Source organism: Bradyrhizobium sp. WYCCWR 12699 (genome assembly GCF_032144035.1).
Lineage (GTDB): Bacteria > Pseudomonadota > Alphaproteobacteria > Rhizobiales > Xanthobacteraceae > Bradyrhizobium.
On sequence record NZ_JAVTJN010000032.1, the window covers coordinates 850274 to 907249 of the forward strand.

General features: G+C 64.4%; 51 protein-coding genes, 1 tRNA gene and 1 pseudogene (1 of these 53 running past the window's edge). 22 read left to right on the forward strand and 31 right to left on the reverse strand.

What is annotated here, in order from left to right; all coding sequences use genetic code 11:
- The 6 genes from RPS27_RS18835 to RPS27_RS18860 form a co-directional block, all read right to left on the reverse strand.
- A partial coding sequence (locus RPS27_RS18835; protein ID WP_313754158.1) for an Ig-like domain-containing protein occupies positions 1-1557 on the reverse strand: 1557 nt, incomplete at its 3' end.
- Between the two features lie 541 nt (positions 1558-2098).
- A tRNA-Arg gene (locus tag RPS27_RS18840) sits at positions 2099-2175 on the reverse strand.
- A 104-nt stretch (positions 2176-2279) separates the two neighbouring features.
- A complete protein-coding gene (locus tag RPS27_RS18845) occupies positions 2280-3236 on the reverse strand; it encodes a tripartite tricarboxylate transporter substrate-binding protein (RefSeq protein ID WP_212065789.1) in 957 nt (318 codons plus the stop codon).
- A gap of 51 nt (positions 3237-3287) precedes the next feature.
- On the reverse strand, positions 3288-3659 hold the full coding sequence (locus RPS27_RS18850) for a cupin domain-containing protein (protein WP_128923132.1): 372 nt from the start codon (positions 3657-3659) through the stop codon (positions 3288-3290).
- Positions 3660-3686: 27 nt separating this feature from the next.
- A complete protein-coding gene (locus RPS27_RS18855) occupies positions 3687-4325 on the reverse strand; it encodes an RraA family protein (protein ID WP_211420052.1) in 639 nt (212 codons plus the stop codon).
- A 21-nt stretch (positions 4326-4346) separates the two neighbouring features.
- Complete coding sequence (locus RPS27_RS18860) at positions 4347-5864, reverse strand: AMP-binding protein (protein ID WP_212065788.1); 1518 nt, start codon at positions 5862-5864, stop codon at positions 4347-4349.
- Between the two features lie 263 nt (positions 5865-6127).
- Between RPS27_RS18860 and RPS27_RS18865 the strand changes: the two genes are divergently transcribed.
- On the forward strand, positions 6128-6754 hold the full coding sequence (locus tag RPS27_RS18865) for a hypothetical protein (protein WP_212065787.1): 627 nt from the start codon (positions 6128-6130) through the stop codon (positions 6752-6754).
- A gap of 93 nt (positions 6755-6847) precedes the next feature.
- Here the strand turns inward: RPS27_RS18865 and RPS27_RS18870 are convergent, their stop codons facing one another.
- Together RPS27_RS18870 and RPS27_RS18875 are read right to left on the reverse strand one after the other, a co-directional pair.
- Positions 6848-7051, reverse strand: a complete 204-nt coding sequence (locus RPS27_RS18870; RefSeq protein ID WP_211420049.1) for a hypothetical protein — start codon at positions 7049-7051, stop codon at positions 6848-6850.
- 24 nt (positions 7052-7075) lie between these two features.
- Positions 7076-8077 (reverse strand): 2-dehydropantoate 2-reductase, encoded by a 1002-nt coding sequence (locus RPS27_RS18875; RefSeq protein WP_212065786.1) that lies wholly within the window; start codon positions 8075-8077, stop codon positions 7076-7078.
- A gap of 160 nt (positions 8078-8237) precedes the next feature.
- On the opposite strand from RPS27_RS18875, the gene RPS27_RS18880 reads away from it, so the two are divergent.
- Positions 8238-8810 carry a YidB family protein gene (locus RPS27_RS18880; RefSeq protein ID WP_211420047.1) on the forward strand — a complete coding sequence of 191 codons (573 nt, stop codon included), beginning with the start codon at positions 8238-8240 and terminating at the stop codon, positions 8808-8810.
- Positions 8811-8852: 42 nt separating this feature from the next.
- Positions 8853-9125, forward strand: coding sequence for a GlsB/YeaQ/YmgE family stress response membrane protein (locus tag RPS27_RS18885; protein ID WP_083636342.1), 273 nt, complete (start codon positions 8853-8855; stop codon positions 9123-9125).
- A gap of 55 nt (positions 9126-9180) precedes the next feature.
- Here RPS27_RS18885 and RPS27_RS18890 read toward each other — a convergent pair whose 3' ends face one another.
- Positions 9181-9966, reverse strand: a complete 786-nt coding sequence (locus RPS27_RS18890) for an SDR family NAD(P)-dependent oxidoreductase (RefSeq protein WP_194405661.1) — start codon at positions 9964-9966, stop codon at positions 9181-9183.
- 238 nt (positions 9967-10204) lie between these two features.
- Here RPS27_RS18890 and RPS27_RS18895 point away from each other — a divergent pair, with 238 nt between their 5' ends.
- The 3 genes from RPS27_RS18895 to RPS27_RS18905 are packed head-to-tail and all read left to right on the forward strand — an operon-like array spanning position 10205 to position 13274.
- Positions 10205-11269, forward strand: coding sequence for an acyl-CoA dehydrogenase family protein (locus tag RPS27_RS18895; protein ID WP_212065785.1), 1065 nt, complete (start codon positions 10205-10207; stop codon positions 11267-11269).
- 16 nt (positions 11270-11285) lie between these two features.
- Positions 11286-12446, forward strand: a complete 1161-nt coding sequence (locus tag RPS27_RS18900; protein WP_211420044.1) for an acyl-CoA dehydrogenase family protein — start codon at positions 11286-11288, stop codon at positions 12444-12446.
- A gap of 15 nt (positions 12447-12461) precedes the next feature.
- Entirely contained in the window at positions 12462-13274 is an 813-nt protein-coding gene (locus tag RPS27_RS18905) for an enoyl-CoA hydratase/isomerase family protein (RefSeq protein ID WP_194405658.1), read from the forward strand.
- 118 nt (positions 13275-13392) lie between these two features.
- Here the strand turns inward: RPS27_RS18905 and RPS27_RS18910 are convergent, their stop codons facing one another.
- The 4 genes from RPS27_RS18910 to RPS27_RS18925 all read right to left on the reverse strand — a co-directional run bounded on the left by RPS27_RS18910 (position 13393) and on the right by RPS27_RS18925 (position 18584).
- Entirely contained in the window at positions 13393-15546 is a 2154-nt protein-coding gene (locus RPS27_RS18910; RefSeq protein ID WP_212065784.1) for an acetate--CoA ligase family protein, read from the reverse strand.
- Positions 15547-15644: 98 nt separating this feature from the next.
- A complete protein-coding gene (locus tag RPS27_RS18915; RefSeq protein WP_212065986.1) occupies positions 15645-16394 on the reverse strand; it encodes a hypothetical protein in 750 nt (249 codons plus the stop codon).
- A gap of 2 nt (positions 16395-16396) precedes the next feature.
- Positions 16397-17185: an enoyl-CoA hydratase gene (locus RPS27_RS18920; protein WP_211420041.1), complete on the reverse strand. Its 789-nt coding sequence runs from the start codon at positions 17183-17185 to the stop codon at positions 16397-16399.
- 193 nt (positions 17186-17378) lie between these two features.
- The gene (locus RPS27_RS18925; RefSeq protein WP_212065783.1) at positions 17379-18584 is read right to left on the reverse strand and encodes an ABC transporter substrate-binding protein; all 1206 of its coding nucleotides are present in this window, start codon (positions 18582-18584) and stop codon (positions 17379-17381) included.
- A 365-nt stretch (positions 18585-18949) separates the two neighbouring features.
- Between RPS27_RS18925 and RPS27_RS18930 the strand changes: the two genes are divergently transcribed.
- Both RPS27_RS18930 and RPS27_RS18935 read left to right on the forward strand, forming a co-directional pair.
- Positions 18950-19720, forward strand: coding sequence for a thermonuclease family protein (locus RPS27_RS18930; protein ID WP_212065782.1), 771 nt, complete (start codon positions 18950-18952; stop codon positions 19718-19720).
- Positions 19721-19854: 134 nt separating this feature from the next.
- Entirely contained in the window at positions 19855-21246 is a 1392-nt protein-coding gene (locus tag RPS27_RS18935) for a M48 family metalloprotease (RefSeq protein ID WP_246776535.1), read from the forward strand.
- A 105-nt stretch (positions 21247-21351) separates the two neighbouring features.
- Here the strand turns inward: RPS27_RS18935 and RPS27_RS18940 are convergent, their stop codons facing one another.
- Together RPS27_RS18940 and RPS27_RS18945 are read right to left on the reverse strand one after the other, a co-directional pair.
- Complete coding sequence (locus tag RPS27_RS18940; protein ID WP_212065781.1) at positions 21352-21747, reverse strand: c-type cytochrome; 396 nt, start codon at positions 21745-21747, stop codon at positions 21352-21354.
- A gap of 72 nt (positions 21748-21819) precedes the next feature.
- Positions 21820-23148 (reverse strand): MFS transporter, encoded by a 1329-nt coding sequence (locus RPS27_RS18945; protein WP_212065780.1) that lies wholly within the window; start codon positions 23146-23148, stop codon positions 21820-21822.
- 180 nt (positions 23149-23328) lie between these two features.
- Here RPS27_RS18945 and cyoA point away from each other — a divergent pair, with 180 nt between their 5' ends.
- The 7 genes from cyoA to RPS27_RS18980 are packed head-to-tail and all read left to right on the forward strand — an operon-like array spanning position 23329 to position 30278.
- Positions 23329-24489 (forward strand): ubiquinol oxidase subunit II, encoded by a 1161-nt coding sequence (cyoA, locus tag RPS27_RS18950; protein ID WP_212065779.1) that lies wholly within the window; start codon positions 23329-23331, stop codon positions 24487-24489.
- Positions 24490-24514: 25 nt separating this feature from the next.
- Positions 24515-26512: a cytochrome o ubiquinol oxidase subunit I gene (gene cyoB, locus RPS27_RS18955; protein ID WP_212065778.1), complete on the forward strand. Its 1998-nt coding sequence runs from the start codon at positions 24515-24517 to the stop codon at positions 26510-26512.
- Positions 26513-27142 (forward strand): cytochrome o ubiquinol oxidase subunit III, encoded by a 630-nt coding sequence (cyoC, locus tag RPS27_RS18960; protein WP_211420037.1) that lies wholly within the window; start codon positions 26513-26515, stop codon positions 27140-27142.
- Positions 27139-27519 (forward strand): cytochrome o ubiquinol oxidase subunit IV, encoded by a 381-nt coding sequence (gene cyoD, locus RPS27_RS18965; RefSeq protein WP_194405648.1) that lies wholly within the window; start codon positions 27139-27141, stop codon positions 27517-27519. Before cyoC ends, cyoD begins: the two co-directional genes overlap by 4 nt.
- Positions 27516-28379, forward strand: a complete 864-nt coding sequence (locus RPS27_RS18970) for an SURF1 family protein (protein ID WP_212065985.1) — start codon at positions 27516-27518, stop codon at positions 28377-28379. Before cyoD ends, RPS27_RS18970 begins: the two co-directional genes overlap by 4 nt.
- Entirely contained in the window at positions 28351-29748 is a 1398-nt protein-coding gene (locus RPS27_RS18975) for an ATP-binding protein (protein ID WP_194405646.1), read from the forward strand. Before RPS27_RS18970 ends, RPS27_RS18975 begins: the two co-directional genes overlap by 29 nt.
- Complete coding sequence (locus tag RPS27_RS18980) at positions 29745-30278, forward strand: response regulator transcription factor (protein ID WP_212065776.1); 534 nt, start codon at positions 29745-29747, stop codon at positions 30276-30278. Before RPS27_RS18975 ends, RPS27_RS18980 begins: the two co-directional genes overlap by 4 nt.
- Before the next feature lie 93 nt (positions 30279-30371).
- Here RPS27_RS18980 and RPS27_RS18985 read toward each other — a convergent pair whose 3' ends face one another.
- The 5 genes and pseudogenes from RPS27_RS18985 to RPS27_RS19005 form a co-directional block, all read right to left on the reverse strand.
- Entirely contained in the window at positions 30372-31196 is an 825-nt protein-coding gene (locus tag RPS27_RS18985) for a CarD family transcriptional regulator (protein ID WP_212065775.1), read from the reverse strand.
- Positions 31197-31540: 344 nt separating this feature from the next.
- Positions 31541-31879, reverse strand: coding sequence for a ferredoxin FdxA (gene fdxA / locus RPS27_RS18990; protein ID WP_063198086.1), 339 nt, complete (start codon positions 31877-31879; stop codon positions 31541-31543).
- 132 nt (positions 31880-32011) lie between these two features.
- Positions 32012-32275: pseudogene (locus RPS27_RS18995) on the reverse strand (RNA-binding S4 domain-containing protein); the annotation flags it as partial.
- A 12-nt stretch (positions 32276-32287) separates the two neighbouring features.
- On the reverse strand, positions 32288-35722 hold the full coding sequence (locus RPS27_RS19000) for a helicase-related protein (protein ID WP_212065774.1): 3435 nt from the start codon (positions 35720-35722) through the stop codon (positions 32288-32290).
- Positions 35723-36427: 705 nt separating this feature from the next.
- Positions 36428-37198 (reverse strand): DUF3108 domain-containing protein, encoded by a 771-nt coding sequence (locus tag RPS27_RS19005; RefSeq protein WP_376717405.1) that lies wholly within the window; start codon positions 37196-37198, stop codon positions 36428-36430.
- Positions 37199-37673: 475 nt separating this feature from the next.
- On the opposite strand from RPS27_RS19005, the gene rpmB reads away from it, so the two are divergent.
- Complete coding sequence (gene rpmB, locus RPS27_RS19010) at positions 37674-37985, forward strand: 50S ribosomal protein L28 (protein ID WP_211420031.1); 312 nt, start codon at positions 37674-37676, stop codon at positions 37983-37985.
- 133 nt (positions 37986-38118) lie between these two features.
- Here the strand turns inward: rpmB and RPS27_RS19015 are convergent, their stop codons facing one another.
- Positions 38119-40251, reverse strand: coding sequence for a DEAD/DEAH box helicase (locus RPS27_RS19015; RefSeq protein ID WP_313754159.1), 2133 nt, complete (start codon positions 40249-40251; stop codon positions 38119-38121).
- Positions 40248-41846: a dsDNA nuclease domain-containing protein gene (locus tag RPS27_RS19020; protein WP_313754160.1), complete on the reverse strand. Its 1599-nt coding sequence runs from the start codon at positions 41844-41846 to the stop codon at positions 40248-40250. Before RPS27_RS19020 ends, RPS27_RS19015 begins: the two co-directional genes overlap by 4 nt.
- Before the next feature lie 276 nt (positions 41847-42122).
- Here RPS27_RS19020 and RPS27_RS19025 point away from each other — a divergent pair, with 276 nt between their 5' ends.
- Positions 42123-43457 carry a DUF2235 domain-containing protein gene (locus tag RPS27_RS19025; RefSeq protein WP_313754161.1) on the forward strand — a complete coding sequence of 445 codons (1335 nt, stop codon included), beginning with the start codon at positions 42123-42125 and terminating at the stop codon, positions 43455-43457.
- A 497-nt stretch (positions 43458-43954) separates the two neighbouring features.
- The gene (locus RPS27_RS19030; protein ID WP_126260737.1) at positions 43955-44206 is read left to right on the forward strand and encodes a PilZ domain-containing protein; all 252 of its coding nucleotides are present in this window, start codon (positions 43955-43957) and stop codon (positions 44204-44206) included.
- Positions 44207-44338: 132 nt separating this feature from the next.
- On the opposite strand, the gene RPS27_RS19035 is transcribed toward RPS27_RS19030, so the two are convergent.
- The 5 genes from RPS27_RS19035 to cobS all read right to left on the reverse strand — a co-directional run bounded on the left by RPS27_RS19035 (position 44339) and on the right by cobS (position 50291).
- Positions 44339-44746 (reverse strand): hypothetical protein, encoded by a 408-nt coding sequence (locus RPS27_RS19035; RefSeq protein ID WP_212065771.1) that lies wholly within the window; start codon positions 44744-44746, stop codon positions 44339-44341.
- Between the two features lie 280 nt (positions 44747-45026).
- Entirely contained in the window at positions 45027-46139 is a 1113-nt protein-coding gene (locus RPS27_RS19040) for an NADH:flavin oxidoreductase/NADH oxidase (protein ID WP_212065770.1), read from the reverse strand.
- Positions 46140-46271: 132 nt separating this feature from the next.
- The gene (locus tag RPS27_RS19045) at positions 46272-47342 is read right to left on the reverse strand and encodes an esterase-like activity of phytase family protein (protein WP_212065769.1); all 1071 of its coding nucleotides are present in this window, start codon (positions 47340-47342) and stop codon (positions 46272-46274) included.
- Complete coding sequence (gene cobT, locus RPS27_RS19050) at positions 47339-49240, reverse strand: cobaltochelatase subunit CobT (RefSeq protein WP_194405630.1); 1902 nt, start codon at positions 49238-49240, stop codon at positions 47339-47341. Before cobT ends, RPS27_RS19045 begins: the two co-directional genes overlap by 4 nt.
- Before the next feature lie 52 nt (positions 49241-49292).
- Positions 49293-50291 carry a cobaltochelatase subunit CobS gene (cobS, locus tag RPS27_RS19055; RefSeq protein WP_028139017.1) on the reverse strand — a complete coding sequence of 333 codons (999 nt, stop codon included), beginning with the start codon at positions 50289-50291 and terminating at the stop codon, positions 49293-49295.
- A 294-nt stretch (positions 50292-50585) separates the two neighbouring features.
- On the opposite strand from cobS, the gene RPS27_RS19060 reads away from it, so the two are divergent.
- On the forward strand, positions 50586-51245 hold the full coding sequence (locus RPS27_RS19060; protein ID WP_212065768.1) for a DedA family protein: 660 nt from the start codon (positions 50586-50588) through the stop codon (positions 51243-51245).
- Positions 51246-51314: 69 nt separating this feature from the next.
- On the opposite strand, the gene RPS27_RS19065 is transcribed toward RPS27_RS19060, so the two are convergent.
- Together RPS27_RS19065 and RPS27_RS19070 are read right to left on the reverse strand one after the other, a co-directional pair.
- The gene (locus RPS27_RS19065; RefSeq protein ID WP_212065767.1) at positions 51315-51686 is read right to left on the reverse strand and encodes a nuclear transport factor 2 family protein; all 372 of its coding nucleotides are present in this window, start codon (positions 51684-51686) and stop codon (positions 51315-51317) included.
- A gap of 47 nt (positions 51687-51733) precedes the next feature.
- Positions 51734-52342 (reverse strand): NADPH-dependent F420 reductase, encoded by a 609-nt coding sequence (locus RPS27_RS19070; protein WP_313754209.1) that lies wholly within the window; start codon positions 52340-52342, stop codon positions 51734-51736.
- Positions 52343-52461: 119 nt separating this feature from the next.
- Here RPS27_RS19070 and RPS27_RS19075 point away from each other — a divergent pair, with 119 nt between their 5' ends.
- The gene (locus RPS27_RS19075; RefSeq protein ID WP_211420023.1) at positions 52462-53391 is read left to right on the forward strand and encodes a LysR family transcriptional regulator; all 930 of its coding nucleotides are present in this window, start codon (positions 52462-52464) and stop codon (positions 53389-53391) included.
- A 16-nt stretch (positions 53392-53407) separates the two neighbouring features.
- Here RPS27_RS19075 and RPS27_RS19080 read toward each other — a convergent pair whose 3' ends face one another.
- A complete protein-coding gene (locus RPS27_RS19080) occupies positions 53408-54637 on the reverse strand; it encodes a citrate/2-methylcitrate synthase (protein WP_194405627.1) in 1230 nt (409 codons plus the stop codon).
- An 82-nt stretch (positions 54638-54719) separates the two neighbouring features.
- Here RPS27_RS19080 and RPS27_RS19085 point away from each other — a divergent pair, with 82 nt between their 5' ends.
- Positions 54720-55811, forward strand: a complete 1092-nt coding sequence (locus tag RPS27_RS19085; protein ID WP_212065765.1) for a citrate synthase/methylcitrate synthase — start codon at positions 54720-54722, stop codon at positions 55809-55811.
- 181 nt (positions 55812-55992) lie between these two features.
- Here RPS27_RS19085 and RPS27_RS19090 read toward each other — a convergent pair whose 3' ends face one another.
- Positions 55993-56625 (reverse strand): J domain-containing protein, encoded by a 633-nt coding sequence (locus RPS27_RS19090; protein WP_212065764.1) that lies wholly within the window; start codon positions 56623-56625, stop codon positions 55993-55995.
- Positions 56626-56731: 106 nt separating this feature from the next.
- On the opposite strand from RPS27_RS19090, the gene RPS27_RS19095 reads away from it, so the two are divergent.
- Positions 56732-56976: the 5' portion of a BolA family protein gene (locus RPS27_RS19095; protein ID WP_194405624.1), read on the forward strand. 25 nt of this gene lie beyond the right edge of the window; only the first 245 of its 270 coding nucleotides appear in the window; its start codon is at positions 56732-56734; its stop codon lies off the right edge, out of view.

The following is a 56976-nucleotide window of genomic DNA, read 5'->3' on the forward strand; positions in this document are numbered from 1 at the left end:
CGCATCCGCCGTGGCCGTGCCGAGCTGGGTGGCGCCGTCGAGCACCTTGACCGTGCTGTTGGCAACCGCAGTCCCGGCCAGGGTCAGCGTCTTGTCGCTCGTGATGTGATCACCGGCAGTGCCGGTATCGTTTGAGAACGAGGCGATTTTCGGCGCGGCGGGCGCTGTGGTGCCCGTGCCCGACGTGCCCGAGCCGGTGGAGCCCGTCGTCCCAGAACCAATGATCGCATCCACGGCCGTCGACGCAGCACTGACGTTGCCGGCAACGTCGGTCGCCTTCGCCGTCAGGGCGTGCGAACCGGCCGACAATGCAGACGTCGTGACGCTCCACGCACCGCTCGAGTTGGTTGTCGCCGTCCCGACCTGGGTCGTTCCGTCAAACACCTTGATCGCGCTGTTCGCTTCGGCAGCCCCCGACAGAACGACTTGGTTGGCAGCGTTGACGGTGTCGCTCGCGATCGTCGGTGCAGCTGGCGCCTTGGTGTCGACGGTGACCGCCACCGCAGCCGATGCCGCGCTGGTTTGACCCGACGAGTTGGTCGCGGTCGCCGTCAGCGTGTGCTTAGCATCGGTCAAGACCTTGGTGATATAGTCCCAGCTTCCGGCCGCAGTCGCGGTCGCCGTACCGATCTGCGTCGAACCGTCATAGACTTTCACGGTGCTGCCAGCCGTGGCGGTGCCATGCAGAGTGATCTGATTGGCGTCCGTGATGCCGTCGCCCGTCTTGCCCGTATCGGGTGACCAGGATGCGATGGTCGGCGCTGCCGGGACTTCGGGCGTTGAGGGGGGCGTCGTCGGAGACGACGTCTGCCATCCCGTGCCGAGTTCGTCGTTGTTCGTCAGGACGGGCGTGTTGTCCCTGAAGTAATAGTAACCCCACTTGCCCTGCCCGAGCTCGTTGTTGGTGAACGAGACGCCGGAAATCTTGTCGGTGCTGCTGAAGCTGCCATCGGAGTAAAGGGTATAGCCGCCCCCCGCAAGATAGTTGCCGTCCACCTGAATGTTGGAAACCGGACCGAAGTCATTATTGATCATCACGGCCGAGACGTAGCTGTTCTCGTTGATGACCGTGTTGTGCCGAATGACGACGTCCGAAACGCCGCCGTCGATCTCAATGCCATCGTAGTGCGGACCGCCCAAGGACGTGCCGAGACGGACATCCGGCGCATTCATATCATGGATATAATTGTCTTGGACGAGGCTCGAACCGGTGACGATAATACCGTTCTCCACGTCATGGATGTCGTTGCGCAGGAATGTGCCGGACCCGACGATGCCGTTCGCGCCATCTGGGCTACTTCCAACGTTTAAAATCTCGCTGTCCTTGACGACAGTTCCTGTAATGCCATCCTTGATCCAGATTCCGGTCCAATCGCTGGACGTGATGCGAGTATTCTGAATCGTGACGTTATCGGCCAGGACCGTAATGGTGCCTTTGACATCGAGAGCGTCGATTACGGTACCTGGTTGAGTGATAGTTACGTCGCCCGATGGAGTCAGGATAACGCCATCAGGAAGACCGGTGCTATTCGCGTCTGGAAATCCAGCAATTGCCATGTTTGTTCATCCCCTGAGCAATGCAGCGCAGACTGAGTTTCATGCGCATACTGATCGATACGTCGCGGCTCAGTCCAACTTGAGTTGGTCCTTTGCCGCCCCATCAGCCGCGTGTTCGAATTCGCACGCGCCTTTTTTGGGACGATTCATTGACCCGAGCATGGAGTTTTTTAATCTCGCAGCCGCAATTCCTGCCGCCGCCCAAATTAATATTATCGCCGAACTGAAAACTAATGATCAGGATTAAATTCTCGATCGAGCGCGTTATTTAAATGAGCGGCGACCTGTTGTGATGTCTGTCCATACTAATATTTGTTGCGACCTCACGTCGCCGGCCCTCGCTTCGCCAATCATCAGCGGCGTACTGCGCGCACCAGTCGGGGCCACCGCCCGGGGGTCGTTAGCCACACGGCCATGACGTCGCGGGCCCGACTCAATTGCAGCCGCGACCAAATGCCTGCAATTGCGTCGCCCATCCGGTGCCGGCAGGGCGAATCCGCTTCATTCTGATAGCTAATGGCCGGCAAGGGACGAGAAAGAATGGCGATCCCGGGAAGACTCGAACTTCCGACCTACGGTTTAGGAAACCGTCGCTCTATCCGGCTGAGCTACGGGACCGCGGAACCCGCATCAGGCGGGTTGCCTGGGGGTGTACATATCAAAGCGGCGACAGGATCGGAAGCCCTCGCCGCGCCCAATGCGCAAGGACCGCCGCCGGCCACCTACGCCCTGATATTATTATCCTTCACCACCTTGCCCCAAGTGGCGACCTGCTTGTCGAAGAAGGTCTTGAAGGCGGCGCCGTCCTGCAGCAGCAGCGTCATGTGCTGCGTCTCCTTCAGCTGGGCGGCGGTCGCAGGCTCGCTCAGGATCTCCTTGGACGCTGCCGCGAAGGCTGCGACGATGTCAGGCGGCGTGCCCGCGGGCGCGAAGATGCCCCACCAGGCCAGTGTCTCGAAATCGGGAAAGCCGGCTTCGATCGCGGTCTGCGTATCAGGCAGGGCGGGCAGCCGCTCGCGGCCGAGCTGCAGGATCGGACGCAGCATGTTGGTGCCGAGCTGGGCGGCGACCAGCGCCGCCGATCCCGCGATGAGATCGACATGGCCGCCGAGCACGTCGTTCATCGCCGGGCCGCCGCCGCGATAAGGCACGTGCATGATCTCCACGCCGGCCTTGCTGCCGAGCACGGTCATGGCGAGATGGCCGAGCGTGCCGATGCCGACCGATGCATATTTCACCGCGCCCGGGCTCGCCTTGCAGGCCGCCACCACGTCGGCGAAGCTCTTGTAGGGGCGGTCGGCACCCGCCGCGATCACATAAGGCGCGGTGCCGATGAGCAGTACCGGCATCAGCTCGCGCTCGACGTCCACCGGCGGCTTGTCGAGGATGGACGGAATCACCGCGTGGGAATCGAACGTGACCAGGAACGAGGTGCCGTCCGCCGGGCTCTTGGCGACCTGCGCCGCACCGAGCGCGCCGGCGGCGCCCGATTTGTTCTCGACCACGACGATGCGGCCAAGCTTGGTTTGCAGACTGGCCTGCAGCAGCCGCGCCATCGCGTCGGTCGAGCCGCCCGGCGGAAACGGCACCACCAGGGTGATCTTGCCGGCCTGCGCCATGGCCGGCGTGATTGCGAGAATGGCCGGCGCAGCGAGCAGCGCCCGTCGTGTGATCGTCATGGTCCCCTCCCGTTTTTGGTTCGCGCCTGGCATTTTGCTCTTTGGCGCTTCTTACGTGGTCCCGAAGCCCGACCCCGCTTTCTTGTATTCTGGACGAGGCGGACTGAAGATGTCCAGCACGCGGGCGCCATCAGGACCGGCCCGCATGGTGTGCGGCACGTTGCCGGGCGTGCGCCAGAAATCGCCCTTCTTCACGGCAATCTCCTCATCGCCCTGGACGCGGATGGCGGAGCCGTCGAGCAGCACGCCCCATTGCTCCTCGGGATGATGATGCAGCGTGCCCTGCGCATGCGGCGCCAGCGTCACCACCGACAGCATCGCCTGCTCGCCGGAGAAGATGCGCGTGGTCACTCCCGCGGCGAGCTCGCGGAACAGGCCGTCATCGGGATTGTCGATGTTGTGGAATTCGTCCTTCTGGCTCACGCTGCCCTCCCCTTTCTTTTTCCTTGATCAGGATTTCCCATACGAGCCCTGATAGCGGCCCTCGCGGATCGCCTTCAATGTCTCCTCCTCGCGCGCCACCTGTGCCCGCACGGCCTCCAATAGCGCTGCGGCACCTGCGGCGGGAAACGACACCACGCCGTCCTCGTCGCCGACCACGATGTCGCCGGGCGAGATCACGCTGCCGCCGATCGTGACAGGCACGTTGATCTCGCCGGGGCCGTTCTTGTAGGGACCGCGATGGATCACCGCGCGCGCGTAGCAGGGGAAGTCGTCGGCCGCGAACGCGGCGACGTCGCGGATCGCGCCGTCGATGACGTAGCCCTCGGCTTTGCGCCATTGCGCGATGTTCTTCATGATCTCGCCGACCAGCGCCCGCGTCTCGTCGCCGCCGCCATCGACTACGATGACGTCACCGGGGCCAACCAGTTCCAGTGCGCGGTGGATGGCGAGATTGTCACCGGGACGGGTGCGCACGGTGAAGGCCGTGCCCACCAGTGCGCCGCCGCGATGATAGGGCTTGAGACCCACTGCGCCGGGCAGCCGGGCGAGATTGTCCGAAATGACCGAGGTCGGCGCACCGCGAAAACCCTCGATGATCTCGGCCGGCGGCTTCGGCACGCTGTTCGCTGCGATGGTGATCGTCATGTCGGTCCTTCCGCGTTTGTCTTACTCGGCGTGCGCCCGCGCCTTCGCCGGCCAGATCCGGAAGGCGCGCCCCTCTTTCAACCACGCCGCGCGCTCATCGCGCAACAGGGTGCGGCGGACTTTGCCGGAATCATCGCGCGGCGGTGCGCTGACGATCTCGAAGCTCTCGGGGTGCTTGTAGCGGCTGAGCCGCTGTTTGAGGAAGTCCGCCATGCCGTCGGCGATGGCCTGACCGTCGGCGCCGTCGTCCGCCTCGATGATGGCATGCACGCGCTGACCCAATTCCGGATCGGGCAATCCCACCACCACGCAGGAGCGCACGCCGGGCGCTTCGGAGACGGCGGCCTCGACCTCGGCCGGATAGATGTTGGCACCGCCGCGCAGCACCATGTCGGCGAGGCGATCGCCGAGATAGAGATAGCCGTCCGCATCCAGCCTGCCGATATCGCCGAGCGATTCCCAGCCGTCGCTGCGCCGCTTCGGCTCGGCGCCGAGATAGTGATAGGTCGCGTCCGCACCATCATTGTTGAGGAAATAGATCTCGCCGGTTTCGCCCGGCGCGACGTCGTTGCCGTCCTCGCCGATGATGCGCAAGCGCGCCATGTCGCCGATCTTGCCGACCGAGCCCTTGTGCGTCAGCCATTCCGTGCCCGAGATGATGCAGGCGCCCTGCCGCTCGGTGCCGCCATAAAGCTCCCAGATCCGCTCCGGGCCGAGCCAGGCGATCCAGTTCTCCTTCAGCCAGGGCGGCATAGGAGCTGCCATGTGGAAGACGGTCTTGAGGCTCGACAAATCGTAGGCGCTCCGCACGTGTTCCGGCAGCGCCCAGATCCGGTGCATCATGGTCGGCACGAAATTGACCCATTGCACGCGCTCGCGCTCGATCTGCCGCAGCGTCTCCTCGGCGTCGAACTTGACGAGGCCGGTGAGCTGGCCGCCGGTGAACAGCGCGTAATGCGACACGATGAACGGCGCATTGTGATAGAGCGGCCCCGGATTGAGCAGCGAGACTCCGAAAGGAATGTTGAGCGGCGGCACGGCGACGGTGTCGGTCACCGCCGGATGATGATCGAGGATCACCTTGGGACGGCCGGTCGAGCCGCCTGAGGTCATGGCTTTCCAATAGCGTGCCACCGGGGGATTGAGCGGCTCATCCGAAAATCCGTCCGGCACGAAATCCGCCGGCAGACGGTTTGGCGCGTTCCAGTCGGCTTCGCCGCCGACCACCAGCGCGGGCTTGAGAATGTCGAGCACGGCGGCGGCTTCGCCGCGCGGCAACCGCCATGACAGCGAGGTCGGCGTCGCCCCGCACTTCCACACCGCGAACGAGGTCTCGAAGAACGCGTTGCCGTTCGGCAATCCGATCGCGACGAAATCGCCGGGCTTGACGCCCTTGGCCGCGAACGCCCGCGCGCGCCGGTTGGCGCCGCGCTCGAGCTCGTCCCATGTCAGCGTGTCCTGCCCATGACGGACGGCGATCGTGCCATGTGGCTTGCGTTCAGCGTACCAGCGCGGCACGTCGGACAGGGGCAGCAGCATCGGGCGTTTCCATTTCGTTTCTTGGTTCTTGTTCTTATTTCGTGTTCTTCGTATTCTGGCATCGCCTCAGGTGCGGCGCCTGCGAGGCGAAGTGTAGCAGCCCGGCGACACGACGCTGTGACTCCTGCGCCACGTCAAGCTTAAAATGTCAGCATCCCAGACATGAAATTCCCGGGTTCCACGGGTGACAAGCCGGCGATAAAGAGGCAAAAATCTGGCTCGACTCAGTTCGAGTTGAGTTTGCCAGGGAATGCTCTCGTAGAATGTCGTCCGTGATTGCATTGCGTCGTGCGGCGCTGTTTCCCACTGCCGCAGCAGGAGTTCTTCTGCTGACGCTGCCGCATGCCCAGGCGCAATGGTGGAAGCGCGCGCCGGTCGACTTCGAGGAATGCGCCGACGCCGCAGAGAGGGCCGCGACCAAGGCCGAGAAGACCTCCGCGCTCGCCAATTGCAACGCCAAGTTCGCCGGCCGCCGCAAGCCGGGCGGCGGTTATTCCTATTACGACTTCCTGCAGGATCGCACCTTCGACATCGCCGGGCCCAACCCGACGCCGGAGGAACAGAAGAAGATCGACGAAGCCTACACCGCCTATCTCGCCAGGGAGCGTCGCAACAACGAAGCCGCCCAGGCGACCGCGCGCCAACAGCGCGAGCAGCAGGAGCAACAGGCGCGGCAACTCCAGCAGGTGGCGCTGCAGACCGAAACCGAACGCGTCCGCGTGCCGGTCCCGGTCGAGCGGCCGAAGGTGCAGCAGAACGTCGGCCAGCGAAAGGGCGCGCCCTGCACCAAGGGCTCCTTCTCCTGCGAATGGCCGCGGCTGTCGGAAAGCTTGAACGACCTGAAGAAGCTGTTCAACCCGGCGCCGAGCAAGCCGGCGAAGAAGAGCTGAGCTCCTCCGCTTCATTCCGCTGCCGCCGCAAACTCGGCTGTTGTCCCGGAAAGGCGTCAGCGCAGGTCCGGGACCACAGTGGAGTCTGTGGCCTCAGTTCGTGTGCTTCTTCTTGCTGCGCTTCGGCTTGACCACCGGCGCCGTCGCTGTCGGCGGACCACCCAATTGCGACCTGCTCTCCTGCAGGCGCCTGTCATAGCCGGGCGAGGTCACGACCGTCGGGGGCCTCGCATGAGCAAGCGTCGAGATGCCGCAGAGCGCGGCGAGCGCGAACCCGATCTTCAGACAATGCCTCATGGCATGCTCCATCACCGTCAAGCTCTACCCGCGGATCTGCTGCGGCGTCAGACGCGGCGGTCCGTTGCCGGCCGTCTCGGCTTCCCTGATCAGCGCAACAATACGGCGCATCAGCGGCACCTCGACATGGTTCTGCTCGGCGAGCGCGATCACGGCGCCCTGGAGATAGTCGATCTCGGTCTTGCGGCCGTGTTTCAGGTCCTGCCACATCGAGGAGCGCGCCTCGGGATCGATCTTCATGGTCCGCCCCAGGATCGCTTTGAAGATCGCATCGGGCAGCCGCAGCAAGGCCGGAGACCAGTTCATCGGGATCGGCGTCGCCGAGACCGGCGTGATGCGCGCGGCCTTCAGCGCGGCAAGCCCCTCCGCCATCTGGTCGGCGAACAATCTTCGCCAGTCGCGGCTCGCCAGTTGAGCGGCGAGCGGCATATCCGACAGCGCGCTGAGCGCGTTGTTCAGATTGATGATCAGCTTGCCCCATTGCACGCCGGTGATGTCACGGCTCGCACGCACGCTGAGGCCCGGCACCGAAAGCGCAGCTGCCGTGTTCTCGGCGTCCTCGCCGATATGGATGTCGCCGGAGGTCGAGCGATGGAAACGGCCCTCGCCCATTGCGATCACGTTGAACGGCACCATCCCGGCGAGCACGCGACGGCCACCGAGGCGCTCGCGCAGCACCGCGACATTGCCGACACCGTTCTGAAGCGAGACGATGACGGCATCCTCGGGCGCATGCCGCGCGATCTGATCCGCGACATCGGCGCTGTCGGCGCTCTTGACGGTGACCAGCACGATGCCGGCGCTGTGCAGGATCGCGGGATCCTCCGACAGCGCGAGCTGGCCTGCGCCGAGCTTCTTCTCGGAGCCGTCGAAATCGGTCAGAAGCAGGCCGAACCGCTCGATCTCGGTCTTCACCCGCGGCCGCGCCAGCAGCGCGACACGGCGGCCGCCGGCCGCCAGCATGCCGCCGACGAAACAGCCGATGGCGCCGGCGCCGGCCACCACGATCGGTCGATCCGCAACCACTTAGCTTGCTCCCTGAACGAGACGGCCTTCGATAGCAGAGGCGAGGCCGGCAACCAATCGCGTCGCATCCGACTTGTAACGGTCATGACGGCCCCATATGTTTTCGCCCCGGGGGCAGTCAGCGGCGCGATCGCCGAACGAGACGCCAAAGGAGAGCACCATGGGTCTACTCGACGTCCTCAACGGCATGCAGAACGGCCCGCGGGGCCCCTCCACGCCGAGCTCCGAAAAGTCCTCCGGCGGCATGTCGCCGATGACCATGGCGCTGCTCGGCCTGCTCGCCTGGAAGGCGTTCAAGCACATGACCGCAAACCAGTCCGGTACGGCGCCGCAACCCTCTCCGACGCCGGCCCCTCCGCCGGTCACCGCCGATAACGGCGGTCTTGGCGGTCTCGGAGGCTTGCTCAAGGGCGGCCTCGGCGGCCTGCTCGCAGGCGGCGCGGCCGGCACCGTGCTCAGCGGCGGCCTCGGCGACCTCCTCAACCAGTTGCAGCAGGGCGGCCACGGCGACGCCGCGAATTCCTGGGTCGGCAAGGGTCAGAACAAGCCGATCGCGCCGGGCGATCTCGCCAGCGCACTCGGCGCCGACCAGATCGAGAGCCTGTCCGCCCAGAGCGGCCTGTCGCGCGAGGAGCTGCTCAACGGCCTCAGCCAGTATCTTCCGCAGGTGATCGACCATCTGACACCGGACGGGCGGCTGCCGACCGAGAACGAGCTCTCGGGCAGACTTTAATCCAAACTCGATCGACGCGTTCTCGGGAAGGGGAGCACACTCATGAGCATGGGCGGCCTGTTGTGGATCATCGTCGTCGGCTTCATTGCCGGCCTCATCGCGCGCTGGCTGGCGCCCGGGCCGAACAATCCGAGCGGCTTCATCCTCACCACCATCCTCGGCATCGCCGGCGCGTTCCTGGCGACCTTCGTCGGCCAGGCCATCGGCCATTACAGCCCCGACCAGGGCGCCGGCTTCATCATGGCCACGATCGGCGCGGTGGTGGTGCTGTTCATCTGGCACCGGCTGGTGGCAAGCGGGGTGATCAAGGGGTAGCTTGTCGTCATTCCGGGGCGCGCGACGCGCGAGCCCGGAATGACGTTGCTTCACCTCACGTAATCAAATGCATCCCCGCATCCATGCGCACGACCTCGCCGGTCATGTTGCTGGACGCCGGCATCGCCAGGAAGCAGACGAGCTGCGCGATATCCTCCGCTGACGAGGCGACCTTGAGCGGCACCTTCGCCACGACGCTGTCGCGCACCTGCTTGGCGCCGGCCTCGCCGCGGCCCTTGGTGAACCAGGGCGTATCGATATAGCCGGGACACACCGTGTTGACACGGATCAGCGGCGCCAGCGCGCGTGACAGCGACAACGTCATGGTGTTGAGCGCGCCCTTGCTCGCGGCATAGGCGATCGACGAGCCGACGCCGCTGATGCCGGCGACCGAGGACACGTTGACCACGGCGGAGGGCCGCTCCGAGGCCTTCGCGCCGGCCTCGAGCAGGCTGCGCGCCGCGCGCACCATCTGGAACGGGCCGATGGTATTGACGCCATAAACCCGCTGGAAATCTTCGGCCGATAATCCGTCGAGGTCGGCATGCGCCACGTGTTTGGTGGTGCCGGCATTGTTGACGAGGATATCGAGGCGGCCCCATCCGCTGGCGGCCGCGACGATCCTGCGGCAATCCTCGTCCTTCGAGACGTCGCCCTGGGCGACCAGCACCTCCGCCGCGCCGGCCTTGCGGCAGAGCTCAGCCGTGGCCTCGGCCTCGGTCTTGCTCGACGAGTAATTGATGACGAGCCGCGCGCCGCTGCGCGCGAGAATTTCGGCGGTCGCCGCGCCAAGGCCGGAGGCCGACCCCGTCACGATTGCGCACAGATTGTCCTTGGCCATCTTGATGTCCTTCCCCGTGGCTCTGATCTTTCGCGTCCTGTTTAGCGAGTTTGCGGCGCCCTGCAAATCGAGCAAACTCCGCTAAGCGGAATTAGCTTGGTGCCCATGCCCGCGCCGCAGGTTGACCTGCGATCAACGCTTGTCAGGGCCATGGCTTTTTCGGATCATCGGGCGCAAGAAGACCTGCGCGGGTCGCTCGATCAGGCGGACGCGCCAACGGCAAAACACGGGGAACGCTGTGGCGGAGAGTGACAACATCGTCGTCGAGACCGCGGAGAAGATCTTCGCCGATCTCGCCGATCCGCAAACCATCAACAACGACAAGAAGAATTCGTGGCAGGCGCCGCTGTGGCAGGCGCTGAGTGAAGCCGGCCTGCCCTTGTCCTGGGTGCCCGATGATCTCGGCGGCTCCGGCGCAAGCCTGGCCGACGGTTTTGCGCTGCTGAACGCCGCCGGGCGCTTCGCGGTCGCAGTTCCCCTCGCCGAGACCATGCTGGCGGGCTGGCTGCTGGCGCAGGCGAAGATCGCCTCACCCGAGGGTGAGATGACGGTGCTGCCGGCCTCCCCTCGGGATCGCATCACCCTCGATGCCGACGGCTCGCTCTCCGGCCGCGCGCGCGGCGTGCCTTTTGCCAAGGCGGCCAAGCATTTTGCGGTGCTGGCGCATGGCAAGGACGGCATTTCGATCGCGCTGGTCGATGCCGGCAAAGGCCGGATCGAATCCGACCTCAATGTCGGCTACGACCACAGCGACACCGTGACCTTCGACAAGGTGCAGCCCGTCACGCTCAAGCCTGCGCCGAAGGGCTTTGACCAGACCACGATGATGCTGATGGGCGGCGTTGCGCGCAGCCTGCAGATCGCGGGCGCGCTGGAATCGATGCTCGACATCTCCGTGCGCTATTCCAACGAGCGTGTCGCCTTCGAGAAGAAGATCTCGAAATTCCAGGCCGTGCAGCACAACCTCGCCCGCCTCGCCGGCGAATCCGCCGCAGCGCTTGCGGCGGCGACCTCGGCGGCCGACGCCATCGCGAATGCCAGAAGTTTTGACGACGAGGTCTATCTCGAAGCCGCCTCCGCAAAGATCCGCTGCGCGGAAGCTGCGGAAAAGGGCGGCGCCATCGCCCATCAGGTGCACGGCGCGATCGGCTTCACCCTGGAGCACATCCTGCACCGCTATTCGCTGCGGGCGCTGGCCTGGCGCGACGATTTCGGTTCGGAAAGCCACTGGGCCGTCGAGCTCGGCAAGCTGGTCGCCACCAGAGGCGCCGACGAATTGTGGCCGCTCGTGGCGTCGCGCTGATCAGGGAGAGAAACACATGACTGCTGCCCTTCGTTTCGATCCGATCCGCCTGCCCGAGAAGTGCGAGCAACTCCGCAAGGAGGTGCGCGCCTTCCTCGCCGAGGAAATCGCCGCCGGCACCTTCGATCCGCACAAGCCCAACCGCGAGGACACCGACGCGCCGGAATTCTCCCGCCGGGTCGGCGCCAAGGGCTGGCTGGGAATGACCTGGCCGAAGAAATATGGCGGCCAGGAGCGCTCCTTCCTCGAACGTTACGTGGTGACCGAGGAGATGCGTGTCGCCAATGCGCCGACGCGGCGCTTCTTCGTCGCCGACCGCCAGAGCGGGCCGGTGCTGCTGAAATATGCCCCTGAACATATCAAGATGGAGATCCTGCCGCGGATCTGCCGCGGCGAGATCTGCTTTGCCATCGGCATGAGCGAGCCGAACTCCGGCTCCGACCTGTTCGCCGCGAAGACGCGCGCGACCAAGACCGACGGCGGCTATCGCATCAACGGCACCAAGATCTGGACTTCGTCGGCACACATCGCCGACTACATGATCGCGATCTTCCGGACATCGCCGCCGACCAAGGAGAACCGGCGCCACGGCCTGACCCAGTTCCTGGTGAAGATGAAGCAGCCGGGCATCAAGGTGAATCCGATCGGCCAGATCACCGGCCAGTACGAGTTCAACGAGGTCGTCTTCACCGATTTCTTCGTGCCCGATGATCACGTGCTCGGCGAGGTCGACGGCGCCTGGAAGCAGGCGACGAGCGAGCTTGCCTATGAGCGCTCAGGCCCCGAGCGCTTCCTCGAAACTTATTACGTGCTGACCGAGCTGGTCCGCGCGGTCGGCCCCAACCCGGACACGCGCAGCGCCGAAGGCATCGGCCGGCTCGTCGCGCAGCTCCACACCATGCGGCGCATGTCGGTCTCCGTTGCCGGCATGTTGGAAGCCGGCAAGGAGCCGGTGGTCGAGGCGTCCATCGTTAAGGATATCGGCACGGTCTGGGAGCAGCAGCTTCCGCACCGCGTCCGCGATCTCGCCGCCTTCGTCGAGGAGACCGCGACCAACCGCGAGACCCTGGAGCGGCAGCTCGACTTCGCGATCAAGACCGCACCGAAACTCACCATCCAGGGCGGCACCACCGAGGTGCTGCGCGGCATCATCGCGCGCGGCTTGGGCTTGCGCTAAACCTTCGAGGACATCATGAGCACATATAAAGACATCGGCGTCGAGAAGGTCGGACATGTCGGCACCATCGAGATCCGCCGCCCACCGCTGAACTTCTTCGACATCTCGCTGATCAACCAGATCGCGGACGCGCTCGACGAGTTCGATCGCGACATCGAGATCCGCGCCTCCGTTCTCTCGGCGCAAGGCAAGGCGTTCTGCGCCGGCGCCAACTTCCAGGATCCGGCGCGGCAGGCTCAGGAGGCGCGCGAGGCCGAGAAGAAGGGCGATCCCGCCGACAACCTCGGCTCGATCAACCATCTCTACATCCAGGCCGTACGCATCTTCCGCGCCAAGAAGCCGATCGTCGCCGCCGTGCAGGGCGCCGCCATCGGCGGCGGATTGGGCCTCGCGGTGTCGGCCGATTTCCGCGTCACCTGCCCCGAGGCGCGCTTCTCCGCAAACTTCACCAAGCTCGGCTTTCATCCCGGCTTCGGCCTGACGACCACGCTGCCGGAACTGATCGGCAAGAACAACGCCGAGCTGATGTTCTACACCAGCCGCCGCGTCACCGGCGAGGAGGCGTACAAATGGGGCCTCGCCAACGAGCTGGTGCCGCAGGACCAGGTCAAGGCGGCCGCCATGAAGCTCGCCGGCGAGATCGCCGAATGCTCCCCGCTGGGCCTGCTCTCCACCCGCGCCACCATGCGCAACGGGCTCGCCGACCGCGTCATGGCCGCCACCAATCACGAGCTCGCCGAACAGACCAGGTTGCGTGCGACGGAGGATTTCAAGGAAGGCGTCAAGGCCACGGAAGAACGGCGCGCGGCCAATTTTAAGGGGCGATAGCTTCTTCCTTCTCCTCTTGTGGGAGAAGGTGGCGCGAAGCGCCGGATGAGGGGTCTCTCTCCGCGTTCGATCCTCTCGCGATGTGCACGCCGAGAGAGACCGCTCACCCGTCTCGCCGCTATGGCGGCGAGCCACCCTCTCCCACAAGGGGAGAGGGTTCAACGCTTCCCACCACCAGCGCATCGACGATCGTCACGCCCTGCCCTTCGGCGTGCACCAGCACCGGGTTGAGCTCGATCTTCGCGATTTCCTTTGCGTGCCGCGCGGCGAGCACGGAGATATCGGCGATCAGTTGCGACAGAGCCGCCACATCCGCCTTTGCCGCTCCCCGAAATCCATTCAGCAACGGCGCTGCCTTCAGGCTCGCCAGCATCGCACCCGCCTCCTCGGCACTCACCGGCGCGGGCCGATAGACGACATCGCGGAACAACTCTGTGGTGATGCCGCCGAGACCCACCATCACGAGGGGACCGAACGTCTCATCCAGCATCGTGCCGACGATGATCTCGACGCCGCGCTTCGCCATCGGGCCGACCAGCACGCCCTGGATATCCGCCTCCGGTCGATGCTTGCGCGCAGCGTCGAGCAAGGCCTCGAACGCGAGAAACGCCTCACCCTTGGTGGCGATGTTGAGGCGCACGCCGCCGACCTCGCTCTTGTGAGCGATATCGCGCGACTGGATCTTCATCGCCAGGGGCAAGCCGACGCGGCCGACCGCCTGGTCGATCTCGCTCTTGTCCCGCACCAGCACCTCATCCGGCAGCACGATGCCGGCGGCGCGGAGCAACGCCTTGCTGTCGGCCTCGGATAGAACCGGCGCCTTCAGATGTGCGGAGAGATCGCGCGGCGGCAGCCGCGTCGCGTCCGCAGTCTTCGGAAGGTTGAACCTCGCGTAATCGACCAGCTGCCGCATCGCGGTGCCGACAAAAGTGAGGCCGGAGAGCACCACCACGCCGGATTTCGCGAGCTCGCGCCGCGCGAAGTCGGATGGCACCGTGTAGGAGTAGAACACCACCGGCTTGTGCTGCGCGGACAGCACCGGCTCCAACTCCTCTTCCTTGAACGGCTTGCGCACTTCGCTCGACAGCGACAGCACGACCAGGATAGCATCGACCTCGTCGGACACGGTGAGCAAATCGACGCTCTTCTGCAGGCCGCCCGAGGTGACACCCTGCGCGGTGACGTCGATCGGGTTGCGCGCCGTGCCATAGGACGGCATCAACGCCTTGATCCCCGCCTGGATGGGCTCGGAGAGCTCCGGCACCCGCAAGCCTTGCAGTGCCACGGCATCCGCGCCCCAGATGCCGGCCCCGCCCGACACCGTCACCACTGCGACGCGGTCGCCCCTCGGCAGGGGATTGCTGGCAAGCATCGCCGCGATGGTCAGCGCCTCGTCGAGATCGTTGGAGACGATCAAGCCGTATTTCGCAAACACCGCGTCATAGGCCGCCGACCAGCCGGCCATGCTCGCGGTATGCGAGGCCGCCGCGCGCTGGCCCGCACCGGAGCGGCCGACTTTCGTGACGATGATCGGTTTCTTCACCTCTGCGGCGCGCCGGGCCGCGGCAAGAAATTTGTCGACGTCGCGGATGCCTTCGATGAATAGCAGGATCACGTCGGTCGAAGCATCCCGCACCATGTAATCCAGGAACTCGCCGGCGCCGAGATCGGATTCGTTGCCGGAGCTGACGACATAGCTGACGGCGACGCCGAGCGCCCGCGCGCGGTGATAATAGGCAAAGCCGATGCCGCCGCTCTGCGCGACGATGCCGATCCGCTTCGTGGTGGCAACGAGCGGCACAACCTCGGGCTTCACATCCACGGCCGGACTGAACGTCGCCGCCACGCGCTGCACTTGGCTGAAGAAACCCTCGGCGTTCGGACCTGAGATCCGCATGCCGGTGCGCCTCGCCAGCGCCCCGATCGCATCCTGCATCGCCGCGCTGTCGCCGCCCTCCTCGGCAAAGCCCGAGGAAATGATCACGGCATTCCTGACGCCGGCGGCGGCGCATTGCTCCAGCGCAGGGAGCACCGCGCGGGCGGGGATGATGATGACGGCAAGATCGATGGGCGCGCCGATCTCGCCGATCGATTTGTGGCAGGCGAGCCCGTCGATGTCGGCATAGTTCGGATTCACCGGGTAGATCTTGCCGGGATACTCGTTCTTGCGCAGCATCGACAGCAGCCGGCCCGGGATCTTCTCGTGATCGCGCGAGGCGCCGATCAGCGCGATGCTGGCGGGAGCGAAGAAGCTGTCGAGCGGATGCGGCATGTTGAGGTCCTGCTCTTGTGGCTATCCGTCATCCTGAGGCGCCGGAGCGCAGCGGAGGCCTCGAAGGATGACGGATTGAGAGCTGGGAAGGCAAGACCTCAACCGGCAAGCCGGAACGTCACCCCACCCAGCAAGAATTCGTTGCCGGCCACCGCGAGCCCCCTGGCCTTGGCGGCATGCAGCACCTGAGCCACGTCGGTCACCCGAAACTCCAGCGCGCTCATGATCTCGCTGACGCCTTTCACGAAACGGAAGGTCGCGTTGGGCAGCTTCAGCTCGGGGCCATCAACCGCAATTCCGATGATCTTGCCCCAATGCTCGGCCAGCCCCTGCGGATCCGGGCTTTGCATCTCCACCGCGACCAGCGCCTGCGTCACGTCCTTGCGGATGAACTTCTGCCAATCCGGCCCCGCGGGCGGATACGGGCCCAGAATGTCGTCGCTGCCTTCGGTGTGATTGAACTCGATGAAGGCGGCGCGGCAGTCGCGGGGATGGAGTTGCACGCCGTGATAGGGCGCGTGGTCGATGACGTTGGCGGTGCGCACGCCAAGCGCATTGGCGTTGCGGCCGCGCTCGTCGGGATCGTTGCAGCAGAAGATCGCCATATAGCCGCCGCGACCGCCGGTCTTCTCAATGAACCGGCCGGCCGTGGTGCCGTCCTTGAAGGGCGCGACAACCTCCAGCAGGATCGTGTCGACCGGGAGCAGCGCGTTCTCCAGGCCGTACTTCGCGACATTGCCGTCGCGGTAGCAGACGGCAACGCCCATGATCTCCGCGATGTCGGAGATCACGGGCGCGAGCTGCGGCGCGACGAGGCAGATCTGCCGCAGACGCATATAGGGCGCCACGGTCATGCGCCCCTGAAGGTCGGCTTGCGCTTCTCCACGAAGGCTTTTGCGGCCTCCTTGTGGTCCTCGGTGTCGCCGCAGCGGGTGTGATGGATCGCCTCGCCGTCGAAGCAATCCTCCAGCGCCAGATGCTCGGCATTGTTGATGTTGCGCTTGATGAAGCCGAGCGCGATCGAGGGCCCCTGCGCCAGCGACAGCGCGAGCTCGTGGGCTGCGGCGTCGATCTCGGCGTCGGGCACGACCTTGGTCACCATGCCGATCGCGTGAGCTTCCCTCGCGGTCAGCACCGGCGACATCAGATAGAGCTCGCGCGCCCGCGCGCTGCCGAGCAGCTGGGTGAGGAAATAGGTGCCGCCGTAATCGCCGGAGAAGCCGACCTTGGCGAAGGCGGTCGTGATCTTGCAGGATTCGGATGCGATGCGCAAGTCGCAGGACAGCGCCATCGACAGGCCCGCGCCGGCCGCGGCACCATCGAGCTGCGCGACCACAGGCTTGGGCATCTGATGCAGGATGCGCGAGACCTCCATGCCGCGGCGAAGGTTCGCCATCTTCACCTCGAACGGCAGCGGCGCGCGGCCGGCCGCCATCGACTTGACGTCGCCGCCGACGCAGAACGAGCCGCCGGCGCCCTTGAACAGCACAGCGCGCACCTCGGGATCGTCAGCCGCGCGCCGCGCCGCCTCGACCAGCCCGGCCACCATCTCCGGGTTGAGCGCGTTCTTCCGCTCCGGGCGGTTCATCGTGATGGTGAGCAGCCCGCCTTCGAGCTTCTGCAGGACCATGTCGTTCATGGGACGCCTTCCTCGTTGTTTTGCTCAGTCATTCCGGGGCGCGCCGTGGCGCGAACTATGGTGCGCAATTGCGCACCTGAGAATCCATTTCTCGACCGTCACTGCCGCCCGATGGATCCCGGGTTCTCGCTTCGCGAGCCCCGGGATGACGACCTATGTCGGGACGCGCTCGTCGTCACAACGATTCACGCCGTCACTTCTTCACCAGCGGACAGCGCGACTGCTCCAGCGACTGGAACGCCTCGTTGCCGGGCACGGTGGCGAGCAGCTTGTAATCGTCCCAGCGGCCCTTCGACTCCGACGGCTTCTTCACCTCGAACAGATACATGTCGTGGATCATGCGGCCGTCCTCGCGGATCTTGCCGTTCTTGGCGAAGAAGTCGTTGATCGGCGTTTCCTTCATCACCTTCATGACAGCGGCCGCGTCGGTCGTGCCGGCCGCCTTCACCGCCTTCAGGTAATGCGTGACGGAGGAGTAGACGCCGGCCTGCGCCGAGGTCGGCGGCCGCTTCACCCGCTCCATGAAGCGCTTCGAGAACGCGCGCGTCTCGTCGTTCATGTCCCAGTAGAACGCTTCCGCCAGCAGCAGCCCCTGCGCGGTCTCGAGGCCGATCGAGTCGATGTCGGTGACGAAGACGAGCAGCGGCGAGACCTTCTGGCCGCCTTTCATGATCCCGAACTCCGCCGCCTGCTTGATGGCGTTGACGGTGTCACCGCCGGCATTGGCGAGGCCGATCACCTTGGCCTTGGAAGCCTGGGCCTGCAGCAGGAACGACGAAAAGTCCGAGGTGTTGAGCGGATGGCGCACGCTGCCGAGCACCTTGCCGCCGGTCTTGGTGACGACGGCACTGGTGTCCTTTTCCAGATCCTGGCCGAAGGCGTAATCGGCCGTGAGGAAGTACCAGCTGTCGAGGCCCGACTTCACCGCGGCAAGGCCGGTCACGTTGGCCTGGCCGTAGGTGTCGAACACGTAGTGGATGGTGTAGGGGCCGCAGGCCTCGTTGCTGAGACGGATCGAGCCCGGGCCGTTGAACATGATGATCTTGTTGCGCGCTTTGGCGATCTCGCCGGCCGCAAGCGCCGTCGCGGACGCCGCGACGTCGTAGATCATCTCGACGCCCTGGTTGTCGAGCATGTCGCGGGCGATGTTGCCGGAGAGATCGGCCTTGTTCTGATGGTCGGCCGCGAGCACCTGGATCTTGCGCCCCAGCACTTCGCCGCCGAAATCCTCCACGGCCATCTTGGCCGCGGTCTCGCTGCCGGGGCCGGTGATGTCGGCATAGAGGCTCGACATATCCAGGATGCCGCCGATCTTGAGAGGCGGCTTGTCCTGGGCCTGCGCGGCGTTCGCGCCGAGAGCCAGCGCGGCGGCAAAAATGCCCGACATAATATGCTTCATGGAAAAGACCTCCCTTTATCGCCTGTCTCTGATGGCGGCTTGGTTATTGGTGTTGCCGCAATCATGCCGCATGCGCAACAGCGCAGCAAGCGCGAGGCGCCATGCAGATGAATGATGAATTGCACGCTTTCCGCAAAGCGGAATGATGAGAAGACGCAAGGTGTCTCCGCATCGTCATTGCGAGGAGCTCTTGCGACGAAGCAATCCAGAGTCTTCCCGCGGAAATAGTCTGGATGGCTTCCGCCTTCGCCGAAGGCTTCGGCGGGCAAGTCGCTGCGCTCGCAATGACGGAACGTGAGGAAACATCTTCGCGACCCACTACGCATGGGCTATGATCGGTCCGCAACGCAACCTCTCCGGGCCACTTGGCGCAACGACGTTTCCTCATCGTCGCATTCCTTCTCGTCGCGGCTGACGCCGCGTTCGCCGCGCCGTGTCAGTTCGAGTCCCAGGGCGAAGGCCGCGTCGCCGCCATCGTCGATGCGCGCAGCGTCCGTCTCGACGACGGCCGCGAAATCCGCCTGATCGGGATCGAGCCCACGGCGACCACGAAACACGCGCTTGCCTCGCTGCTCGCCGGCCGCGACGTCGCGCTCCGCGGCAGCGACGACACGCCGGATCGTTATGGCCGCCAGGGCGCGCTGGTCTTCCTCGGCGAAAACGACACCTCGGTGCAGGCCATCCTGCTCGCCGAGGGCGACGCCATGGTCTCCGCCGAAATCACGGACAAGGACTGCGCGGCGGCCCTGATGGCGTCGGAAGCAGCGGCGCGGCGCCAAAAAAAGGGCAGCTGGGCTGACCCGTCGGCCATAAAAAACGCGGAAAGTCCGGACGATATTTTGGCGGGGATCGGGCGCTTTGTGGTGGTCGAGGGTAAAGTCCTGTCCGTCAAGCAAGCTGGGGCAATGACCTACCTCAACTTCGGACGAAACTGGACACGGGGCTTTGCCGCGGCTATTTCAAAACGCGCGCTGCCGGCGTTTGAAAACGCCGGAATTACCCTTAAGTCCTTGGAGAATAAACGTATTCGAGTTCGGGGCTGGGTTGAGGGGACTACGGGGCCGCGTATCGATATACGCCTCGTAGGACAGGTCGAGTTGCTGGGCGCAAACGAGCCGACAGGGGTAAGGCCTTAGAGCAGGCCGGGCACGGGTTAAACGACGTGAATGGGGTGCTAGAACGGCACGTACGGCATGAATGCCGCCGCCTGCGGGCTGCGCCGGCTGCGCTGTGCCTTGCCCTCAGCACGGCGCTGGCGGGCTGCGGCGACATGGGCCGGTTCCAGGCTGCCGCGACCCCTCCGGCCGTCGCGATGCCGAAACCGAAGCCGGCCGTCGCGCAGACCCCCGCGACCGAGAAGGAGCACGAACGCATCCTGGCGAGCTATGGCGGGGCCTATGACGACCCCAGGCTCGAATCGCTCGTCAGCAAGACCGTCGACCGGCTGGTCGCGGCCTCGGACCGTCCCGACCAGGGCTACAAGGTCACCATCCTCAATTCCGGCGCGGTGAACGCCTTCGCGCTGCCGAACGGCCAGCTCTATGTCACGCGCGGCCTGCTGGCGCTCGCGAGCGACACCTCGGAACTGTCCTCCGTGCTGAGCCACGAGATGGCGCATGTGCTGTCCAAGCACGCCGCGATGCGCGAGGACCAGGCGCGCCAGGCCGCGATCGTCACCCGCGTCGTCACCGACATGAGCAACGATCCTGACCTCACCGCGCTCGCGCTCGCCAAGACCAAGCTCACCATGGCGAGCTTCTCGCGCAAGCAGGAGTTCGAGGCCGACGGCATCGGCGTCGGCATTTCCGCCAAGGCGCATTTCGACCCCTATGGTGCGGCACGCTTCCTTTCGGCGATGGAGCGCAATGCCGAGCTGAAGGCCGGCAAGTCCTCGCTCGATCCGCGCGCGCAGGATTTCACCTCGTCGCATCCGGCAACCCCGGAGCGTGTGCAGAACGCCCAGAACATCGCGCGGCAATACACGGCCCCCGAAGGCGCCGAGCGCGACCGCGAGACCTATCTCGCCGCGATCGACAACCTCGTCTACGGCGAAGACCCCAGCGAAGGTTTCGTGCGCGGCCGCCGTTTCCTGCATCCGAAGCTTGGCTTCACCTTCCAGGCGCCGGATAATTTCACGCTCGACAACACCGCCCAAGCCGTGATCGGCGTGCGCGAGGGCGGCGCGCAGGCGATGCGTTTCGACGTGGTGCGCGTGCCGGCCGAGCAGTCGCTCGGCGACTACCTGAATTCCGGCTGGATGGAGGGCGTCGAGAAGGCGTCCACCGAAGACATCACCATCAACGGCTTCCCGGCCGCGTCCGCCACCGCCAAGGGCGACCAGTGGCAGTTCAAGGTCTATGCGCTGCGCTTCGGCAGCGACGTCTATCGCTTCATCTTCGCGACCAGGCAGAAATCGACCGAGAGCGAGCGCAACGCGCGCGAGACCGTCAATTCGTTCCGCCGCCTGACCCTCGACGAGATCCAGGCCGCCCGCCCCTTGCGCATCAAGGTCATCACCGTGCAGCCCGGCGACACCGTGGAGTCGCTGTCCCACCGCATGGCCGGCGTCGATCATCCCGCCGAGCGCTTCCGCGTGCTCAACGGCCTCGACCGCACCGCGCAGGTGAAGGTGCGCGATCGCGTGAAGATCGTGGCGGATTGACACGGCAGACTGTCGGCGTAGCCCGGATGGAGCGCAGCGCAATCCGGGGATTGTGCAGGCGGTAACTCTGCCCCGGATTACGCTTCGCTCCATCCGGGCTACAGACTACCGCGCTTTCTCCTTCAAATACGCGATGATGTCAGCGCGATCCTGCGCGTCCGGCACGTCGAAAAACATCTTGGTTTCCGGCACCATGGCCTGCGGTCCGGCCAGCCATTTGTCGAGATTGTCCTCGGTCCAGACAATCCCTGAGTTCTTCAGATCGGCCGAGTAGTCGTAGCCGGGCACGCTGCCCGCCTTGCGGCCGACCACGCCCTTGTGCATCGGACCGACCGCGTTCTCGTTGATTGAATGACAATCCGCACAGCCCTTGTAGAGCGTCTGGCCGCGCGCGGCATTGCCGGTGGCGTGGGCAAGCCCGGTTGAGCAGACGACCGCGACGATAGCTAAGGCCAGGCTTGCAAAACTTCGCGGGCGGGCGGGGGTGGACCGGACGTTCATGGAATCTCCTGCTTGCATCACCGCAAACAGGATCGTCCGATCTGAATTTTATTCCGGTCCGCGGGGCGCGATTTAAGCGCCCGCGTCCATGTCGCCCGCCTCGCGCTGGCCGCTGAGCCAGAGCGCCAGCAACGTCCAGAACGCGCCCGACAGCAGATACGCGCCCGACGCGATGACGCCGAGATTGGTGGCGAGCAGCAGCGCGACCAGCGGCGCGAAGCCGGCGCCGAACAGCCAGGCCATGTCCGAGGTCAGCGCCGAGGCGGTGTAGCGATAGGCCTGCTTGAAGTTCGACGCGATCGCACCGGAGGACTGGCCGAACGACAGGCCGAGCAGGATGAAGCCAATCACCATGTAGATGGTTTCGCCGAACGCGCCGGCGTCGAGCAGCTGCGGGGCAAAGCCGCTATAGATCGCAATCGCGATCGCCGATCCCATCAGCAACGACTTGCGCCCCACCCGGTCGGCAATGATGCCGGAGACCACGATCGCACCGACGCCGAACACGGCGGCGACGATCTCGATGATCAGGAAGCGCACCGGGCTCTCGCGGGTGAACAGGAACACCCAGGACAGCGGAAACACCGTGACCATGTGAAACAGCGCAAAGCTCGCCAGCGGCGCGAACGCGCCCAGCATGATGTTCTGGCCTTCGCGCGCGACGGTCTCGGAGATGCGCGCGGGCTGCAATTCGCGGGTCTCGAACAGCGAGGCATATTCCTCCGTCGTCACCATGCGCAGGCGCGCGAACAGCGCCACGACGTTGATGGCGAACGCGACGAAGAACGGATAGCGCCAGCCCCAGTCGAAGAAATCGTCGGCCGAAAGATTGCCGGCGAAATAGGCGAACAGCGCGCTTGCCACGATCAGCCCGAGCGGAGCCCCGAGTTGCGGCACCATCGCGTACCAGCCGCGCTTGGAGGGCGGCGCATTCAGCGCCAGCAGCGAGGCCATGCCGTCCCAGGCGCCGCCCCAGGCCAGACCCTGCGCGATACGCGCCAGCGCCAATAGCCAAATCGCGGCAACGCCGATCTCGTGATAGCCGGGCAGGAACGCCAGCGCCACGGTGGCGGTGCCGAGCAGGAACAGCGCCGAGATCAGCTTGGCCGTCTTGCCGTAGGCACGGTCGACCGTCATGAAAATGACGGTGCCGATCGGGCGAGCCATGAAGGCCAGCGCGAAGACCATGAAGGAATAGAGCGTGCCGGTCAGCTCGCTCGCGAACGGGAACACCAGGCGCGGGAACACGATCACCGAGGCGATCGCGAAGACGAAGAAATCGAAGAATTCCGAAGTGCGGCCGATGATGACGCCGATGGCGATCTCGCCGGGACTGGCCTGGTCGTGGCCGTGCTCGCCCGAGTGGAGATCTGCCATTGCAGGGGTCTGTGCCGTCGCCATGCGTGCGCCCTTAACGTCCTGAAAACAAAGCCGACCGCCCGGCGGGGCGCCAGGCAGACTGGGCCTGTCTGACCCAACATTCCGCACTGCAACATTGGACAAATTGTCCAATGTCCGGATTGCTGCGCCGCAGCTACCCCTTGGGCCCGCAAAGGAAACTCATTCTCAAAGGCTCGGCCCGTGTCTCGTCTCAAGATCCTGGCGCTACTACCTCTGGCTGCTGCGCTCACCGGCTGCGACTACGTTGTGCTGGCGCCAGCCGGCGATATCGCAGCCCAACAGCGCGACCTCGTCATCATCTCTACCGTCCTGATGCTCCTGATCGTCGTCCCCGTGATGGCGCTGACGGTGCTGTTCGCCTGGCGCTATCGCCAGTCCAACACCGAGGCCCGTTACGAGCCGGACTGGGATCATTCGACCGCCCTCGAGCTCGTGATCTGGTCCGCTCCGCTCCTGATCATCGTCTGCCTTGGCGCGCTGACCTGGATGGGCACGCACCTGCTCGACCCCTATCGCACGCTCGGCCGCATCCATGCCGACCGCGCCGTGGACCAGTCCAAGGCCCCGCTCGAGGTCGACGTCGTCGCGCTCGACTGGAAGTGGCTCTTCATTTACCCGGACTACGGCATCGCCACCGTCAACGAGCTCGCAGCGCCCGTCGATCGTCCGATCAACTTCCGCATCACCGCGTCCTCGGTGATGAACTCGTTCTACATCCCCGCGCTCGCCGGCCAGATCTACGCGATGCCGGGCATGGAGACGAAGCTCCATGCGGTGGTGAACCACGCCGGCACCTATAAGGGCTTCTCGGCGAACTACAGCGGCGCCGGCTTCTCCGGCATGCACTTCAGTTTTTGGGGTCTCGACGACAAGGGCTTTGACGACTGGGTCGCCAAGGCCAAATCTGCCGGCGGCTCGCTTGGCCGCGCCGAATATCTCCAGCTCGAGAAGCCGAGCCAGAACGAGCCGGTGCGGCGCTACGGCGCCGTCGATGCCGATCTCTATCGCCTGATCCTCAACATGTGCGTCGAGACCGGCAAGATGTGCCAAAGCGAGATGATGGCAATCGACGCCAAGGGCGGCGCCGGTCATCAGGGCCTGAACAACACCCTGCCGCTCGCCTACGACAAATATGCCCGCCGCGGCGCCCCGCTCGGGCCCGAGCCGGCCTTCGTCGCCGGCACCTGCACGCCCGATGCGCCGCAGGGCAGGACCACGGCGTCCATCACGGCTCCCCTCGACATCGCGCCGCTCACCGGCGCCGGCCTAAAGCGGCCGACCTTCACGCCGCTGAAGTCCTCGTCGTTCTTCCTCGGACAACGTCCCAAGTCCGACTCTTGAAGTCAGACTCCTAAAGAGAGTTCGCATGTCTCCTAATCTTCTCAAGCTCATCTTCGGCCGGCTCGGCTTCGAATCGCTGCCGCTGCACGAGCCGATCGTGGTCGGCACTTTCGTGGTGGTCGCGCTCGGCGGCGCCGCGCTGCTCGGCGGCCTCACCTATTTCCGCCTCTGGGGCTATCTCTGGCGCGAATGGTTCACCACCGTGGACCACAAGCGCATCGGCATCATGTACATGATCCTCGGCATCGTGATGCTGCTGCGCGGCTTTGCCGACGCGCTGATGATGCGCGGCCAGCAGATGCTGGCCTTCGGCGGCTCCGAAGGCTATCTCAACGCCCATCACTACGACCAGGTCTTCACCGCCCACGGCGTGATCATGATCTTCTTCGTGGCGATGCCGCTGGTCACCGGCCTGATGAACTATGTCGTGCCGCTGCAGATCGGCGCGCGCGACGTGTCGTTTCCGTTCCTGAACAATTTCAGCTTCTGGATGACGGTCGGCGGCGCGGTGCTGGTTATGGCCTCGCTGTTCATCGGCGAATTCGCCCGCACCGGTTGGCTGGCTTATCCGCCGCTGTCGAACATCGGCTACAGTCCCGATGTCGGCGTCGATTATTATATCTGGGCGCTGCAGGTCGCCGGCGTCGGCACGACACTGTCAGGCATCAACCTGATCTGCACCATCGTCAAGCTGCGCTGCCCCGGCATGACCATGATGAAGATGCCGGTGTTCACCTGGACCTCGCTCTGCACCAACGTCCTGATCGTCGCCTCCTTCCCCGTTCTGACCGTCGTGCTCGCGCTGCTGTCGCTCGACCGCTACGTCGGCACCAACTTCTTCACGAACGATTTCGGCGGCAGCCCGATGATGTACGTGAACCTGATCTGGATCTGGGGCCATCCTGAAGTCTACATCCTGGTTCTCCCGGCGTTCGGCATCTTCTCGGAGGTGACCTCGACCTTCTCCGGCAAGCGGTTGTTCGGCTACACCTCGATGGTCTACGCCACCGTCGTCATCACCATCCTGTCGTACCTGGTCTGGCTGCACCACTTCTTCACGATGGGCTCGGGCGCCAGTGTCAACTCGTTCTTCGGCATCACCACGATGATCATCTCGATCCCGACGGGCGCGAAGATGTTCAACTGGCTGTTCACGATGTATCGCGGCCGCATCCGCTACGAGCTGCCGATGATGTGGACGATCGCCTTCATGCTGACCTTCGTGATCGGCGGCATGACCGGCGTGCTGCTGGCGGTGCCGCCGGCCGACTTCGTCCTGCACAACAGCCTGTTCCTGATCGCGCATTTCCACAACGTGATCATCGGCGGCGTGGTGTTCGGCGCGTTCGCCGGCATCTCCTACTGGTTCCCGAAGGCGTTCGGCTTCAAGCTCGATCCGTTCTGGGGCAAGCTGTCGTTCTGGTTCTGGGTCACCGGCTTCTACCTCGCCTTCATGCCGCTCTATGTGCTCGGCCTGATGGGCGTGACCCGCCGTCTACGCGTGTTCGACGATCCCAGCTTGCAGATCTGGTTCGTCATCGCCGCGATCGGCGCCGGCCTCGTCCTGCTCGGCATCATGTGCATGCTGATGCAGTTCGCGGTGAGCTTCCTCAGGCGCGAGCAGCTCAAGGACGTCACCGGTGATCCCTGGGATGCCCGTACGCTGGAATGGGCGACCTCCTCGCCGCCGCCGGACTACAACTTCGCCTTCACCCCCGTCGTTCACGACAATGACGCGTGGTGGGACATGAAGCGCCGCGGCTACCAGCGCCCGCTCACCGGCTTCAGGCCGATCCACATGCCCAGCAGCACCGGCACCGGCATCATCCTCGCCGGCCTCGCCACCGCGATGGGTTTCGGCCTGATCTGGTACATCTGGTGGCTGGCGGCGTTGAGCTTCATTGCGATGCTCGCCGTCGGCATCGGCCACACCTTCAACTATCACCGCGACTTCGACATTCCGGCTGAGGACGTCATCCGGACCGAGGACGCGCGCACCAAACTGCTCGCCGGAGCCAAGTAAATGACCGTCGCTGTCAATCCTTCACAAACCGGCGAGCCGGTCTTCTACGTCGCCGAGGAGCATCCGCATCCGGAAGGCTGGAGCACCTCGCTCGGCTTCTGGATCTACCTGATGAGCGACTGCCTCATCTTCGCGATCCTGTTCGCCACCTTCGGCGTGCTCGGCGGCAATTACGCCGCCGGCCCGGCGCCGAAGGACCTGTTCGACCTCAACCTGGTCGCGGTGAACACTTCGATGCTGCTGCTGTCGTCGATCACCTACGGCTTCGCCATGCTGACGATGCAGCAGAACAAGGTGGCGCAGACGCAAATCTGGCTGGCGATCACCGGACTGTTCGGCCTCGCCTTCATCGGCATCGAGCTCACCGAGTTCGCCCACATGATCCATGAAGGTGCCACGCCCCAGCGCAGCGCCTTCTTGTCGGCGTTCTTCACCCTGGTCGGCACCCACGGCCTGCACGTGTCCTGCGGCCTGATCTGGCTGGTGACCTTGATGGTCCAGGTCGGCAAGTTCGGCCTGATCGAGGCCAACCGCCGCCGCCTGATGTGCCTGTCGATGTTCTGGCACTTCCTCGACGTGGTCTGGATCGGCGTCTTCACCTTCGTCTATCTCCTGGGAGTTCTGCGATGAGCACCGATACCCACGCCGCCCATGCCGACGATCATCACCACGAGGGCGGCCACGCCCACAGCACATTCTCGGGCTACATGCTCGGCTTCGTGCTCTCGGTGGTGCTCACCGCCATTCCGTTCTGGCTGGTGATGAGCGGCGTCCTGCCGAGCAAGCAGATCACCGCCCTCGTCATCATGGCTTTCGCGGTCGTGCAGATCGTCGTGCACATGATCTACTTCCTGCACATGAACACGACGTCCGAGAACGGCTGGAGCATGATGGCCCTGATCTTCACCATCGTCATGGTGGTGATTGCGCTGTCGGGTTCGCTGTGGGTGATGAGCCACCTCAACAGCAACATGATGCCGATGCACCAGATGAGCGGGATGAAGTGAACGAAATCGGGACCGTGACAGACAGGGACGGTGCGCCGCGCGGCAAGGCTGCGCGCGCCCCGTCCCTGTGGCTCACGGTCCTCGCGCTGATCGTCTTCGTCGTTCTGATCGCACTCGGCATCTGGCAGATCGAGCGCCGGGCTTGGAAGCTGGCGCTGATCGACCGTGTCGAGCAGCGCGTCCATGCGACAGCCCAGCCGATCCCCTCGCGCGCCTCATGGCCCGCGGTCAGCGCCACCGACGACGAATACAGGCATGTCAGCGTCACCGGCCGCTTCCTGCATGACCGCGAGACACTGGTCCAGGCCGTCACCGAGGAAGGCCCGGGCTATTGGGTGCTGACGCCGCTCCAGCGCAGCGATGGCACGCAGGTCCTGATCAACCGCGGCTTCGTGCCGTCGGAGCGACGTGACGCATCGACGCGCCGGGACGGCAATCCGGACGGCCAGGTCGAGATCACCGGCCTGCTCCGCATCACCGAGCCAAAAGGCGGGTTCCTCCGTAACAACGTGCCGCAGCACAACCGCTGGTACTCGCGGGATGTCGCCGCGATCGCGGCGGCCCGCGGCCTCGGCGATGTCGCACCTTTCTTCATCGATGCCGACGCCGGATCACAACCCGCTGGCGGTCCCATCGGCGGATTGACCGTGGTGCGCTTTCCCAATAACCACCTGATCTACGCGCTGACGTGGTTTGCCCTGGCCTTCATGCTGGCGGCTAAGCTTTTCGTCACGTTCGGCGGCGGGCTGTTCCGCCGCAAGACAGCCTTGGATGGCTTCGTCCACGAACCGGCCGGCGGCTCAGATGTCGCCGCGCGCAGGACGGGATCAGATGCTGGAACGATCGTCGAACAGGCCTGACGACGGGAAGACGCTTCCCCACGCGCTTGCTGATGGCGGGCTGGCCGTCACGCTGCAATCGCAGGCGGACGCACGCAGCGAGCTGATCGGTGCCGCGCCGACCGACGACGAGACCAACCGCAAGAACATGGCGCTGCTGATCCAGCTGCGCTGGACCGCGGTGGTCGGCCAGATCGTGACCATCGGCGCCGTGCATTTCGGCCTCGGCATCCCCCTGCCGCTGGAGCGGATGGGCGCGGTGATCGGCGCCCTCGTGCTGCTCAACGTCTCCAGCTTGATCTGGGTGCGCCATCGCGCCGCGATCACCAACAACGAGCTCCTGGTCGCCTTGATGCTCGATGTCGCCGCGCTGACCGCGCAGCTTTACCTCTCCGGCGGCGCCACCAACCCCTTCACCTCGCTGTTCCTGCTCCAGGTGACGCTCGGCGCGGTGCTGCTCGATGCCCGCTCGACTTGGTCGCTGGTCGCGCTGACCTGCGCGAGTTTCGTGTGGCTGACACTGGCGTACCGGCCGCTGGACCTGCCGCCGAACCCGTTGAGCGAGACTTATTCTCTCACCGTGCTCGGCATGCTGCTGGGCTTTGTGCTCAACGCCGTGCTGCTCGTCGTGTTCGTCACCCGCATCAACCGAAACCTGCGCGAGCGGGACGCGCATCTGGCGGCGCTGCGCCAGCATGCCGCCGAGCAGGACCACATCGTGCGCATGGGCCTGCTCGCCTCCGGCGCGGCCCATGAGCTCGGCACGCCGCTGGCTTCGCTCTCCGTCATCCTCAGCGACTGGCGCCGCATGCCGGATCTTGCCACCGACCAGGAGCTCGCCGAGGACCTCGCGGAGATGGAAACCTCGCTGCAGCGCTGCAAGTCGATCGTGACGGGCATCCTGGTCTCGGCCGGCGAAGCGCGCGGCGAAGGCTCCTCGCCGACGACGGTGACGGCCTTCGTGACCGCCCTGGTCGACGAGTGGCGCGACGCGCGCTCGGCGCGGACGCTCTATTTCGTCAACACCTTCGGCGCGGATGTTGCGATCGTCTCCGACATCGCGTTGAAGCAGGTGATCTTCAACGTGCTCGACAATGCCTATGAGGTGTCGCGCGACTGGGTCGAGCTCGTGGCCGAGCGCGAGGGCGACAATCTCGTGCTGGCGATCAGCGACCGCGGCCCGGGCTTCGCACCGGAGATGCTGGCCCAGCTCGGCAAGCCCTACCACTCGAGCAAGGGCCGCGCCGGCGGCGGGCTCGGCCTGTTCCTGGTGGTGAACGTGGTGCGCAAGCTGGGCGGCAGCGTCACGGCCGAGAACCACAGGAAGCGCGGCGCCACGGTGCGCCTGACGCTGCCGCTGGCAACGCTGGCGATCGGAGGGGAATTTTGACGCCTGACCGTTCGCTCATCGTCGTCGAGGACGATGCCGGCTTCGCCCGCACGCTGAAGCGCTCGTTCGAGCGCCGCGGCTATGACGTCGTGCTGGCGGCCTCCATCGAAGACGTGCGCCAGGTGCTGGAGGAGCGCTCCTTCGGCCACGCCGTGGTCGACCTCAAGCTCGGTGGCGCCTCCGGCCTTGCCTGCGTCGAGCTGCTGCACACGCACGACCCCGACATGCTGATCGTGGTGCTGACCGGCTTCGCCAGCATCTCCACAGCCGTGGAGGCGATCAAGCTGGGCGCCTGCCACTACCTCGCAAAGCCCTCGAACACTGACGACATCGAAGCCGCCTTCACCAAGGCCGCTGGCAATACCGAGGTCGCGCTCGACGCGCGGCCGACCTCGATCAAGACGCTGGAATGGGAGCGCATCCACCAGACCCTGATCGAGACCGACTTCAACATCTCGGAAGCGGCCCGGCGATTGGGCATGCATAGGCGTACGCTGGCGCGGAAGCTCGAGAAGCGGCCGGTGAAGTAGGCCGTCCGCAATTCTCACCGCCCCTCCGCCCCCAAACAAAAAGCCCGGCCGAACGGCCGGGCTTTGATCTGTTGCGATCGAGCGAGGGGACGCTTACGCGGCCTCGTCGGCGACGGTGGTGTCGTCGCCATCGGTATCGTCGGTATCGCCCTCGGCATCCGCATCGGCTTCGCCTTCGGCGGCTTCCGCCTTGGCGTTGCGGCGCGGGCTCTTGGCGAGCTGGGCTTCGATCTCCTTGACCGCTTCGGTCTCGGTCGAGTGCTGCACCACCGCGATCTCGCGGGAGAGGCGATCGAGCGCCGCTTCGTAGAGCTGGCGTTCTGAGTAGGATTGCTCCGGCTGCGACTCCGAGCGATAGAGGTCGCGCACGACTTCCGCGATTGCGACGATGTCGCCCGAATTGATCTTCGCTTCGTATTCCTGGGCGCGGCGCGACCACATGGTGCGCTTGACGCGGGCGCGGCCCTTGAGCGTCTCCAGCGCCTTCTTCACCAGCGTCGGATCGGACAGCTTGCGCATGCCGACATTGGCGACCTTGGCGGTCGGCACGCGCAGCGTCATCTTGTCCTTGATGAAGTTGATGACGAACAGCTCGAGCTTCGCACCGGCGATCTCCTGCTCCTCGATGGCCAGGATCTGGCCGACGCCGTGAGCGGGATAGACCACGAATTCGTTGGCCTTGAAGCCCTGACGCTGGGTCACGACCTTCTTTTCCTCGACCTTCGGGGCAGCAGCGGGCTTCGCGACCGGCTTGGCGGCAACGACAGGAGCCTTGGCAGGAGCAGCAGCAACAGGAGCCTTCGGCGCGGCGGGCTTGGCAGCGGGAGCCTTAGCGGCGGGGGCCTTGGCAGTCACAGGCTTGGCAGCAGGCTTAGCAGCGGTCGCTTTCGCGGCCGGTTTGGCAGTCTTGTTAGGCATTGCGCTTCTTTTGTTCTTCGAGGACTTTGCAGCCGGCGCCTTCGTCGCGGTCCGACCCTTGGATGCGCTACGGCTGGCCGCGGCGACTTTTTTGGCCTCCTTATGGGAAGCCCTCGCTGAAGTACTCTTTTTACGCGTTTTCTGTGACACAGCCTGCGCGCGGAAACTGCCACGCCCCTGTTCGACATTTGGTTTCACGGGAACCCAGAGGGGCCAACGGGGCTGACGGGGTTCGGCTTAATGTGCCCAATATAGCACATTTCCCGCAAAAATCAATGATTTAGGGGTCTTCAGGGCTGGATTTCGGCCGCAGCGCCGCTATTAGGGTTAAGTTTGGGCCTGAATTAGTCGCCGGAGCCGGGGTTCGGAGAAAAATATTTCTCGAACTTGCCTTCCATGCCGTCGAATTCCTTGGCGTCGGCAGGTGATTCTTTCTTCTGGGTGATGTTCGGCCAGCTCTTGGCGTACTGGGTGTTCACTTCCAGCCACTTCTCGAGGCCCGGTTCCGTGTCCGGCTTGATGGCGTCGGCGGGGCATTCCGGCTCGCACACGCCGCAATCGATGCACTCGTCGGGGTGGATGACCAGCATGTTGTCACCCTCGTAGAAGCAGTCGACCGGGCAGACCTCGACGCAGTCGGTGTACTTGCACTTGATGCAGTTTTCAGTGACGACGTAAGTCATCCAACGCTCCGAAAAGCTCTTTTAAAAGTCGCGGCTTGCGTAGCGCGGATGGCCCGGCGCCGCAAGGTCGGGAAGGCCCGATCATGACGGCTTTGTGTGTTTGATCGACCAAGAAATGAATGCGAAGCGCAATTAATTGCGTGTCCCGAGCTCCTCGTAGAGCACGCGCGCCGAGGCGGCGTCGCCGCGGCGTTCGCTGAAGCCGGTGACCTTCAACACCCGCACGGTGCGATCGAGCGCGACGGTGATGACGTCGCCGAGCTTGATCGCGTGACCGGGCGACTTTTCCCGCTCACCGTTGACCCGAACGTGGCCGGTCTCGACGAGCTCAGCGGCCGAGGTGCGCGCCTTGACCACCCGCGCGTGCCACAGCCATTTGTCGAGGCGCTGCCGCTCGGTCGTCGTGGGTTACTCCTTGCGGCCCGACAGCTGCTCTTTCAGCGCAGCGAGTTTTGCGAACGGCGAGTTCGGATCAGCGGGGCGATCGCGCTCGCGCGGGTTCGCGCTGGAAGCGTAGGGACGCAGCGACGGACCGCCCTGGCGGTCGCGGCCCTTGTCGCGGTCACGGCCACGGTTGTCACGGCCCTTGTCGCGATCGCCACCGAACTTGCCCTTGTTGTCGCGGTTGCGATCCTTGTTGTCGCGACCCTTGTTGTCGCGATCCTTGCCCTCGAAACGGCGGCTCTTGTCGTCGCGCCCCTCGGGACGCGGCGCGCCTTCGCCGCCACCTTCGCGCGGCTTGCGGAAGTCTCTCCCGCCGTCCCTGCGAGGGCCGCGATGGCGCTCGTTGCGCTTCTCGCCGTCGGCGGCTTGCGCGGCCCCGCCCTCCGCGGGCGCGGCGCCTGCTTCGGCGCCCGCCTGCGGGCGCTGATGGTGATGACGCTGGTGGCGGTGGCGCTCGTGGCGCGGCTTGCGGTCCTCGTGACGGCCACCGGGACGCCAGACCTCGACCAGCTCGGGCTCGGCCGGCGTGGCCGCGGCCTCAGGCGCAGCAGCGTCGGGCATTGCTGCGGCTTCCGTGGCGGCGGCCTCGGCGGGCGCAGCCTCGAGAGCATTGGATTCGGCTTGCGCAGCAGGCTCTTCGGCCGGCGGCGCGATGCCGGGGGCGTCTTCGGGCGTGACGGGCGCCGAGGCTTCCAGCGCAGGCTCGGCGTCGTGAGCCGGCTCGTCCTGCGGCTCCATGCCGGGTGCATCTTCGACGGTGACCGGCTCAGCGGCTGCCTCTGCGGCCGGCGTCTCGTGCAGGCCGGCAACGGCCTCAGCCGCGGTCTCGCCCGAGGTCTCGGCGCTGCCTTCAACCGGCGGCGTCTCCGCTGCGACCGTTTCAGTCGGGGCCTGCTCAGTCGCGACGGGCTTTTGCGGCAGCGGCGGACGCTTCTCCATGCGATAGCCGAGGGCACGCAGCACCGAGGCGAAATCCTCGCCGGCGGATCCCGTGAGCGAGGTCATCGCCTGCGTGACCACGAAGCTGCGGCCGTCGAAGGCGCCGGCCGGCTTCTCGCCGGAGGCGTTCTCGCGCCAGGCCAGCGCCGGGCGGATCAGATCGGCAAGGCGCTCCAGGATGTCGACGCGCACGGCGCGCTCGCCCGCCTGCTTGTAGCCGAGCACGCGATAGGCATCGCGCGGCAGCGCCTTGTCGACCGGGAACGAGGTGCGCCCCGAGGAGGCCAGATGCTGCGCGCCCGACAGCGAGGACAGATCGACATTGTCCTGCTTCAAGGCCCAGAGCAGCGCGGCGAGCGCGCGCGCGGCGGGCTTGAGCAGGCCGGGGAAATAGATGTGATAGGCGCCGAAGCGGACGCCATACTTCCGCAACACGGCACGCGAGGGCTGGTCGAGATCCTTCAGCTCGTTCGCGATCTTGGGGCGCTCGAGCACGCCGAGCGCCTCGACGAGCTGATAGGCGATGCCGCGGGCAATGCCGGTGACGTCCTCGGCCTTGGAGAGCTCGAACATCGGCCCGAGCAGCTTCTCGATATGGGTCTTGAGCCAGAGTTCGAGCCGCGCCTGCACCTTCTCCCGGGGGCCGCCGGTGAGGCGCTCGTCGGAGATGATGCGGATGCGCGGATGCAGCGCGTCGTCTGCGGCAGACAGCCGCGCCACGGCATCGCCGGTCCAGCGGATGATGCCTTCCGAGGTCAGCACGAACTGATCGTCCGGCGCATTGCCCAATCGTTCGGCGCGCGTGTTGATCTCGCCGGCGAGCACCGCTTGCGCTGCAGCCTGCAAGGCTTTCGCATCGGAGCCCGCTTCCGCCGCATCCGGTGCAAAGGTGAAGCCGTCGAGGCGGCCGATGACATGGCCTTCGACGATGACTTCGCCGGTCTTGCCGATTTCAGTATTCAAGCTCGTGTTCTCCCGCAGGCGGCGCATCAATACACTGGTCCGGCGATCAACGAAACGCTCAGTCAAGCGTTCATGGAGCGCATCCGATAATTTATTTTCGACGTCCCGCGTAATTCCCTGCCACCGATCGGGGTCTCTCAGCCAATCCGGGCGGTTGGCGACGAAGGTCCAGGTGCGGATCTGCGCGATCCGGGCCGACAGCGTGTCGATGTCGCCGTCGATGCGGTCGGCCTGGGTGACCTGGGCTTCGTACCAGGAATCGGGGATGCATCCCTTCTGCATCAGGAAGCCGTAGAGCGTGGTCACCAGCTCGGCGTGGGCCGCTGGCGACAGTTTCCGGTAATCAGGGACCTGGCAGGCCTCCCACAGCCGTTCCACCGCCGCCTTGCCATGCGCGATATCGCGCACCTCGGCGTCGCGGGCGGCATGGTCGAGCACGCGCATGTCCTCGGCGATGGGCGCGCGCGTCAGCGCCTCGTGGCCGGGGGCGAGGTTCAGCGAGACCTGCAGCGCACCGAGCGAGGCAAAGTCCAGCTTGGAGTTGCGCCATTGCAGCATCTTCACGGGATCGAAAGTGTGGTTCTGCAGCGCGTTGACGAGTTCGGGCTCGAACGGCGCGCAGCGGCCCGTGGTGCCGAACGTGCCGTTGCGGGTGGCGCGGCCGGCGCGGCCGGCGATCTGCGCGAATTCAGACGGCGTCAGGCGGCGGAACTGATAGCCGTCGAACTTGCGGTCGGAGGCAAAGGCGACGTGGTCGACGTCGAGATTGAGGCCCATGCCGACGGCGTCGGTGGCGACGAGATAATCGACGTCGCCGTTCTGGAACATCTCGACCTGCGCATTGCGCGTGCGCGGGCTCAGCGAGCCCAATACGACAGCGGCGCCGCCGTGCTGGCGGCGGATCAGTTCGGCGATGGCGTAGACTTCATCGGCCGAGAACGCGACGATGGCGGTGCGGCGCGGCTGGCGCGTGATCTTGCGGTCGCCGGCGAATTCCAGCTGCGACAGGCGCGGCCGCGTGATCATGGAGACGCCCGGCAACAGGCGCTCGATGATCGGGCGCATCGTCGCCGCACCCAGCAGCAGCGTCTCGTCGCGGCCGCGGCGGTTGAGGATGCGATCGGTGAAGACGTGGCCGCGCTCGAGATCGCTCGCGATCTGCACCTCGTCGACGGCGAGGAAGGAGAGGTCGAGGTCGCGCGGCATCGCCTCGACGGTCGAGACCCAATAGCGCGGGCTCTTCGGCTTGATCTTCTCCTCGCCCGTGACGAGCGCGACGGCCTCGCTGCCGACCCTTGCGGCGATCTTGTTGTAGACCTCGCGCGCGAGCAGGCGCAGCGGCAGGCCGATCATGCCGGACGGATGCGCGAGCATCCGCTCGATGGCGAGATGGGTCTTGCCGGTGTTGGTCGGCCCGAGCACCGCGGTGACGCCGGCGCCAGGCACACGATCGGACGCGGCGCGCTCGGAAGCGAAGGGGGAGGAGGAAAAGGGCATCTGGGGGATTAGGTAGTGGCGATTTGGGCGAATGTCAGTGCTGGATTGGGGCGGTCGGGTGCATGGGGCCATCCGCACTCATCGCTGTCATGCCCCCAGTCCTGATGCGCCATTGCGCACTGGCCGGGCGACGACACCGCGTGCGTGGGAGCTGCTCCCCAAACCTCCCGCAACTGTCTCACTTTGCGACGCTTTTCCTGCCCGTCTTAAGCTTCGGAACGACTCTAGAACGAATCGCGGCCGAATCGCTGACTCCAGATTGAGTCCCGTTCCGTTCACGCAACATGTCGCGGGAGTCTTATCGGCAGCAACTAGATGGAGTTTTAGGCCGCCGCACAAGCGGCGTTTGGAGGGCGGAAAGCCTTAAGTTGGGGACGGCGCGGAGTCGAATCAGAATCGGGGAGGAGTCAAATGGATTCCCGGGAGGGGCCCCTCCAAACTCATTTTCGCGAAAACAACCCCATGCACAGTAGGAGGGCCATTGAAATTGCTGGATCTTTTGTGAGCCAAAAATTCCGCTCGTCATTCCGGGGCGCGGCGCAGTCGCGAACCCGGAATCCATCGTGAGACAGTCTCCGCGGCCCGATGGATTCCAGTTTCGCGCCAAGGGGCGCGCCCGGAATGACGGCGGAGGGAGGACGCGCTGCAAGCCGACCCTCCCCCTCCAGGGGAGGGTAAACGGACCGCCGCTGCGGCGGCGCGCCCCTACTGCGTCTTGGCCACGCGCGGCGGCTGGGCTGTGGTGATGAAGCTGGTCGCTTCCAGCATCGCGGGCCCGAGCGGCGTCGGCACTTTCAGCCAGAACGGGACCAGGATGCGGGTGCCCGCCACAGGCGCGAAGGCGATCTCGATGTTGCGCTGGGCGGCGAGGTATTTGATCACGGGGCGGTCGGGGATGTAGCCCGCGACGGGCACGAAATACAGCGAGCAGACCACGACCGGGCCGTGATAGCCCTTTTCCGCCTTCACGGTCTCCATGCGCTTGAAATCGAGCTTGAGGTCGTAGCGCATGCGGCCGTCGAACACGGGGGCCGAGTTGTGGCAGGCCTCCGGCGTAACAGGGTCGCCATTGCCGGGCACGCGCAGCAGCGAGGCCGTCATGGGGTCCCAGACGCCGCGGCGATGGGCGTCGGTGACGACGATGCGGTCAGGATCGACCGGCGGCTCGGGCAGGATCGCAAAATCCTTCACATTGCCCTTGTCGAGCGTGATGCGGATCTCTTCGGTCTTCTTCGAGGTGGTAGTGGAGGCCTGGTAGCCGGTCGCAACCAGCGCGCCATTGACGACGCGGCCCTGGCTGGCGCCGGTGCCGGAGCCGCCGGTGAAGGATTTCAGCAGGCCCGAGGTGCCGCCGGCGGCGGCTGCCGCGAACACGTCGTCCTGGATATCGATATTCCAGCCGCCCTTGCCGACCGGGATGCCCGCCAGGGAGGCCTCATATTGCGCCTCGAGCTTGCCCTGCGCCGCCGCGGGCATCGCGCCCCACAGCACGGCGAGCCCGCAAACCGCCGCCAGCCAGCCGGTCAGGCGCGGCCGGGCGAAGCGCGATTTGGGCGCAGAAAAGGGCATGATCAGCACAATACAATCCATGGGAGCACGCGACGGCTGTTACTTAAGCCAAAAACCGCGGCAAACAATGTGTCCGGGTGTGTCGGGCCGGGAACTCCACTGGAGTCTTCGGCGGCGATTACGCCCTTTATGTGATGGTAAGGCGCGACAAACATTGCCGTTTTGGTGATCGGGCGGGTGCCGGGGGCTTCGAAAGCTCTCCCGCAGGCGGGGGAGGGAGCGCACGACCCGGGCGGCCTCAAAAGACCGCCCAAAACCTTGACGCAGGGCGCCTTCCCCCCTATACGTCCGCCCGCTCCCTGCAAGGACAAAAGAATTTGCCCCCGTGGCGCCCAAAATGGCGGCCGCACTCGTTGGGGGTTCGAACTCAAGGATTTATGCCATGTCTCGCCGCTGCGAACTGACGGCCAAGGGCCCCCTCGTCGGCCACAAGGTCAGCCACTCCAACATCAAGACCAAGCGCCGCTTCCTGCCGAACCTCGTCAACGTGACGTTCATCTCGGAAGCCCTGGAGCGCAACGTGCGCCTGCGCGTCTCCACCAACGCGGTGAAGAGCGTCGACCACAATGGCGGCCTCGATGCCTTCCTGCTCAAGGCCAACGCCGACGTGCTCTCCCCCCGCGCCCTCGAGCTGAAGCGCGCCATCCAGAAGAAGGTCGGCCCGTCGACCGCGCCGGCGAAGAAGGCGAGCTAAGTTTTTCAGAGATTGGGCGGGGGCTAGGTTGCGTCGCGTGGCGTAGGCTTAGCCAAGTAGAGTTTGCGTTGCGGCCGGATCGGAAGATCCGGCCGTTTTTGTTTTTGGGGGCAACTCGGACACAATCTTCTGTTCAAATCGCGCTCTGAACCGATCCAACAAGTGTGCGCTCGAACGCCGATAGATTCTCGACCTTACCGAGATCGAGCGCCCTCAGATCGTCCAAGGTCCTGTCGAGATCGTACTCGTGTAAGTAAGCAGACAACTTCTTCGCGATCTGCACCGGAATTCCATATTCCTCTAATGCTGCGATCGCAGGCGGAAGAAATAGATTCTCGGTCGCCTCGGCATAAACGCTGTAATTCGGTCCAGCCATCTCCAGACGATTAGCGACCTCCGAAATAATTCTATCCAGCACCATCAAGTCACGCGGGAATTGAAATGTGATGACGTTGCGAATGACCTTTAGCGCCTCATCGATTCTGTCGGATACAACTTGATGAGCTAACGTTCCGCGCGCGATCTCGGCAAGATAACCAGGAATCCCATCTGCTTGGCTTAGCGTACTCAGATGCCAAGCGAGTTGCCTTCCCGAGCTGATACCAAGATCGTTTAAGCGCGGCCCAGACAATTCATTGACTATGATTTCGCAGACGGCGATTAGTTGAAAGTGCTTGGGAAATCCGCTCCAGACTAGAGCAACGTCCCCGGACTTGAATTTTTGATAAACAATGCCCGCAATTCGATTTTGGATATCTGGTGGCACAGAGCCGTTCAGACGAAGCGTATCAGCCGACAAAAAGCTATTCTTTATTGCATCCTCAACCCTCGATTTCGAGAAATCAGAGAGTTCATCATCATCCAACTGAAGCAGAAGAGTTAGGGGCGTCTCTTCGGACTGCTCTCCGATCGGGTATTCGACAACAACGTCGTCATCGACCGGCGGCTTTTCCAACATGTACACTTTGCCGACAAAGTACGTACCCATTCGCCCAGCGCGACCTTGGATGTTCTTATAAGTAAAGAAGTCCAGCACGTTCTTATTACGTCGGCGATCATACACAATTACGTTCTTCGCCGCCGTATTCACCCCCTCGATGAGGGTCGAGGTGCAGACTAGAAACTTAAGTGACCCATCATTGAACATGCGCACCATATGCTGCTGAAGGGCACGCGGAATGCCTCCGTGGTGAAGACCTATTCCATGTTGTACGGCTGCAACCGCCGCCCACTCTGGATGGTAATTATCAGCCATCCAATGCGCAGTAGCTGCGCAAGATTCAGGATTATTTGGCTCAACGCTGCGCATAAGTCGCCGGCCAACTTTGACCGCGCTGCCGGGACCCTGACAGTAGATTAGCGTGGAGCCCTCGATCAGCTGCGCCAACTCCGCCAGCTTGTTTGGGCGATCATCTCCACGACTGGGCAGATCGAACTGCACAACATCTACCGCTACAGTCGAGTAGTCCGACGGAATGAAATGAAATTCGTACTTGTCCAATCCTTTGATCGATTGGACATTGGGGCCGAGCAGATAAAACTGCGCCCCAGTAGTTGCCAATTGATGGAACGCGAGATTGAGTTCAATCGCCCTTTGCTTATCGTCGTCTCGCCTGAAATCAAGCTTATAGAACTCGTCCACCACGAAGAAATCTATGTTCGACAAATCAATTCGATGCCGAACCCTCTCTTGAGTCAGCACATACACATTGATCTTGTCGGAACGAGCGACTTGAGTCGGGTGCGTAATCAGGTGACACCGCTCGCGAAACTTAGAAGCCAACCTCTTTCGAGTTTCGTCGATCAGGGCAAGCGTGGGCAAGACCACAACGACCTTCTTGAACTTGCCGAGAGCCACCATGGCGTCGATCAACAAGCTCTTGCCAACGCTGGTCGACGCGCTCAAGACAACGTTCGAGCCTGATCGCAGCTGATAATAAATGCGTGCCTGCAAGCTATGAAATACCGCATCTAAACCATCAGGCCGATGCAGTTCATAGGCTAGAAAGTCATCATCCTCAACGGACTCGAGCATCGGGGATAAGTAAGGGTAGAGCCCGACGTTACGAACAAGGGACGCCAAAACGCGAGTTTCAAACTCGCCACAAAGATCTCGTCGAGCGAGTGCACGAATTACGAGATCACGCCCTTGGTTATGCGTTTCTTTGTTGTTTACGTGACCCGCAATTTGGCCCAAAACCTCGAACATCTTTGAGGATTGAAGATCTTCTTGGCCAAGTTGGTCCCTCAGCTGCCTGTAGTTCATGCCAAGCCAATTTCCTTCTCAAATTGATCAACCAGCACGCAGAGATTCTCGACGGGCACGAAAATAATGTGCACCTGAACTTCAGCCGTTTGCGCCGGGAGACTTGAAACGAATCTGTCTCCAAACTTCGCGATCTCTGACTTCAGCTTCTGCTGATAATCTTCTGAATGGCCGACTCCAAGCACCGCGCTGTCGTATGCAATCAATACAGGAATACATAGCATCTCAAGTATGCGATCGATCGGCGTTCCCGACCCAAAGGCGTCCCATAGGGACCGCGAGGTCAGGTGCTGCGGCTCTCGCAACTGGATTATTACCTGCCGCTCTTCCTGGAGAACTTCGGTTGCGAGAGACTCGCACAAATCATCCGCAATCCGGGCCAAGAGCTCACGTTCGCCTTCATCCTCTAGAAGGTAAGTGCGCCCCAACCAAAGTTGGTCACCTTGTTGACGCGACACAATGTGTGCATTTCTTGTTATTCGATCTCCCAAGCGAGAGCGATGAAATAGCTTACAGGCAACAGGCTCGCTACCGAAGTAATGGCGTAAAATGGCGTGAAGCAACGCCTCTCCCAGTAATTCCCGAGAATTCAGCGTCCGTTGCGCCCGGATGGTAGCAAGTCCAGCATCAAGCTTCTGCTTAAGATTTAATTGGTCGATCTCCGCAAGCTCACTCGCCTTCAATGACAGCTCGGCGAGCCAACTGACTAAGTATTGCGACAGCTGCAGCGAGCGCCACACTTTGCGTTCATACTGGGCATCGTAACCAAGAGCTTGCCGCCTCTCGAGCGGATATGGAACGTTGTGTACTTCTATGAAGAAGCTGGTGCCGCGTATTCTATAGGGCTTTGCGCTCGCGGCAGCTGTCGCTCGGACCTCCGCCAAGCGAGCACTCCACCAATCTACGATCATGGTGCGCGTGATGACCTTCTTAATCTTATTCCGCCGGGTCGCCGCAGCGGCCGCTTCCACTAACAGAAGCAGGTCAGAATAGATTCTCTTCGCTTGCGAGTAGGTAGGGTTCGCCCCAAACTCTTCCGCAATCCTGTTCAAGAGCTGCAGATTTTGAGATTCGATATGCTCCAGTCCGGACCGAACATCCCAAAGTGCATTTTGGGCCCAGTAGGCTAGATCGTGCCCATTGGATGACAACGTTTTTGGATACTTCGCCTTCAGCTTCGCGGCCAACACGGAAATCTGACCCGCGGCCTCTCGTCGCTCAATAGGATCCAGCAGCGCGGCCAGACTAGCATTCACAGATCGCCTCGTAACGATCCTGAAACGAGCGCCAGGTTGATGCTTATCAGCCAGGAGCGACTTTTCTACAAGCGAGGTCGGGCTATCCTTTGTAGCTCGCGCTGTTAGCTCAGTGGAGGTCCACTTCTTGTCCCGCTCCGTGGTTTTGACTTGGATGTATTCGACAATCTGAAGATCGTCTTGGTGGAGTACCCTGGTAATATCATCGCTCGTCTCGCATTCGACCTGAACGACTCTTCGATCGTCCAGCATGTCGAGCACGAACGAGGCTGCTACGTGGTCTTGGTACTTAAATCCGATCCGAGCAGCGACGCCACCAGCGTCCGAAATGTCGTCCACGGAACATATATCCTGTACGCAGTCAGAGGATTCACGAGACAGAATAATTTGCAATCAATCGTTGAAAGCGATTCTACGCAAGAACTTAATGGTGTGGTCGAGAAAAATACACGTAAAAACTTAGACTTAGGACTTATGGGAGATTCCGTAGTTTTACGGCGTCACGCCGCCGCACGCTAGCACCTGCCAGATCAACCGAGAACATGTTCGCTAAATGCGCAATGTCGGCTCTTTCCGCTATACTCGCCCCGGTAGCATCCCCCCGAGGCGCATCTGATGGACTCCGCGCGCGACCCCAACCACCACCCCTCCGCCAAGAACCTCGTCATCTGCTGTGACGGCACCGGCAACGAGATCTCGGAGAACATCTCCAACGTCCTGAAGCTGTATCGCTGCCTGCGCAAGACCGACAGGACGCAGCCGCGGGAGATGGTGTTTTACGATCCCGGGGTCGGCACGGTGACGGAGCCGACGACGTGGCACCGGCTCAAGGCCAATATCAATCTGGTGCTGGGGCTCGCCACCGGCTACGGGCTCGATGACAACGTGCTCTCGGCCTATTGCTTCCTGGTCGAGCATTATGCGCCCGGCGACCGCATCTATCTGTTCGGCTTTTCGCGCGGGGCCTATACGGTGCGCGTGCTGGCGGGGCTGATCCACAAGATCGGGCTGATCAGGCCGGAGCAGGCGAACCTCGCAGGCTCGGGCCTCGTCGCCTACAAGCAATATTCCGGCACCGGGCGCGGCAACGACATCGAGGACCTCGAGAATATCGCGACCGACGAGAGCGGGCCGCTGCCGAAGGACGCGTTCGACCTCGCCGCGCAGTTCGCGCGCATCACCTCGACGCGCTGGCCGACCATCCACTTCATCGGCGTGTGGGACACGGTGGCGAGCGTGATCGTGCCGCGCGCCGACCGGCTGTTCTGGCCGAGCCTGGAGGAGCTCGCCTTCACGCTGCGCAACCCCAGCGTCAAGATCTTCCGGCAGGCGATCGCGATCGACGAGCGGCGCTGCATGTTCCGCCTCAAGAAGTACTGGGAGCCGCAGGATTTCTGGAGCAACCGCTACGTGCCCGACGAGAAGAAGGTGCCGCAGGACATTTTGCAGGTGTGGTTCGCCGGCGTGCACAGCGACGTCGGCGGCGGCTATCCGGAGGCCGAGAGCGGGGATTCCAAATATCCGCTGATCTGGATGATCGCGGAAGCCGAGAAGGCAGGGCTGAACTTCAACCCGGCCACCATCAAGCAACTCGCCTGGGGCATCCAGCGCAAGAACTCGCCGTTTCAATATGTCGCGCCGGCCTACACCGGCAAGACGGGCGTGCTGCACGATTCCATGACGGCGGGCTGGCGGCTGCTGGAGTACATTCCCAAAAGCGCGAAGTACAAGGAGTGGCCGGAGCGCAAGGTGTTTCTCGGCTTCTACATCCCCGATTGCGAGCCGCGCCCGATCCCCGAAGGCGCGCATGTGCATGAGAGCGTGTTGAAGCGGATGGCAGTGGAGCCGGACTACCGGCCGGTGAACATGCCGAAGGTGTATGAGACGGTGCCGATGCCGGTGGCGCCGGGGGTGGAGCTGGTGGCGGGGACGGAGGGCGTGACGGGGTGATGCGGCGGCGGGCATGGCTCTCGCCGCTCGTCATGGCGAGCGCGGGCGTCTCGCAGCCGTCATTGCGAGCGCAGTGACTTGTCCGCCGAAGCCTTCGGCGAAGTCGGAAGCAATCCAGACTGTCTCCGCGAATGCATTTCTGGATTGCTTCGTCGCTGCGCTCCTCGCAATGACGGTGGTGGAGGTAGGCTCGCGCCACACCACCGCTGTCGTCCCTGCGAACGCAGGGACCCATAACCACAGGGAGTGGTTTGGCGAAGACACGTTGTTCGGTACTCCTGCCGCGGACAACCCGAGAGATTACGCGGTATGGGTCCCTGCTTTCGCAGGGACGACAGCGGAGTTTGGAGGATCCCACCCCACCCCGCTACCTTCGCTTTCTTCCGTCGCCGACACTTTTCATTAAAATTCTCCCGCACGCCTTAGCCGGATCGCATCATCTCCCGTTCCATCATGGCCTCGAACCCGCTGCGAAACCTTGCGGAGTTGGAGGAGACGTGCCGCAATTCCCTCGCAAATACGCCCGCGTGAAGCCCGCAGGGCTGGTGTCGCGCCAGGCCAAAATCATCACCGACGCGCGCGCGCCGGTGATCCCCTGCACGCTGATCGACTATTCGCCCGGCGGCGCCTGCGTCGATCTCGGCGGCCAGGTGAACATCCCCGATCGCTTCGAGCTTCTGCACGTCAACACCAAGAAGCGCTGCCGCATCGCGTGGAAGCGCGGCACGCGCGTGGGCGTGGTGTTTTAGGGGGACGCTGGAGTCACAAGCGCCGCTGCGCTGGCGGTGCGCTCCCTCACCCGCGCCTTCGGCGCGGCCTCTCCCGCAAGCGGGAGAGGTGACCGAGCTCGGAGCACGCTTGTTCTCCAACAAATGCCCCGCCTACTTCCGCATCCGCGCTTTCGCACCGCCGACGATCTGCATGGCGACGCCGGCGATCCAGCCGAACAGAGCGAGCCAGGTCCAGGCCATGTGCGGATCGAGGCGGAGCACGATGACGGCGACGGAGGCGAGCGCGGTCAGCGTGGCGCAGAGCGTGCCGGCGGCGCTGAGGAATTCGGCGGCATCGATCTCGCTATGCGCGTCGTCGAACGGCAATTGCGGCGTGTCGATGCCCAGATAAAAGCCGACGAAGCCGAGCAGCATCATCAGCAGCAGGAAGCCCTGCGTGGTCAGCGCCGATATCGCCGAGCCCACATAGGCGCCGACGAACAGCCCGCACGCCGCACCCGCCATCGCAAGTCCGACGCGCTCGAAGATGTGAGCCGTTTTGCGAACACGAAACCGCATGGCGGGCCTCCGTTGCGGTGTTAAGGAGCCGGAGGTTAGGCCAGTTTTGCGGGGGGTGGAAGGTGAGGAGAGTTACGGAGGCGTAAGGGATGGTGAGGCGAAAGCGCTCACCTCACATCCTGCCGTCGTCCCTGCGAACGCGAGGACCCATAACCACAGGGAGTAGTTTGGCGACGGCTGTCAGTTAAGTTGTCAACGCAGACCGCGGATCATCGTGAGATCACGCGGTATGGACGACAGCGGTGTTGTGGCGCCGCCGTCGCGCCTCACATGCACTCCCCTACCTCGCCCCGAAGGTCGTCTTGCCGAACAACGCCTTTTGCGTGGACGGCTGCGAGCGCCAATATTGCGGCGGGGCTTCGACCTCGCCGCCGAGCTCGGCGGCGGCGTGCCAGGCCCAGCGCGGGTCGTAGAGCATGCCGCGGGCGAGCGCGACCATGTCGGCCTTGCCGGATGCGACGATCTCTTCCGCCTGCTTCGGCTCCGTGACCAGGCCGACGGCGATGGTGGGCAATCCGGTCTCACGCTTGATGGCATCTGCGAACTGCACCTGATAGCCGGGGCCGAGCGGGATCTTCTGCAGCGGCGAGACGCCGCCGGAGGAGGCATCGATCCAGTCGACGCCGCGCGCCTTCAAGGCCCTGGCGAATTCAATCGTCTGCGCCAGATCCCAGCCGCCCTCGACCCAGTCGGTCGAGGACACGCGCATGCCCACCGGCTTGTCGGCGGGGAAGACGGCGCGCACGGCGTCGTAGATCTCGAGCGGAAAGCGCATGCGGTTCTCGAGGCTGCCGCCATATTCGTCGGTGCGCCTGTTGGAGATCGGCGACAGGAACTGATGCATGAGATAGCCGTGCGCGCCGTGCAGCTCGATGGCGTCGATGCCGAGCCGGTCGGCGCGCTTCGCGCTATCGACGAAGGCTTCGCGGATGCGCTTGAGGCCCGCGGCATCGAGCGCCAGCGGGGCGGCCTCGCCCTCCTTGTGCGGCACGGCCGACGGCGCCACCGTCTGCCAGCCGCCCTGCTCGACCGGAATCAACTGGCCGCCGTCCCAGGGCCGCGCGCTCGACGCCTTGCGGCCCGCATGAGCGAGCTGCATCGCGATCGCCGTCGAGGAATGCTTGCGCACCGAGCTGAGGATCTGGTGCAGCGCGGCTTCGCCGGCATCGCTGTAAAGCCCGAGACAGCCCGGCGTGATGCGGCCGATCGCCTCGACATGCGTCGCCTCGATGCAGAACATCGAAGCGCCCGACAGGCTGAGATTGTTGATGTGGGTGAAGTGCCAGTCATTGGCGACGCCGTCGTCGGCCGAATATTGGCACATCGGCGACACCACGACGCGGTTCTTCAAGGTCAGGCCGCGCAGCTTGATCGGGGAAAACAGGACAGACATGCGGGGGAGTTCCGGGATGGGGGCGGGAATGTGGAGAGAGTTTAGTGGGCGGACGGCGGATTGCCAGCGGCTCGAACGAATGGCGGATCGGGGCGCCATGCATTGCCCCCGCGGCTTGACGCGACGGCCCCGCTACTCCGCCAGCGTGAATTGCAGCAGCAGCGTCCGCTGCAGCATCGAGAAATTGTCGTCGGAGATCACCGTCAGCACGGTCTCGCCTTCGGGCGTGACGTGGGCGTCGATGCCTTCCATGTTGTCGATCTCCTGGCCGAGATCGGCGACGAACAGCGCGGGGCCGTCGACCAGCGCGCCCGGCGTGATCGACTTCAGCGGGATCGCGCGGATGCGGATGTTGACGCCGGTGAACCAGGAGAATTTGCGCTCAAGGATCAGGAGCTCGCCCGAAGGCAGCAGCACGGCATCGCTGATGTCGTATTTCTCAATGCGGCGCACGCTGAACTGGCCGGGCGTGGGGCCGCCGATCAGGAAGGCCGTGAGATTGCCGTCGGCGTCGAGGCCGCGCTCGGAGAAGGCGATCAGCGTGCCCGCGAGCGCTTGGCCTTTGGGCACGACGACAAGCGCCTCCAGCCCCTTGTTGGAGGGCAGCTTGCGCACGCCCGCCGGCACCGGCATCACCTCGCCGCGCGCGCGCGTGCCGCCCTTGGCAAAATCATAGCGCAGGATCTGGTTGACGCGCTCGAGCCCGACATAGACGAGGTTGCCGTCGCGCGCGATCGATTCCGAATCCCACCACCCCCGCTTTTCCGTGATCGGCCGACCCTCGGCGCCGAGTAGCGGCGCGGCCTCGACGTCGTCGAGACCGGTCATCTTGCCATTGGCGTAGCGGATGGTCCCGGTGAACCAGCCGCCCTGGTCGGAGACGGCGAGGAAGCGCTCGCCCTTGGCATCCAGCCGGATGCCGGACAATCCGCCGAAGCCGCGATAGGGCGAGGTCAGCACCAGGCCGCTGCGATAGTTCAGCGAGCCGAACCGGGTACGCGTGCGGTCACGCGGCTCGAAATTGGGAATGGCGCGCGCGTTGACCTCGACATTGACGGGGTCGGTGACGGCGCGCTCGTTCGCAAGCGCATGCGGCGAAGGCTCGACCGTGGCTTGCGCCAGCGCGACGCGAGAGGCTGCGATGGTGGAAAATCCCGCCGCAGCGTATTTGAGAAAGCTGCGGCGGGATGAATGCGTGCTCACGAATGCAATTTGCGTCGCGGGCGACCGGCCGGCTGGGTGGGCGCGGTGTTGGTCTCGCTGAACAGCTCGGCGAGCTTCTCGGTGATGGCGCCGCCAAGCTCTTCGGCGTCCACGATCGTCACCGCGCGGCGATAGTAGCGCGTCACGTCGTGGCCGATGCCGATCGCGATCAGCTCGACCGGCGAGCGGGTCTCGATTTCCTCGATGATGTGGCGCAGGTGCCGCTCGAGATAATTGCCGGGATTGACCGACAGCGTGGAATCGTCGACCGGCGCACCGTCCGAGATCATCATCAGGATCTTGCGCTGCTCGGGCCGGCCGAGCAGGCGCTTGTGCGCCCAGTCCAGCGCCTCGCCGTCGATGTTCTCCTTGAGCAGCCCCTCGCGCATCATCAGCCCGAGATTCTTTCGCGCACGGCGCCACGGGGCATCCGCCGATTTGTAGATGATGTGGCGGAGATCGTTGAGGCGGCCGGGATTGGCCGGCTTGCCGGCGGCAAGCCACGCCTCGCGCGATTGCCCGCCTTTCCAGGCGCGCGTGGTGAAGCCCAAAATCTCGACCTTGACGCCGCAGCGCTCCAGCGTGCGCGCGAGGATGTCGGCGCAGGTCGCGGCGACCGTGATGGGCCGTCCGCGCATCGAGCCGGAATTGTCGAGCAGCAGCGTCACCACGGTGTCGCGGAAGGTCGCCTCCTTCTCGTGCATGAAGGACAGCGGGTGATAGGGATCGGTGACGACGCGCGACAGCCGCGCCGGGTCCAGAATGCCCTCTTCGAGATCGAACTCCCAGGCGCGGTTCTGCTGCGCCATCAGCTTGCGCTGCAGGCGGTTGGCAAGGCGGGCGACGATGCCCTGCAGATGCGCGAGCTGCTTGTCGAGATAGGCACGCAGGCGCTCCAGCTCGTCATGGTCGCAGAGGTCTTCGGCGGCGATGACCTCGTCGAACTTGGGCGCGAAGGCGTGGTATTCCGGCCCGCGCGGCTCGTTCTTGCCGTGCGAATTCGGACGCGTCGCCTCGCCCGGCGTCTCGTCGTCGCCGAGCTCGCCGTCGTCGAAAGTGTCGGAGGTCGAGGCCTGCGCGCTTTCCATCGCGCTCTCGCTCATCTCCTCGGATGAGGCCTGCGCCTGGTCGGCGCTCATCTCCTGCGCGGCGTCGGAATCGGGCGAGCCCTCGGCACCGGACTGATCGTTGTCGCCGTCCTGGTTCTCGTCGTCGTTGTCGTCGTCCTCGCTGTCGGCGTTGCGCTCGTCGCCGAGCTCGAGCGCGGTCAGCAGGTCGTGCACGGCATCGCCGAACCGGGTCTGGTCCTCGACGAGGGTGTCGAGCCGGTCGAGCCGCTTGCCGATCTTGTCTTCGAGAATTGGACGCCAGAGATCGACCATCTTCTTCGCGGCGGTCGGCGGCGCCATGCCGGTGAGACGCTCGCGCACCAGCATCGCCAGCGCGTCGGCGAGCGGCGCGTCGGCGCGGTCGGTGATCTCGTCGAACTTGCCGCGATGGAAATGGTCGTCGAGCATCGCGGTGAGGTTTTTCGCAACGCCCGCCATGCGGCGCGCGCCGATCGCCTCGACCCGCGCCTGCTCCACCGCCTCGAACACGCCGCGCGCCTGCGGATTGCCCGGCATCAGCTTGCGATGCAGCTTGGCGTCGTGACAGGCGATCTTGAGCGCGATGGAATCGGCGTGGCCGCGCACGATCGCCGCATCGCGCTTGGTCATCTTTCGCGCGGGCTCGGGCAGCCGGGCCTTGCCGGGCGCGAGGCCCGGACGCTCGGCGGCGAAGGAGACGTCGAGCTCGGGCGTCTTGGCGATCGCCTTCAGGCAGGAGGCGACCGAGCGCTTGAACGGCTCGGTCGGCGCTTCCTTGGTGCTGCGGAATTTGGAGTTGGAGGTGGTCATGTCACCTTGATCCGTCGTCCCGGTGAGAGCCGGGACGACACCCCGGGAGAAATCAGCTCAGCGCCACGTTGACTGCCGATTCCGGCAGCTCGGCGTTGAAGCAGCGCTGGTAGAACTCGGCGACCAGGGGACGCTCGAGCTCGTCGCACTTGTTGAGGAAGGTGACGCGGAAGGCGAAGCCGATATCGCCGAAGATGTCGGCGTTCTCAGCCCAGGTGATCACCGTGCGCGGGCTCATCACCGTCGACAGATCGCCGTTGGCGAAGGCGTTGCGGGTGAGATCGGCGAGGCGCACCATCTTGTTGACGATGTCGCGGCCTTCGCTGGTGCGATAGTGCTTGGCCTTGGCCAGCACGATCTCCACTTCCTCGTCATGGCTGAGATAGTTCAGCGTGGTGACGATCGACCAGCGGTCCATCTGGCCCTGGTTGATCTGCTGGGTGCCGTGATAGAGGCCTGAGGTGTCGCCGAGGCCGACGGTGTTGGCGGTCGCAAACAGCCGGAACGCCGGATGCGGCTTGATCACCTTGTTCTGGTCGAGCAGCGTCAGCCGGCCCGAGACTTCGAGCACGCGCTGGATCACGAACATCACGTCCGGGCGGCCGGCGTCGTATTCGTCGAACACCAGCGCGACGTTGTGCTGCAGCGCCCAGGGCAGGATGCCGTCACGGAATTCGGTGACCTGCTTGCCGTCGCGGACCACGATGGAGTCCTTGCCGACGAGGTCGATACGGCTGATGTGGCTGTCGAGGTTGACGCGCACGCAGGGCCAGTTCAGGCGTGCCGCGACCTGCTCGATATGGGTGGATTTGCCGGTGCCGTGATAGCCGGTCACCATCACGCGGCGGTTGCGGGCAAAGCCCGCGAGAATGGCGAGCGTGGTGGCGCGGTCGAAGCGGTAGTCGGAATCGACTTCGGGCACATGAGGATCGACTTCGGAATAGGCGGGGACTTCGAGATCGCTGTCGATCCCGAACACCTGGCGCACCGACACCTTCATGTCGGGCAGACCGGAAACTTCCTCAACTTTGGACATGGCGGCGGTCGTCATCAATCCTCCGAGGTCCCGGGCGGTCCCGAAACCGGTTATTCGCACGTTGGCTGCGGCTGGGTGCTGAAACTCAACCTATCAGAGACAACGTGCCGGCAGAAGCCCGCCCCTCAATCAAAGTTCCGTTGTCTTTTCATTTAGATAGGCAAGGAACGCAGTTTTTGGAGGGCTGCCTTGCGAATCACGCCCAAATTCGGGCGGGGCCGCGCCGTTTCCTGCGAATGGCACTTTGGCCGTATGCGGTTACTTATGTAGGGTCCGAAGCCCCCATGCTCCAGCCCTGCAAGAGACGACGTGACGTCCTTTCTCGATCCCCTGATATCCTTCGTTTCGGCCCATCCGTGGCTGGCCTATCTGACCCTGTTCCTGGCGGCGCTGCTCGAAGCCGTGCCGGTGGTGGGATCGGTGATCCCCGGCTCGACCATCATCCTGGCGCTCAGCGCCCTGGTGCCGGGCGGCGAGCTGGCGCTGCCTTGGGTGCTGCTCGCCGCGGCCGCGGGGGCCGTGCTGGGCGACGGCTCGGCCTACTTCATCGGGCACCGGCAGCAGCGCAAAATCCTCACCACCTGGCCGCTGACCAACTATCCGCGCGTGGTCGAGCAGAGCGAAAGCTTCTTCAACCGCTTCGGCACCTGGGCCGTGTTCTTCGCCCGTTTCGTGCCGCCGATCCGCGCCTTCGTGCCGGTGACGGCGGGCGCGCTGGGCATGGCGCCGGCAAAATTCTACGCGGTGAACATCCCCGCGATCCTGGTCTGGGCCCCCGCCCATGTGCTGCCGGGCGTGCTCGCGGTGTCGGCCTTGCATGAATATGCCGGGCTGCATCATCACGGCCATGTCGGCAAGCACATCTGGATGCTGACCGTGGCGGGCGTTGCGATCGTGGGGGGCGTAGCGGTGTGGATCTATCGCCGGCGCAACGGCGGCGGTGTCGTGGCGGCAAAGCCGCGGGCCTGAAGTATGATTTTTTCTGAAGACCGCTGCGCACTTTTCCGGATCAGGCTTTAGTTCGGCAGCGTGCTTCTCTCATTGCGGATTTAGCAACACCCATAGCCGTGAGATCTTGCCACCTTCAAACTCGGCCACGTCGGCTCCGGTCACTGCGATGGGGCCTTGATCGGGTCCGGCATGCCAGGCCAAGCGCGCCAAGCCATGATGCCCGACCGCGACCCCATCGGGCACGAACCTGAATGTTGGCCCGAACTGCTTCAGCAGCTCTCCAGCGACCCGCGAGATTTCTGAGCGTCCCGAAACGATGTTGGTCGGCTCGTACATGACAGGCTTTTCAACGTACAACTCGGCAATGGCGGTTCGACGTTGTTCGTCGTCCCGCTCGTTGAAGACGCGCTCCAGGTTTGCCCGCAGCAGTTGATCGAAATCGACATCATTGGTTGTCATCTCGTAAGCCTTTCATCACATCTGGTTGGATAGCATCATCGAAGCTATCAGCCGAACTTGACCAGGTTCAGCGCCGGAAGCGGACCACCCGGAAACTGGGTTAGCCTAGCTCCGACAGCAAGCGACCCAAGGTCGATGCCAAAGAATCCGAGCCGTTCGATCAGCGCGCCGACAGCGGCCTTCGCGTCGGCATTGTCGCCCGAGTAGAACAGCACGCGCTTGCCGCCATTGCTCGCCGGGTCTGTTGCGAGGAGCTGCGCCAGGAGATGATTGAAAGCCTTTACCACCCGCGCACCCGGGACGAGATCGGCGAAGATCTCCGACGAGGCGCGACCACCGAGTTCTGCCGGCTTGAACAGTGGCGCCTCGATCGGGTTGTTGGCGTCAATGACGATGCGGCCGCCGAAGGACGGCAGGCCGGCAAGCGCATCAGGTAGCTTCGACCAATTGACCGCGACGAACACGATATCCTTGGCTGCGGCTTCCTCGCGGGTGCCCGCAGTCACAAGCGGACCGATCTCGGCCGCGGTCGTTCTAAGGCTGTTTGGACCCCGGCTGTTGGACAGGGTCACGGCGATGCCGTTGCGCGCCAGTGTCTGGGCGATTGCGCGGCCAATATTGCCTGCGCCGATGATGCCGATGGTGGACATGGAGATGCTCCGAGCTGTTTGGGATCAGGCGGACTGATCGATGGCCCAGAGATGCGCCAGACATTCCCCTTTTATTAGAGTGCTATGGCTCGTAAGATTATCAACGATCACTTGCAAATGAGCCCATGGAAACGCTGGCCAACCTGGAATCTTTCGTTCGCAGCGCCGAATGCGGCAGCTTTTCTGAGGCTGGCCGACGCCTTTTGCTCACTCCGGCGGCCGTCAGCCGCAACGTCGCCATGCTTGAGCGCAATCTCGGCGTCCGATTGTTTCATCGTTCAACAAGGCGGCTGACGCTCACCGAGGCTGGCGAGACGTTCCGCACGGCGATTGCCGGCCACCTTGAGGGGCTCCAGGCCGCAATCGCCGGAGTCTCGACCGGACGCGAGGAGCCGGCGGGCATTCTCAAGATAAGCCTGCCTCCGACATTCGGCGCCGCCCATATCCTGCCGCTGCTTCCCGCCTTCTTGGCCCGGTACCCGCAGGTCCGCCCTGAGTGGCACTTCGAGAACCGCCAAGTCGACCTGGTCGGTGAAGGCTATGACGCCGCAATCGGAGGTGGGTTTGAATTGTTGCCGGGCCTCGTCAGCCGAACCCTAGCGCCCGCACACATCGTCGCTGTGGCCTCTCCAGTCTACATGTCGGGGCGGACATTACCGACCCAGCCGGACCAACTGGCCGCGCTGGATGGCATTGTCATGCGCTCGCTCCAGACCGGGCGGATCCGGCACTGGTCGATGCGCGATGTTTCAGGGCGCGAAGTTCAGGCGCCGCTGTCTGAGTCGATCGTGGTCAACGACCCGGCCGCAATGCGCGAGGCCGCACGGCTGGGCCTGGGAGTTGCAATGCTCGCCACTGCCGACATTCTTCCAGCGCTCGACGACGGGTCGCTGCTACGCCTGGTGCCACGCTGGTACTGTGACGCCGGCGCGATCTCGATTTACCACGCATCGCGCAAGCTTGTGCCAGCGAAGACGAGAGTCTTCGTGGACTGGGTCGCTGAGGCATTCAAGAAGAACAGGCTCGCCGAACGCTTCGCCGGAAGCCTGAGCTGAGGATTCGGAAAGAATTCTAGGCTCTGGGCTCCGCGCTCCCTACCCTCCGCCCCGGCGCCGGCCCCACATACCGCGCCCTTGGCCTGATCAACTTCCCGAACTGCAATTGCTCGCTCGCATGCGCAATCCAGCCGACGCTGCGGGCCATCGCGAACAGAGCGAGCTCGCTGCCGGCGGGCAGGCGCAGCGCGTGCACGAGCACGGCGAGCGCATAATCGATGTTGACGAATTCGCCGGTGGCTTCCGCGATCCGCTCCGGCACCTCGCGGGTGAACTTTCGCGGCGCGCCGGCGCGGGACAGCGCGTTGAGCAGCGACTGCGCCCGGGGATCGCCGCGCTTGTAGACGCCGTGGCCGAAGCCGGCAAAACGCTCGCCGAGCGCGACGCGCTCGCGCACAACAGGGGCGACGTCGCGGTCGATCAGCGTCTTGACGAGTTGCGAAGCCAGCACGCCGGCGCCGCCATGCTTCGGGCCCTTCAGCGCGGCGAGGCCGGCGATGACGGCATCGTACAGGTTGAGGCCGGTCGAGGCCGCGCAGCGCGCGGTGAAGGTCGAGGCGTTCAGCTCGTGATCGGCGAGCAGCACCAGCGCGCGGCGGATCAAATCGGGCGCGTGCTTGTTGTCCGCCGCCCAGGCTGTTGCGATCTGCTGGTGCAACGGCTCGGCCGAGGCTTCGGCATTGAGCATGGTCGCGACCAGCAGCCGGACGATGCGGCCGCCGACCATCGCGCGGCCGTCGGGCGCCCGGGTAAAGGCGCGGGGATCGACGCTCGCGGCCAGCGCGAGCACGGCGATGGCGCGATCGATCGGTGCCGCCCGGCGTGCGGCCTGCGCGATGGTTCGCATCTCCTCGGAAAGCGCAGGCTGATTGTCGGGCGCGAACGGATCGACGTCGGAGACATCCCAAAGCAGCGTCGCGGTGTGCTCCAGCGTGTCGTTCTCGGAAAGATCGACGCAATTGACGCCGCGATAGATCGCGCCCTCCTCGGTTATGGTCGAGATCTCCGTGTCCATCACCGGCAGGTCGGCATCGAAGCTGCGCAGACCCCGCGGCTCCGGCGACGGCACCCGGCGCTCCTTCAGCGCCCGGACGTCCTCGGCGCGGTAGCGGTTCTTCCGCGAGTCCGGCGTCGGCTCGGAGCGGATCAGGCCGCGGCTGACATAGGCGTAGAGCGTGGCCGGCGAGATCGCGAGTTCGGCCGCGGCTTCCCGGGCGGAAAGATAAAGGCCGTCGGAATTATTCATATTGATTTATGTAATCAAGATTGATCAATCTGTCGAGAGGCCCGACCTTTCCGCTCCTGCAGTGCAAAAGGGAGATTGGGCCATGAATATCCACCTCACCAAAAGTCAGATCGGGCTGGACGGCGTTCCCGCGGCCGAGACCGTGCTGAGCCATGTCGATGGCGAGCGCGGCGAGTTGATCATTGCCGGGGAGCATGTCGGCCGGCTGGCGAGCCAGTCGAGCTTCGAGGGCGTCACCGCCCGGCTCTGGAACGGCGCCAGCAAGACGACCTTGAGCGAAGCCAATGTGCGGGCGAGCCTGGGCGCGGGGCGCGAGCGCGCGTTCGCGCGCCTGCCGGACCTCTTGCCGGCGACGCGCGGCATGGGGGTCATCGACGGTTTTCGTGCGGCTGTCGCCGGCCTTCGCGCCGAGCCTGGACTGGAGCACGAGGCGACGATCGTCGGCGCGTTTCCGGTGATCGCAGGCGCGTTGGTCCGGCGCGCCAAGGGGCTCGAGCCGGTCGCACCCGATCCGACGCTGAGCCATGCCGCAGACACGCTGCGCATGCTGCACGGACGCGCGCCCGCCGCACGCGAAGTCACCGCGCTCGACGCCTATCTCGTCACCGCCAGCGATCACGGCATGAATGCCTCGACCTTCACCGCGCGGGTGGTGGCCTCGACACAGGCCGATCTGTTCGCGGCGGTGACCGCAGGCTATTGCGCGCTCACGGGTCCGCTGCATGGCGGCGCGCCGGAGCCGGTGCTGGAAATGCTGGACGCAATCGGCTCGCGCGAGCGCATCCAGCCCTGGGTCGACGCTGCGCTGGCGCGCGGCGAGCGCATGATGGGTTTCGGCCACCGCGTCTATCGCGTGCGCGATCCACGCGCCGACGTGCTCAAGACCGCGGTCGAGGCGCTGGCGTCGAACGGAACCGATTTGCCGTTCGCCGGCGAGGTCGAAGCTTATATCCGCGGCGCGCTGCGCAAGAAGAATCCGGAGCGGCCGCTGGAGACGAATGTGGAGTTCTTCACCGCGATCCTACTCGATGCGCTGGCGATTCCACGGCAGGCGTTCACGCCGATCTTCGCGGTGGCGCGCGCCGCAGGCTGGACCGCGCATGCGCGCGAGCAGCAGCGCACGGGGCGGTTGATCAGGCCGAGTTCGTCCTATGTCGGGGCGATGCCGGAGTGAGGTCGTCCAAGTGCCATCCCTCTCCCCATTGCGGGAGAGGGTGGATCGCCGCGCGGCGGCGAGATGGGTGAGGGTTGTCTCCGTGCGCGAATCTCTTGCGGTGAAACCGCGGAGATACCCCTCATCCGGCGCTTCGCGCCACCTTCCCCCGCAAGCGGAGAAGGAAGAAAGGAGCGAGGCCTTACGCCTCGCGCACCACCGTCTTCAGATAATTATACGCCTTGATGATCTCGATCAGGCGGTCTTCGGTGGAGCGGTCGCCGCCATTGGCGTCGGGATGGTGCTGCTTCACCAGCGCCTTGTACTTGGTCTTGACGTCGGCGAGCGTGGAATTGGGGCCGAGGCCCATCACCTGGAGCGCCTTGCGCTCGGCATTCATCACCTTGCGCGTCTCGGCCTGGGGCGCGGCCTCGGGGCCCTTGCGCCAGTTCGCGCGGCCGTTGATCTCCGAGAACATGCTGAACGGATCGGAGGCCATATCGATCTCGGCTTCCGCACCCTTCTTGCCGCCATTGGCGCCCATCTTCCAGGTCGGGCGGTGGCCGGTCAGCGCGTCCTTCTGGTAGCGCGCAACGGCATCGGCGTTCATGCCCGAGAAGAAATTGTAGTTCTGGTTGTACTCGCGCACATGGTTCAGGCAGAAGTGCCAGTACTCGCGCTGGTTCTCGCGGCCCTTCGGGGCACGGTGTGCGCCCTTGTTCTGGCATCCGGCCCACTCGCAGCCGACCGCGGTGTCGCGCGGCTTCACTTCCGGCTGCTTGCCCCGCGGCTTGACGCGGATGGAGTCGAAGAATTTTGATGAATCGATCGGCATGGCTGACTTTGACTACGCAATGCAAAAACCTTCAAGTCTTGACATTGCAATTCGCCGCAAACCCGGCAATTAACGGGGCGTGATCTCTGCACCCGAATGGCACAACATGGCTATGGTCGACACTATCAGCAACAAGTTGCAGGAAGCTTTCACGCCGGAAAGCCTGCAAGTCGTCGATGAGTCACATTTGCATGAGGGCCACGCCGGGCATCGGCCGGGCGGTGAGACGCACTTTCGGGTCTATATTGTATCTGATGCCTTCAAAGGGAAGAGCCGGGTCGATCGCCATCGCATGATAAATTCGGCGCTGGCCGCGGAACTCGCTGCCAGCGTGCACGCATTGGCGATCCA

Excerpts from the sequence above, each read along its gene's own strand:
- RPS27_RS19065 (WP_212065767.1), bottom strand. The coding sequence starts at position 51,686 with ATGACAACCAATGATGTCGATTTCGATCAACTGCTGCGGGCAAACCTG.
- RPS27_RS18945 (WP_212065780.1), bottom strand. The coding sequence starts at position 23,148 with ATGGCGACGGCACAGACCCCTGCAATGGCAGATCTCCACTCGGGCGAG.
- fdxA (WP_063198086.1), bottom strand. The coding sequence starts at position 31,879 with ATGACTTACGTCGTCACTGAAAACTGCATCAAGTGCAAGTACACCGAC.
- RPS27_RS18975 (WP_194405646.1), top strand. The coding sequence starts at position 28,351 with ATGCTGGAACGATCGTCGAACAGGCCTGACGACGGGAAGACGCTTCCC.
- cobT (WP_194405630.1), bottom strand. The coding sequence starts at position 49,240 with ATGACCACCTCCAACTCCAAATTCCGCAGCACCAAGGAAGCGCCGACC.
- RPS27_RS18925 (WP_212065783.1), bottom strand. The coding sequence starts at position 18,584 with ATGAAGCATATTATGTCGGGCATTTTTGCCGCCGCGCTGGCTCTCGGC.
- RPS27_RS19085 (WP_212065765.1), top strand. The coding sequence starts at position 54,720 with ATGAATATCCACCTCACCAAAAGTCAGATCGGGCTGGACGGCGTTCCC.
- RPS27_RS19080 (WP_194405627.1), bottom strand. The coding sequence starts at position 54,637 with ATGAATAATTCCGACGGCCTTTATCTTTCCGCCCGGGAAGCCGCGGCC.
- RPS27_RS19005 (WP_376717405.1), bottom strand. The coding sequence starts at position 37,198 with ATGCCCGCGGCGGCGCAGGGCAAGCTCGAGGCGCAATATGAGGCCTCC.
- RPS27_RS19075 (WP_211420023.1), top strand. The coding sequence starts at position 52,462 with ATGGAAACGCTGGCCAACCTGGAATCTTTCGTTCGCAGCGCCGAATGC.
- RPS27_RS19035 (WP_212065771.1), bottom strand. The coding sequence starts at position 44,746 with ATGCGGTTTCGTGTTCGCAAAACGGCTCACATCTTCGAGCGCGTCGGA.
- RPS27_RS18860 (WP_212065788.1), bottom strand. The coding sequence starts at position 5,864 with ATGCTGCTGCCCCTGTCCGACGTGCCGCGCTGGTACGCTGAACGCAAG.
- RPS27_RS18865 (WP_212065787.1), top strand. The coding sequence starts at position 6,128 with ATGTCGTCCGTGATTGCATTGCGTCGTGCGGCGCTGTTTCCCACTGCC.
- RPS27_RS18940 (WP_212065781.1), bottom strand. The coding sequence starts at position 21,747 with ATGAACGTCCGGTCCACCCCCGCCCGCCCGCGAAGTTTTGCAAGCCTG.
- RPS27_RS19000 (WP_212065774.1), bottom strand. The coding sequence starts at position 35,722 with ATGCCCTTTTCCTCCTCCCCCTTCGCTTCCGAGCGCGCCGCGTCCGAT.
- RPS27_RS18905 (WP_194405658.1), top strand. The coding sequence starts at position 12,462 with ATGAGCACATATAAAGACATCGGCGTCGAGAAGGTCGGACATGTCGGC.
- RPS27_RS18910 (WP_212065784.1), bottom strand. The coding sequence starts at position 15,546 with ATGCCGCATCCGCTCGACAGCTTCTTCGCTCCCGCCAGCATCGCGCTG.
- RPS27_RS19040 (WP_212065770.1), bottom strand. The coding sequence starts at position 46,139 with ATGTCTGTCCTGTTTTCCCCGATCAAGCTGCGCGGCCTGACCTTGAAG.
- cyoD (WP_194405648.1), top strand. The coding sequence starts at position 27,139 with ATGAGCACCGATACCCACGCCGCCCATGCCGACGATCATCACCACGAG.
- RPS27_RS18845 (WP_212065789.1), bottom strand. The coding sequence starts at position 3,236 with ATGACGATCACACGACGGGCGCTGCTCGCTGCGCCGGCCATTCTCGCA.
- RPS27_RS19015 (WP_313754159.1), bottom strand. The coding sequence starts at position 40,251 with ATGAACTACAGGCAGCTGAGGGACCAACTTGGCCAAGAAGATCTTCAA.
- RPS27_RS18935 (WP_246776535.1), top strand. The coding sequence starts at position 19,855 with ATGGGCCGGTTCCAGGCTGCCGCGACCCCTCCGGCCGTCGCGATGCCG.
- cyoB (WP_212065778.1), top strand. The coding sequence starts at position 24,515 with ATGTCTCCTAATCTTCTCAAGCTCATCTTCGGCCGGCTCGGCTTCGAA.
- RPS27_RS18920 (WP_211420041.1), bottom strand. The coding sequence starts at position 17,185 with ATGAACGACATGGTCCTGCAGAAGCTCGAAGGCGGGCTGCTCACCATC.
- RPS27_RS18900 (WP_211420044.1), top strand. The coding sequence starts at position 11,286 with ATGACTGCTGCCCTTCGTTTCGATCCGATCCGCCTGCCCGAGAAGTGC.
- RPS27_RS19090 (WP_212065764.1), bottom strand. The coding sequence starts at position 56,625 with ATGCCGATCGATTCATCAAAATTCTTCGACTCCATCCGCGTCAAGCCG.
- RPS27_RS18985 (WP_212065775.1), bottom strand. The coding sequence starts at position 31,196 with ATGCCTAACAAGACTGCCAAACCGGCCGCGAAAGCGACCGCTGCTAAG.
- RPS27_RS18880 (WP_211420047.1), top strand. The coding sequence starts at position 8,238 with ATGGGTCTACTCGACGTCCTCAACGGCATGCAGAACGGCCCGCGGGGC.
- cobS (WP_028139017.1), bottom strand. The coding sequence starts at position 50,291 with ATGACGACCGCCGCCATGTCCAAAGTTGAGGAAGTTTCCGGTCTGCCC.
- RPS27_RS18890 (WP_194405661.1), bottom strand. The coding sequence starts at position 9,966 with ATGGCCAAGGACAATCTGTGCGCAATCGTGACGGGGTCGGCCTCCGGC.
- RPS27_RS18855 (WP_211420052.1), bottom strand. The coding sequence starts at position 4,325 with ATGACGATCACCATCGCAGCGAACAGCGTGCCGAAGCCGCCGGCCGAG.
- RPS27_RS19025 (WP_313754161.1), top strand. The coding sequence starts at position 42,123 with ATGGACTCCGCGCGCGACCCCAACCACCACCCCTCCGCCAAGAACCTC.
- rpmB (WP_211420031.1), top strand. The coding sequence starts at position 37,674 with ATGTCTCGCCGCTGCGAACTGACGGCCAAGGGCCCCCTCGTCGGCCAC.
- cyoC (WP_211420037.1), top strand. The coding sequence starts at position 26,513 with ATGACCGTCGCTGTCAATCCTTCACAAACCGGCGAGCCGGTCTTCTAC.
- RPS27_RS18885 (WP_083636342.1), top strand. The coding sequence starts at position 8,853 with ATGAGCATGGGCGGCCTGTTGTGGATCATCGTCGTCGGCTTCATTGCC.
- RPS27_RS18870 (WP_211420049.1), bottom strand. The coding sequence starts at position 7,051 with ATGAGGCATTGTCTGAAGATCGGGTTCGCGCTCGCCGCGCTCTGCGGC.